Origin of the sequence: Enterobacter sp. DC4 (assembly GCF_000568095.1) — a bacterium.
Classification (GTDB): Bacteria; Pseudomonadota; Gammaproteobacteria; order Enterobacterales; family Enterobacteriaceae; genus Enterobacter; species Enterobacter pseudoroggenkampii.
Genome location: NZ_AZUB01000008.1, coordinates 56545 through 114215, shown reverse-complemented (window position 1 = coordinate 114215; position 57671 = coordinate 56545). Strand labels below are relative to the sequence as shown.

The window sequence follows — 57671 nt, the reverse complement described above, 5'->3', positions numbered from 1 at the left end:
GGTTTTGCCATTCCTAACCTGGTGGTGGATTCCAAACAGCCGCAGTCGCTGGTCGACACGGTGCGCGAGCCGCTTCAGGACAGCCGATTCGTGCTGACCAATAACGTGGGCGTGGCCGCTGGCCTGGCGTGGGAGCTAAAGCGCAATGACATCACGATGTTTGATCAGAGCGGCGAACTGCGTTACGGGCTGGATTATCCTGATGCGAAAGATCGTTTTGTTGATAAAGATGACTTCGCGCAGTGGCTGGCTGAGCACCGTCAGCAGGGACGCGTATCGCTGGTGATGTTGCTGTCAAAACACGACGATATCGCGCGCGCAAATCTGCCAGAGCCGGATAGCCTGTATATCCAGGGACGTCTGGCCTACCTGCAGTATCTGCCGAAGTGATGTCCTGGATCTGGCTGATACTGGCAAGCCTGCTCAGCTGCGCGGGGCAACTGTGTCAGAAACAAGCCACCCGTCCGGCGAAAGCCGGGCGGCGTGGGGCGCATATTGCGCTGTGGCTTGGCCTGGCACTGCTGGCGCTGGGCAGCGGGATGCTGGTCTGGCTGGTGGTGCTGCAACGCCTGCCTGTCGGCATTGCCTACCCTATGCTGAGCCTCAATTTTGTCTGGGTGACGCTGGCGGCGAAGGTATTCTGGCGCGAAAACGTCGCGTTGCATCACTGGCTGGGGGTGGGGTTGATCATCGTTGGGATTGTTATCCTGGGAGGGAGCCTGTGAAAGGAGCGTTCTGGGCCTTATGCAGCGTGCTGTTAGTCAGCGCCGCGCAGCTGTTGCTGCGAGACGCCATGCTGGCACTGCCACCGGTCAACGATGTTCTGGCGCTGATTTCCGCGCTGTGGCACTTCTCATCCGGCACGGGCGCGCTGCTGCTGGGGTTGATGGGGTATGTGGCCTCTATGGGCTGCTGGTATCTGGCGCTGCATCGTATGGCGCTCAGCAAAGCCTATGCCTTGCTGAGCCTCAGTTATATTCTGGTGTGGGGCGCCGCGATCCTGCTGCCGGGCTGGGAGGAGCATTTCTCCTGGCACGGGCTGGCGGGGGTCGGGTTTATTATTCTGGGTGTGTTAGTGATTTTTCTGCCCCGAACGTCCCAACGTGAATAATCGACTCGTTGGTCAGGGTATAAGGGGTCGATGTGCAGACGGCAAGGCTCAGCGAGCCGACCTGTAGCTGACTGACCGCGTGTGTCTGCGCAGTACTGTCGATGCTGACAATCTGCCAGGCACTGCCGCCACGCTGTTTCACAATCGCTTCTTTCCGTGTCCAGATACGCCAGAACGCAGAAAGCCGTTCCTCGGGCGCTTCACGCTCCAGCTCATCATGCTCCGTCACGCTGAATACCGCATTAGCCAGCGCCTGCCAGTTCTTCCTTGGACGAATCACTTCGATATCACAGCCGACTTCGCCTTCATCGCTCATCAGTAAGGCGATATCGTCACCGCTGTGGCTCAGGTTGAACCACAGTGGATGACCCTTCGCAAAGGCTGGTTTCCCCTGCTCACCGTAAATGATGTCGGGGAGCGGGTGAGGGGATAACGTTCTGGCGAGCAGCGTCCTCCCGGCCAGCCAGGAGGCATGTCGGGCACCCTGAGGTGCCCTGTGTGCGAGCGTTGACGCCAGCGGGTCCGCGCTAAGGGTGGAGATCTTTCCCAGAACAAACTGGTACATAGTTACGCCCAGCGTTTAATGATAATCGAGGTGTTGATGCCGCCGAACGCGAAGTTATTGCTCTGCAGATACTCGCAATCGATCTGGCGGGCTTCCCCCATAATATAATCTAAAGCACCGCATTGCTCATCCGGGTGCGTTAAATTGAGCGTCGGGGCAAACCAGCCTTCACGCATCATCTGCAAGCTCATCCACGCTTCTAGGGCGCCGCAGGCCCCTAACGTATGGCCAAAATAGCTCTTCAGCGAGGAAACCGGCACGTTGTCACCATAGATAGCGGCAGTGGCCTGACTTTCTGCGATATCACCGCGATCGGTGGCGGTACCGTGCGCGGAGATATACCCCATATCCAGGGCGCTTAATCCCGCCATGGTCAGCGACTGCTCCATGCAAATCTGCATGGTTTCACGCTGAGGCTGGGTGATATGGGCCGCGTCGCAGTTAGTGGCAAAGCCCACGATTTCGCCGTAGATCCTGGCTCCACGCGCTTTGGCATGCTCCAGCTCTTCGAGTATCAGGGTACCTGCGCCTTCTCCAATCACCAGACCATCGCGTTGCGTATCGAACGGTGAAGGGGTGGTTTTGGGTTCGTCGTTACGCTGGCTGGTGGCAAACAGCGTGTCAAACACCGCCGCTTCAGACGGGCACAGCTCCTCAGCACCCCCCGCAACCATAACGGTCTGGTAGCCGTGGCGAATCGCCTCCCAGGCGTAGCCAATCGCCTGGCTGCCGGACGTACAGGCGCTCGACGTCGGGATGACGCGGCCACGTAGCCCAAAGAACAGGCCGGTATTCACCGCGGTCGTGTGCGGCATCATCTGCACGTAGGTTGTCCCGGTGATGTTATTGGTGTGCTTTTCGGTGAGCATGGTCGCGAATTCGCTGACCGGTCCGGTACTGCCTGTAGAAGAACCGTAGGCGATACCGGTTTGCCCGTTGGTGAGTACCGCTTCGCCAATCAATCCCGCCTGCTCCAGCGCCAGCTCGGTGGCGCGGGTCGACATCAACGACACCCGGCCCATGGCGCGAATACGCTTGCGGGTATAGTGTTCCGGCAGCGTGAAATCATCGATCGGCGCACCCAGCAGGGTGTGCAGGCCATCATACACCTGCCATTCCGGCATTTTACGCACCGCGTTTTCATACGCCAGCAGCCTGCTGGACACGGATTGCCAGTTTTCGCCAAAGGCGGTCACGCCGCCCATGCCCGTAATCACCACGCGACGCGTCATAGCATTCCTCCGTTAATGGAAATGACCTGGCGGGTGACGTAGCCCGCAATATCTGACATCAGATAGCTTGCCAGCCCGGCGACCTCCTCAGCCTGGCCCATGCGTTTCATTGGAATGATGGACATCGCTTCTTTCAGCGCGGCCTCTTCCATCTCAATCATGCCGGTATCAATCAGCCCCGGGGCAATGCAGTTCACGGTGATTTTGCGTTTTGCCAGCTCAATCGCCAGCGCTTTGGTGGCACCGATAATGCCCGCTTTTGCCGCGCTATAGTTCACCTGCCCGCGGTTGCCCATCACACCGGATACGGACGATAAGGTGATAATACGTCCCCCTTTACGGGTGCTAATCATCGGCATAATGCAGGGGTGAATGACGTTATAAAAACTGTCGAGATTGGTGTGGATCACGCTGTCCCAGTCGTCTTCACTCAATGCCGGAAAGGCGCCATCGCGGGTGATACCGGCGTTGCTGACCACGCCATACCATGCGCCATGGGCTTCAATGTCCTGCTCCAGCACCTCGCGGCACTGTTCGCGGTTGCCCACATCAAAGGCGAGTAAACGACCGTTGCCACTCACCTGCGTGATGGCGTCCAGCGTCTCCTGCGCGCCTGCGGCATCACGATGGTAATGCACGCCTACGGTAAACCCGTCGGCGGCGAGCTGGCGGGCGATGGCGCGCCCTATGCCTTTGCTGGCCCCTGTGACCAGTACGGAACGACTCATGCGTTAGATCCCTGATTAAAAAGCGAGGTTAATTCTTCTGCGCTCGGCTGGAAGGTGTTGACCCGGCCCGTGGCCAGCGTCTCTTCATCAGCGGAAATCGCGCATTCAAAACTGCCGAAGCGTTCGTCCTGCATCAGCAGTTTTACGGTGATTTCCAGCGTCAGACCTTGCGTAAAACGCCCGCTGGCGCAGACCAGCTCGCGCGCGCCGAGCACCATGCCCAGCGCAATATGATCCTGTCCCTGCTGCTGGCGATGCCAGCCTGACCAGACGCCGACGGTCTGCGCCATCAGCTCGAGCGCGTACCAGCCCGGCAGATCGCCATCGGCATTCAGAAACGGCGCCAGTACACTTTGCCTGTCGACCACAACGCGGCATACCGCCGTGTCATCCGTAACGCACTCAACGGACTCGAGCAGCATCATTGGCGCATCGTGCGGCAAATAGTCGACGGGTGATAAGTAGCTCATGACGCTCTCCCCAGCAGAATGCTGGCGTTATTGCCGCCAAACGCGAACGAATTAGACAAAATGACCGGTTTTTTCAGAGCGGCACTCTGGTGCAGCAGGCCGCACGGCGCCAGCGTGTCGTCCGGTGCGTAGCGGGCGAAGTCCTGCGGCGGCAAGGGCAGATCGCGCGTCAGAATCAGCCAGCTCAGGGCCGCTTCGCTAATGCCGGCAGCGCCCAGCGTATGGCCGGTAAGGTGTTTGGTTGAGCTGCACGGCACGCTTTCCCCGAAGAGATCGTGTATCACCTGCGATTCAATCTGATCGTTGAGCGGCGTAGCCGTGCCGTGCAGGTTGATGTAGCCGATATCATCCGGCTGCATACCCGCTTCGTTAAGTGCCTGCGTAATGGCCCTGATCGCCCCTTCACCCTGCGGATGAGGAGCGGAAATATGGTAAGCATCGCTGGATTCGCCCGTTCCGAGCAGCGCCACATCGGCGGGCTCACGGCTTAGCACCATCAGCGCGGCGGCTTCACCGATGGTGATCCCCCGGCGATCGCGACCGAACGGCTCGCAGAGCGTAGGGGAGAAGGATTCAAGGCTGTTAAAACCGTTGACGGGCATTCGGCTCAGGGTATCGGCCCCGCCGACAATGGCGATATCCACCAGTCCGGCGTCGATCAGGCGTTTGCCGCCGATCATCGCCCGCGCGCTGGAAGAGCAGGCCGTCGAGATCGTATAGGCCGGGCCCTCGAGCTGAAGCCAGTTGGCAAGGAAGCGGGACGGATCGCCAAGCTCCTGCTGCGGATACTGCCAGCGCGTGCTGGTCTCGCCGTCGGTCATGCGGCGCACATGCTCATCGCCTTCATCCAGCCCGGAGGTACTGGTTCCCAGCACCACGGCCACGCGGTCGCGACCGACGCGAGCGATGGCCTCGTCGACGGTCGACTGAATCTGCGCCAGCGCGGCCAGCAGCAGCTGGTTGTTGCGGGTGCGGTGTGCGGACAAGGTGTCCGGGATGGTCGGCAGCTCGCCTTCCACGCCGCCCAGTACGGCTTCGGGTGAGTCCTGCAGCCAGCCGGTCCGGGCATGCATCCCCGGTGCCACGCCTGCCGTCAGGTTCGCGGCAATCTCATCAGGCGAGTTGCCCAGCGCGTTGACCATGCCAACAGCGGAAATATAAATCATCTCAGTCACCCAGATATTGAATGGTGATGTGGTATTTGAATACGTGTTGCTCGATGCTGATTGGCTCGCGCTTGCCTTTGCGCTGCAGGTAGACAATCTCCGTCACCAGCTTGCCGCTGGCGTTGCGCAGCTCGCGTCGATCGCCATTGTCCGTTAACGTCCAGCCCTTCGGCAACTGTGGCTGCCAGGCGCTAATTGGCCAGTGGCTGAGCATCACGTCGGCCAGCACCTGGCTGGCGGGCGGCAGCTGCGGCACGACGATCGACTGTTCGGTATGAATACCGGTCTCATCGTACGTCGCGAGGAACAGACGAATGCCCACGGAAGAGAGTCCGGCCAGCGTCACTTTATGCGCATCCGCGTTGAGCATCACCAGCAGAGACTGCGATTGTCCGTTAAAGCTGCCGGTCAGCAGCTGTTGGGAGCTTACTGCCGGGCTAATGCCGGGTGGCGGGAGCGTAACTTTAGTTCCCGGCTGGAGCCAGGCCTGGGGACGCGTCTCTTTGGTATCGGTCGAATGGCTGCAGCCCGCCAGCAGCAGTGCCGCGGCCAGCGCGGCGGCGCGGTAAAAAGCGTTCATTTACGTTTTCTCTCTTTCTTATCCGGCATCGCCAGCGGCGCCAGCAGGAAGGCGGTAAAAATGCCGCTCACCAGCACGATACCAAAGCTGCTGATGGCCTGGGTGGCGCTGAAGACGAGCATGCCCAGCGTCAGCAGCGTGGTCATCATCGCCAGCGTAATCGCCAGCATTGAGGTCAGCGGCGTACCGCGCGGGTTGCTGAAAAACAGCGTGTAGTTAATGCCAATGCCGAGCACCAGTACCAGCGCCAGCAGTGAAAACAGATTCACCGGGTGGCCCGTTGCGGCCAGGACCGCCAGCCCGCAGCTCAGCGACAGCACGGAAGGCACCAGGCTTATCAGCCCTTTACGCCAGCCGAGGCGCAGCATTGCCCCACAGGCAATCACTGCCAGCGCCGCAAACAGTAGCCCCGTCAGCAGCGTGCGATAGAGGGCAAACAGGCTGTCAAAGCTGGCTTTGCGATCGACCCAGACGACGCCGTCATGGCGCGCGGCCAGTTCACTGAGGTGCGCGCTGTTTTTCGCGCCGTCCACCGGCACCAGCACGCCGCTTTCTCCATCAGGCAGGGTCAGCCAGAGCAGACGCCAGCCTTCGCTGGCCGGGCTTTTAAGCCACGCGTCCACGCTGACCGGCATGGCGTCGAGATTCGGGGAGACGGCGTTGAGCCCGGCGCTTTGCAGCACGTTCGTTACCGCAGGGGCAGCGTCGCGCAGCAGCGTAAGATCGCTTTTCTGGCGGGCCAGCGAGTTCAGCGGCAGGGTACGCCAGCGGGCGATCTCCCCGGCTTTTTGCGCCTCGGCCAGCGCCGGGGTAAAGGCTTCCAGCCGCTCCAGCGTTTGCTGAGGCGAGGCGCCATGGACCACAAACCATTTCTGATCGACGCTCTGTCCGGTCAGGGCGGTAATGGCCTTCTCCTGTGCCAGAATATCTTTTGGCAGGGCCTGTAGTTGGGCGATATCGTCGTCCACCCTCAGGGTGCTCATCCCCACGGCGGAGAGCAGCGCCAGCGCGACGGGTAAACCAACGGACAATTTTTTATTGCGTCGCCAGGCGGCCAGCCAGCGCATCATCGGGACCATCAGCGGAACCGGGCGCACCGGTAAACCCCGGCACAGCCACGGATGCCAGAAAATCACCGTCAGGCAGGAGGCGCTCAATCCCACGGCGGCGAACACCGCCATCTGGCGGATCCCGGGGAAGGGGGCCAGCATCATTATCAGGTAGGCGGCGACGGTCGTCAGCAGCGCCAGCAGCAGCGCATTGCGCACTTTCCCCAGGCTTTGCCAGGGGGAATGCTCCGCGCCGTGCACCATCCGTTCGGTCAGGTAGTAGAGCGTGTAGTCGGCTGAAATACCGATGATGCTCATGCTCATCACCAGCGTCATCAGGTGCAGCTCGCCAAAGAGCAGCAGCGTTACCACCGTGCCCGCCAGCGCGCCGATGGCAATCGAGAGCACGCTCAGCAGCAGCGGACGCAGAGAGCGGAACACCGCCACGATGAGCAGGAACACGCCAAGCAGGGTGGCGATGCCCAGCGTTGAGACGTCGCGTTTGGCCTGCTGGCTGGCGTAATCGCTGTAAAACACGGTTCCGCGGGAAAGCAGCTGTGCCTGCGGGTAACGGGCTTTGAGCGTCTCCTGCAGCGCGTTAAGCGTCGTCACGAGCCGGTGGGTCTGCTGCATATCAAATGACGAGCCCGCCAGTTCACCGTGAAGCAGATACCAGTAGTTTCCCGCCTCATCTTTTGTGACCAGCCAGCCGTCCATCAGCCGCAGCTTCTGGCCGTTTTGCGCCAGAGCGAGCTGCGAGCCGCGCATCAGCATCAGGGGATCGTTTTGCAGCTCTTTACCGCTGACGCCGGAAAAGGCTGAATAGAGCTGAGATAAAATCCACTGCGCCTGCGCGTTTCCGCCGTTTTGCAGGCGGGCGCGGGTGGCGGGATCGATAAGGCCGTTGCGGTGCTGCCAGAAGAACTCTCCCCAGGCTTTTTGCCCGGCGGCGTCCATCGGGCCTTTGACCTCGCTGAGCGCGTCACTGCTTTGCAGCATCGCCAGCCACTGCTGCGCCACGCGCGAATCCGGCTCTTTGCCGGGGCTAACCAGCCAGACCAGCTGGCGGTCGAGACGCTGCATAAATCCGTCGTTAAGCGCCGGCGGGATCGCCCCCAGCGTCTGTTTCGGCAGCATGGCCAGCACGCTGCTGTTCAGCCGCGCGCCGGGCAGCCGCGACAGCAGCACGCCCAGCAGGATCAGGCATAGCGTGGCCCACAGCAGCGCCGGGCGCAGGGATTTACGGTGCGGCAAAGCGTTGGCGTTCGTCATCGGTCAGGCTGGCGGGCGTCAGTTGGTGGCGTGAAAGGGCGATATCGGTACGGTCACCCTGTTTGTCGTTGAGGCGAATCGTCTCCAGATAGGTCGCGCCGCCCAGATCGAGGGTGGCGAAAATCTTGTCCAGCGGCGTCGTTTTTGGCGTGAGCACCAGCGACCAGCGGCCTTCTCCCTGGTCTTTAAAATCGATGCGGAAGTTCTCTTCAAGCACCTTGCGGTCGGCCTGGAACAGGGCCCGCAGAAGGTGGTTGAACTGGAACATCTGCGGATTATTGTCGGCAGTGATGGTCTGCGGCGGCTGGCCGTTGATCGCCTGAACCATCCGCTTGTCGTCCAGCAGGAGCGTCATCGGAAACGGCGCTTTTTGATCCCACAGCAGGCCACTGTCGCGGGCGATCAGCATCTCGCCCTGCGAGCGCAGCGGCTGCGGCATATCTTTTATCGTGCGAACCTGTTCGAAGTGCGCGCGCACGACAGGCTGCTCGGTGAAGCGCTGCTGCAGTTCATCCAGCGTCACGGCGCTGACCAGCGGGCTGACGATCAGCGCCAGCAAAGGCAACCATTTCATAGCGTCACTCCCATTCGTTCAAACAGTATTGCCGGGCTCACAAAGCACATTTCGCGGGTGGCTTCTTCTACTGCCACCTGGATGGTGTAACCGGTGGTGGTGCGTTTGCCGGTCTGCGCATCGAAAATTTGATAGGCAATGCGCAGGCGGTTTTCATACTCTTCAATGTGCGCGCGGACGCGAATACGCTGCTCAAAGGTCACCGCATCGCGGTATTTCACCCGGGTATCGACGACGGGCCAGACGTAGCCGGAGGCCTTCATCTGGCGATAGCCATAGTTAAACTGATTGAGCAGCGCCTCGCGGGCGATCTCAAAGTAGCGGAAATAGTTACCGTGCCAGACCACGCCCATCATATCGACGTCGTGGAACGGAACGGTGATCTCGACTTCAGTCGTAAAGCGGGGATCGGTCAGCACCCTTTACTCCTTCTCTCTGGACTCTGGCAGATGCCAGAAATCGAAAAAATTAAACCAGTCGAGCGGCGACATGAGGGCGTAATGCTCCAGCCGCTGCGCGTAGCGATCGACGATATCCTGCAGCGCCTGCTGGCGTTCACCGCGCGGCAGGCGCAGCGGGTCGGCAAACGGTTCGCAGTGCAGGGTGAGCTTCCCCTGCTGGCGCAGAGCGAAAATCAGCACCACCGGGCAGCGCAGGATGGAGGCCAGAATAAACGGCCCCTGTGGGAACGGCGCAGGCTGGCCCATGAACGGACTCCAGATCACGCGCCAGTCGCCGCCACGCTGTGGATTCACCGCGATGCGATCGCCCACAATCGCGACCCACTCTCCGCGCTCAAGCTTCTCTTTGATGACAATCGCGGTGTCCGGGCCGATGTCGGTAACCGACATCAAATTTACGCTGGCCTGGGGCGCCATTTCGCTCATGATTTGCTTAAAGCGCTGGGCGTTCTCGCTGAAAACCAGGGCGTTGATGATTTTGCTCTCTTCCAGCTGAGCCAGCGCCCGGCAGGCTTCTACGTCGCCAAGGTGCGAGGCGAGCAGGAGCTTGCCCTGCGGCGCCGCGATATCTAGCGCTTCGCTCGCGCCGGGGGCAAAGACCACGTCGCGCTCAAACTTCAGCTCACCGCGCCAGCTGGCGACTTTATCCAGCATCGCGTTGCCAAAACGCATAAAATGGAAAAAGCTGTTAAGCCGTGAGGGAACAGGCATGCTCCGCTGACGCAGTTCTTGCTTCACTCTCGCAATCCACTGCCGCGAGGCCTGCCGCGCCGGACGCGCGATAAGCCAGTACACGCCGATCACCGGCCACAGCAGCACGGCAAAGGCCCGTCGCCCCAGCAGTTGCCAGACGCGCAGCATCAGGCGCATCCCCCACAGACCCTTGACCTCGTCCTGCTGCGCCCAGTGCTGGCGGCGTCGACGGAAAAGCAGGCCGGGCATGCGGGGCAGCATGCCGAAGAAGAGTCGGGTATGCATCAGGGAGATCCGCACGTTATCTTTTAACGCATCGAAGTGGGACAACCCGTCCTTCGGATAGGTGACGCGGGTGGGCAGAAAGACGCTGGTGTTGCCCTGCCAGTAGAGACGGACCATCACTTCGGTGTCAAAGTCCATGCGTTTACCGAGCGGTTCACGCGCTGCCAGCCGCAGCGTGGGGGAGACCGGGTAGACCCGAAAGCCGCACATGCTGTCTTTAAGCTGCAGGGATAAGGTCTCAATCCACACCCAGACGTGGGTTACCCAGCGACCGTAGAGTCGCGAGCGTGGAATGGAATCATCGTAAATGGGCTGGCCGGAAATCAGCGCGTTCGGGTGGCGTTCTGCCAGCGCCAGCAGTTTGGGGATATCTTCGATGGCGTGCTGGCCGTCCGCGTCCACCTGCACGGCGTGGGTATAGCCCGCGCGCGCGCACTCCTCCAGCCCCCTGATGACCGCGGCACCTTTCCCGGCGTTTTGCGCCAGACGGACCAGCGTCATCTGTGGCTCCGCCGCCTCCAGGCGTTCGAGCTCCTGACGGGTGACAGCTTCGCTGCCGTCATCCACCACCAGGCACGGCAGGCCGAACGGTGCGAGACGCGACAGCACGCTGGCGATCATGGCGCCGTGGTTGTAGCACGGGATCAGCACGCAGGGGCGAAAGATTACTGACATAGACGAATCTTTCCGCTGCTGGCGGTATGGCGCTCATCCCCGGCGTGACGCTGGTAGCTGAAGGTCAGCATCTGACGTTCGGCATGCCACTCAAGCACCAGCGTGACCGTGGTTTCCGGCAGCAGAGGCGCCTGGAACTTCACGTTTTGAATGCTGTGAAAGCGGTAGCCCGGTGCCAGTAATGTCGTAGCGTAGTGCATCACCCAGTCAAGCTGTGCAACGCCGGGCAGTAGCGGTTGTACGGCAAAATGGCCCTGAAACCAGAACAGCGCCGCGTCGAGATGCAAAGTGATTTCCAGCTTCTCCGGCTGTGTCTGGTGGCGCTCAATTTCATGAATTTTCATGAAACAACTCCTCTAACTGCGCATAGACACGCTTGTTCATACTGTTTACCGGCATTTCATCGACAATGCGCCAGTAGCGTGGAACGGCGACCGGCTCAAGCCAGGGCAGCAGGGCGCGACGCCAGGCGAACTCCTGCGCTTTTTTATCCTGCATATACCCGCGCTGACGAACCGCTTCGTCCAGGACCAGCAGTGCACCAATCCCCTGACGGCCTCCGCGCGTGACCGGCAGTACAGCCGCTTCGCAAATGCCGTCGAGCTCCAGCAGGCGACGTTCGATCTCGTTAAGCGAGATGCGCTTTTCTTCAATTTTGACCACCCGCCCGCGACGACCGGCGATGCTGAAAAGCCCCTCGCTGTCGAAGTGGAGGATATCGTCCAGCTGGAGTCCTTCAGCCTCATGGATCAGTGGCGACGTGACGCGACAGGCTTCATCTTCCTGATGGAAGATCACGCCGGGGAACGCCAGCCACGGGACGTTATCCTGCTGGCGATGGCGCCAGGCAAGGATCCCGGTTTCGGTACTGCCATAAATTTCATCCGGGCAGATGTTAAGCCAGCCAGCGGTGGTGGCGACGTCACACCAGGGCAGCATTCCGCCTGCGGAAATCAGCATCCTGACGGGCGGCGCGGCCAGCTCGGTATCCAGGCGCTTCAGGAACGCCGGGCTGCTGATGAACAGGTAATGCCTGTCATGAGGAAGGGCGGCCAGCTGCTCTGCGTAGTAGAGCATCGCGGCATGCAGCGGCAGGCCCAGCGCCATCGGCAATACGATGCGGAAAGTCAGGCCGTACAGATGTTGCGGTACGACCGAGGCGACAATGCTACAGCCGGCCAGACGATCGCCGAAGCGGTCAGCCAGCAGACGGGCTTCGCGATCCAGACTGACGATGTGCTTAATCACCCGGCGCGGAGTACCCGTGGAGCCCGAGGTGAACAGTTCAACGAAGCGGCTTTCGTCAATCTCCGGCAGGGGCGCCCAGTGGCTAACTGTCTGATGGCTGGAAGCCACCACAATCAGCTTCCCATGGAAAGCGAGAGTCCGATCGCTCAGAACGCCGCTAAACAACGCCTGCTGTTCTTCAAGCTGCGAGACGCGGCTATGGCCGGGAATGACCGGTGTTTTACCGGCATGCAGCGAGGCCAGCAGCGCAACAATAAACAGGTAGCTATTTTCAAAGCACAGCGCCCAGCGCTCGCCTTCCTGCTGACGCAGGGTGTCGACCAGTAAGGTCACGTCGTGGCGCAGCTGTCCCAGCGTCCAGGTACGATCGTCAAGCCAGGCAACGGGCGTATCGTCAGGGCGCGGCGCGTTTAACCACTGGCCCAGTGGAAGGGGGTTAGTCATTGTGCATCTCTTTTTTTATCACCCGCTGGCGCACCAGCCACTCTGTCGCCATTAGCGTCCCCATCAGGATGTAAGCCACCATACCGTTCCACAGCGTCCACAGATGCATGTCGCCGTGGAGGACGGTGAACAGCGCCATCGCGCCGTTACCGATGAAAAAGCCGCACCAGACGAGAGTCACCCTGCGGGTATAGCGCACGCCCTCCGGGGGCAAATCTGGCTCGCGCAAGCGCGCCAGTCGCTCGACAAGCGGCATCGCGGTCCACAGCGAACCCCCGAACACGGCCAGCATCACCAGGTTGACGACCACCGGGTAGAGCAGCAGCCACTGATGGGTTTTCAGCAGATAGCTGGCCGCGCAGAGCACGATGCCCGCCAGCGCAACACACTGCACCACGTACCGCATCGGGCCGGTGTTTCGCTGCGCCTGACGCAGCCGCAGCAGCAATACCAGCGCCATCACCGGTAACAGCCATTGCAGACTGTTGTGCGTCAGCCCAAATCCAATCAGGAAAGGCCACGCCAGCAGCATCAGCCCCGTCAGCAGTGGGATGACCGGGAACGTCCGTCCACCACGCACAATGTCTTACTCTTCGCGCAGAAGCTGTTCGACGGCGTCTACCACATCCTGAACGGTACGAACCGATTTGAAGGTTTCCGGCTTGATTTTCTTGCCCGTTTTTTTCTGCAGATGAACAATCATGTCCACCGCATCAATGCTGTCCAGCTCCAGGTCTTCGTAAAGACGGGCTTCGGGCGTAATATCCTGCGGGTCGATTTCAAAGAGCTTGGTCAAAAGGCCACAGACTTCCTGATAAATGCTTTCTTGTTCGGTCATCGTGATCACATCTCAGGCGCGTTGAGCGTTGATAAAGGACGCCAGCGTGGCGACGGAAAAGAAGTGCTGGCGCATCTCTTCGCTTTCGGCGGAAAGCACCACGCCATACTGGTTTTTCACGGCCAGCCCCAGTTCCAGCGCGTCGATAGAGTCGAGACCCAGCCCATCGCCAAACAGCGCGGCATCGGTATCAATATCCTCTGCGGTAAGCTCGTCCAGATTCAGCGTGGTGATAATGAGATTCTTAATTTCAAGATAAAGCGCTTGCATCATTAATTCCTGACAAAGATTGAAGGCCTGATGTTAATCGATGCTGTAGATGCCGGTTTAACTGCCTTGCCGCCAGCGCCGGTTCTTGTTCAGTTGCATCGTAAAATTCGTCGATGTTCACGCGGTCGCGGACATCCACGGTGAAAACAGGTTTTTCTGGCGGTACATCATACCAGTGACTTTTTTTATCCAGCAGATGTTCGCTACAGTGGATCAGCACCACCCGCAGATCGCTGTTACAGCGCACGGCGATATTTGCCGCGCCGCGCTGGAGGGAGATAGCCTCGCCAAACCGGGTACGCGTGCCTTCCGGGAAGATTAAAAGCGTGTCGCCCTGAGCCAGACGCTGCTGGCTGGCCGCGAGCAGGGGCTCGGCTTCGCTGTTAATCAGGTAATCCGCCGCGCGGATAACACCGCTGACAAACGGGTTGCGCAGCAGCGCGCTCTTCACCAGACAGTCGGTTTCCGGCATCACCGACGCCAGAATCACGTAGTCAATTAACGTGGGGTGGTTAGCCACCACCAGACAACCCCGATCGCTGCGCAGCGCGTCAAGATTGTGAATGCGATAGTCAAGTACTCCGAGGCTGCGAGCAACGGTCAGGAAGAAGCGGAAGCTGGCCGCAATGCTGCGACGTGCCAGGCGACGACGGCTGGCGCGGTCGCGCTGGACGATCAGCAGCAGGTTGAACCAGACCAGCGACAGCAGCAGCCCGCCCACGCCAAACAGCGCGAAGCAGAAGCCGGTCATCACCAGACGCCATAACCAGTTGATACGGGCAGCCAGGCGGTTCATGCGCGCGTCCATTGCCACAGCAAACGTTCCCCGGGCACTACAAACTGCCGTGCCTCGCTGAGATAGCGTTGCAGGAACAACAGGCTTTGCGGCAGGGCGGGTTCTTCACCCGTGCTGCCGCTGCGGGTTTCACACTGTAATCCGTTGCCGGATTCAATCACCAGCGCCAGCGCGTACGGCCAGGTGGGCATCTGCGGCGGTAACGCCGGATGGTAAAATTCCGGCAGCGCGCCGTCAAAATCGACCAGCAGGACGCGGGAATATCCCGCATGCAGCAGGCTCAGCACTTCACATAAGGCCTGCTGGAAGGTGTCCAGTCCGGCTGAGATGGATGACGAGACGATGGCCTGGCGTGCGGTAATCGTGAGATTGCCCACCGCGGAATTGTGCACGGACATAGCGAAATCGGTGGGGGAAACGGACTGCCCGGTCGCCAGAGCATGCAGAATACGGTAGTTGCGCTCCAGCTCGCCGTGACGGCTGGAATAGACGACGGCATCAATGGCGTGCTTTTGCAGCATGGCAAGACCAATGTCCACCGCCAGCTTACTGCCTGAATTGAGGCGGCGCGCGGTCATCATGGGTAAAGCGGTCAGCCGGGGAAGCGGGGCCGCTGGGTCAACGGCCAGCTGCAGGCGCGACCATGCCTGCCACTCTGTGGCATCGCTGAGTCCTGGCGCTCTCGCCTGCCAGTCGATAATGTTCAGTGAAAATTTCATCTACGCGCGTCCGCGAAAAAAAACCGTATTCAAAGGGCAGGCTGGGCCACCCGGGCAGCTACGCTGCTCTGTTGTTCACGTTTGGTGCATATCAGCAGGGTATGACCGACCCCAAGGTTGTCCAGCCGCTGTTCAACGCTGAAACCTGCGCTCTCCAGGTAGCGATAAAACTTCTCTACGCTGTAAAACCGGCTATTACCATTCGCCATACAGGTGAAATAGAGCGAGGTGGCATTCAGGCTGAAGGAGGCCGCTTCAAACTTCTGGGCATCCCAGAAAAGCTCCATGATGCACAAACGTGCGCCTGGCTTCATGACCTGTGCGACGCGCGTCAGCATGGCGACAATCTGATCCGGAGAGAAACAATCCAGGAACTGGCTCATCCACCAGACGTCGGCGTCACCCGGCAATGCTGCTGGGCTAAGCATATCGACAGCATGGAATCCAATACGATGAGAAAAACCTGCTTTTGCGATGTTTTCCTGCGCCAGCGCTATCTGCTGTGGCAGATCGAGGATCGTCACGGCAACATTTTCGTCATAGCGGCAGCAGCGTAACGACCATTTACCCGTATTTCCGCCCACATCGTACAATTTTGTCGGCGAGCTTGCGAATATATATGGTAACGCTGCGTCAAAAGCGGCGTCAGAATAGTAATGATCAAAGGCGAACCAGCTCTCTTTCGCCGGAGCCGGTAATTGGGATAATGCCGGGTAGATGGTTGGCCAGTCGCCAAACACGGCTAATCCGGCCGGCTTTTCTTCCTGCAGGGCGTCCGCCAGGTGAAATAGCCCCTGATAACAAACGTCCTGAGTGAAATCCATATTTACGCGGGTCATTGCGTCGTGCAGTAAAAAATGTCCCACTTTCGCCAGAAAATAACGTCCATCCTGTTGGGTAACGATGCGTCCGCTTAATCCCATATCCAGCAGGACGCTAACACCATAGCTACTCAGGGTGCTGTTTTCGGTTATTTCCTCGAGGGTAGCTCCCTCTTTGCCTTGTTTATCGAGCCAGGCGAGAACGCCAGAGTTACGCAGACAAAGCGCAGTCTGGAATAACATCGGGGCAAAGGCGATGCGTTGCGCTTCGGTAATGGCATCCAGTGCGCTGAGTGTGTCCTTTTCGTACATTACTGCGTAACCTTTTAGGGCAATAAAGAGAGGTTATCGGGCCATACGCGGCCCGACTTTAGAAAAATATTACAGCGCGGCGCCAGCGGAGAGGTTCAGCTGAATATCGTGGTCGAGGTTATTCACCCAGCGGTTATAATTCTTGTGAATTTTACCGTCTGCCGCTTTCAGGTTAAGGCTGTTTTCATAGTTGATTGAATAGCTTGTTGCCGTGTACGGAATACTCACCTGGACCGAGTGATCGCGTGACTGCAGACGTCCCTTAATCACCCCAGGACCCGCTTCCGTCATGATCCAGTCACGCTTTTGGCCTGCTTTCAAAATTGCCGTTTTTACCTGATCGGCAGTATGACCCGCGCTGACAATAGAGTGAACCTGAGCGATTGGGGCGGTACGCGCACAGCCTGCCAGTGCGCCCACGAATACGGCAGCAGTACACCATTTAACGATCTTTTTCATCAACAACTCCATATCAATAATAACAATTAAAGGTAGTGGTTTTTACAAATAATACGCATCCGGCTTTTTTTAGCCGCCAGATGTATTTTTAATCAATATTAATGTTTGCATTGCGTTGACGCGAAGGCGGGCATAATAACATGGAAAATAAATAAGAATTTCATTTTTTATAATTTGCGTTAAATCATGGATTGCGTTTCAACATAATGCGCGTGGAGTAAATAAAGACAGAGTGAATATCGCCTTAACGCAAATAAAAATACCGCGACGGATTAGGGACGCGGTAATTTACGGTGTATTACTGACGCTTTAAACCTACCTGTACAGGTAGGCCGGTTACCCGGGTAGCCGGCTTTTCGGCCTCCCCGGCCCGAGCAGGATCGCCAGCTTGCTGCCGCCTTTGGTGGTTTCCATCCAGATTTTACACACGCTGGTCAGGGGGACCGACAGCAGCATCCCGACCGGGCCCAGCAGCCATCCCCAAATCAGTAATGATAAAAACACCACCAGCGTCGACATGCCCAGCCGGTGTCCCATCATGCGCGGCTCAAGAATATTGCCCAGCACCATATGCACGACGAGGAACAGCGCGCCGACCAGCATGCATTCGTAAAAACCGTTAAACAGGAACGCCTGAATCATCGGCGGCACGGCGGAAAGCACCGCGCCAATATTGGGCACGTAGTTGAGCAGAAACGCCAGCACGCCCCACATCAGCGCGAACTGCACGTCCATCAGCATCAGCCCCAGCCAGACAATGATCCCCGTCCAGACGCTCAGCAGCGTTTTCAGCGCCAGATATTTGGAAACGCCCTTCAGTGCCCGGTGTAATCCAGCAATATGAATTTGTGGATTATTTAATGCAAAGCGCAGCTTATAGGGGACGTGGCGGACTTCGAACAGCATAAACACCACCGTCATGACCAGCAGCAGAATGCTGGCCATCGCGCCGGAAAGCCCTGTCATCAAGGTGGTGGCGTAGGTCATAACTTTCTCTGAATCCATCCGGCGCAGCATCCGTTCGGGTGAGATATGCAGATTAAGGAAGGGCACCATCTCCTGCAGCGCCACAATCTTACGCGTCAGCTCTTTGTTGTACTGCGGCAGCATGGTGGAGAATTCGCTCAGCGAGGCTGCCAGCACGCCAAAGAGCGCCGTCAGGGCAATCAGCATCACGATGACGACGATGGTGATGGCTACCGGACGGCTGACGCCCCGGCGTAAAAACCAGGTGACCAGCGGATTAAGCACAATGGCAAAAAAGAGCGCCAGCAGGAGCTGGACAATAATGTCAGCGGCAGCGTGGATACCCGCAAGGATAACCACCAGACAGGCGAGTTTTAATAAGATGTGGAGCCCTGCTTTGTCGGACGGGTTAGCGATCATGCGTGTTCCTTAATATGATGACCCGGTAAGTGTAGTGCCCGGGCTTCGCTTCGTCTGGCACCGTTAATCTGAAAGTCGGTGCTGATTTTCTTATTGGGGCGTGGTAATAGTGAAACACTGTTGTAAAAAATCCAGGTAGAACCCCATGCCCGAACCTGCCGCTGAACCGGCACTGAGCGGACTGCGCCTCAATCTGCGCATCGTTTCCGTTGTGATTTTCAACTTTGCCAGCTATCTGACCATTGGCCTGCCGCTGGCGGTCCTGCCGGGCTATGTCCATGACGTGATGGGCTTCAGCGCCTTCTGGGCGGGGCTGGTGATTAGCCTGCAGTATTTCGCCACCCTCCTCAGCCGCCCGCATGCCGGGCGCTACGCGGACACGTTCGGTCCAAAAAGCATCGTGGTGGTGGGATTGTGCGGCTGTTTCCTCAGTGGCCTGAGCTATCTGCTGGCTGACGCAACCAGCCACTGGCCGCTGGTCAGCCTGGCGCTGCTCTGCCTGGGTCGCGTCATTCTGGGCATTGGGCAAAGCCTGGCGGGAACCGGCTCGACGCTGTGGGGCGTGGGGGTGGTAGGTGCGCCGCACATTGGCCGGGTGATCTCCTGGAACGGGATTGTCACCTACGGTGCGATGGCGCTCGGTGCGCCGCTCGGCGTGGCCTGCTATGCGCTGGGCGGGCTGCATGGGCTGGCCATCACCATCATGGCGGTCGCGCTGCTGGCGATCCTCTTTGCGCTGCCGCGCCCGAAGGTGAAGGCCAGCAAAGGCAAGCCGCTGCCGTTTCGGGCGGTGCTGGGGCGCGTCTGGCCGTACGGCATGGCCCTGGCGCTGGCGACAACCGGCTTCGGCGTGATAGCCACCTTCATTACTCTGTTCTATGACGCCAAAGGCTGGGATGGTGCGGCCTTTGCGTTAACCCTGTTCAGCTGTGCGTTTGTTGGCGCGCGCCTGCTTTTCCCTAACGGCATCAACCGTCTGGGCGGGCTGAATGTGGCGATGATCTGCTTTGCGATAGAGATTGTCGGGCTGCTGCTGACCGGAATAGCGATGGTGCCCTGGGTCGCGAAAGTGGGCGTATTCCTCGCGGGGGCAGGCTTTTCTCTGGTCTTCCCGGCGCTGGGTGTGGTGGCGGTAAAAGCCGTGCCGCAGCAGAATCAGGGGGCGGCGCTGGCGACCTATACGGTGTTTATGGATATGTCTTTAGGCATTACCGGCCCGCTGGCGGGGCTGGTGATGGCCTGGGCAGGCGTGCCGGTGATCTATCTTGCCGCAGCGGGTCTGGTTGTGATTGCGCTGCTGCTGACGTGGCGGCTAAAAAAATGGCCCCCGGTGCAGGTACCGGAGGCCACGTCATCGCCGTGAAACGTTACTGGATCACGATGGTGTTAATGATGTTCTCAGCAGCCGTCTGCGCTTTCTGCTGATCTTCCGCTGGCAGGGTGATCTGCAGGGTCAGCAGTTTGTTATCGACCTTGCCCAGCACGACAGAGGAGTACGCGGTCTGGCCTTTCGCAGAGATGATGCTGTCCAACTGCTGCAGCTTATGGCCTTTCAGCTCGATGGATTTATTGGTCACGACCTGCAGCTGAGGGTCGCGGCCGCGCTGCTGATCTTCCAGACGTTTGGACAGAACGGCCAGATCTTCGCTGGTGTCGTCGCCCACAATCACAATGACCGCTTTCTGCCCGGTTGCGTCGGAGTAAACGTGCATGTTGTTCGCCTGGGTGCCCAGCTTGCCGCTCTGGTCAGTCATATCGGCTGGCAGAGAGAAACTGAGTTTGCCATCCATCAGATTAACCGGCTGGCCGGTCGCGTTGCTCTCTGCGGATGCGCCCTGAGCAGGCGTTTTCGTGTCGCTGTTATCACAGGCTGCAAGACCCACAACCAGCAGGCCAATCCCGACATATTTAACCAGATTGCGCATTGACTTCTTCCTTTCGATAAACGGCCATAACGGCTCATTCGCTCATCTTATCACAACTGATAAAGCGAACCTTTAACCTGCCTGCAATGCGGTGATTTCAGATTTATCTGCCAGTCTTTTCAGCAGCATATTGAGCAGTACGCCGTACATGGGCAGGAAGAAGACAATGCTGATGAGGACCTTGAAGCAGTAGTCCACCAGCGCGATTTCCATCCAGTGTTCGGCCATGAACGCATCCGGGCTGCGCCAGAAGGCGATGAAGAAGAAGGCCAGCGTATCGCTCACGTTACCGAACAGCGTGGAGGCGGTTGGCGCCATCCACCAGCGGTGATTTTGCCGCAGGCGGTTAAACACGTGCACGTCGAGGATCTGCCCCAGCGCGTAGGCCATAAAGCTGGCGGCGGCGATACGGGCGACAAACAGGTTGAAGTGGGTTAACGCCTCAAAGCCCTGCCAGCTTCCCATATAAAACAGAGACGAAATCACGTACGAGATGAACAGCGCCGGGAGCATGACCGAAAAAATAATGCGGCGAGCCAGCGGTGCGCCAAAGATACGCACGGTCAAATCGGTCGCGAGGAAAATAAACGGAAAACTGAACGCGCCCCAGGTGGTATGAAAACCAAAGATGGAGATCGGGAGCTGCACCAGATAGTTGCTGGAGGTGATCACCAGCAAATGGAAAAGCGAAAGCCAGAACAACGCTTTTACGCGCTGAGATTCGGAAAACGACGTCATATTGTGACCTTTTTATACGTTGGGGTGAGGGAACCCAATAAAAACCGCAGCATGATACTGCTTTGGCAGGACATTGCAATGGTTAGTTTTTACGCAATCGTTAACCTGGTTTGCATTGATCGCAACCGGGCGTAAACTACAGCCGTTTTTATCTGACCGAGAAGATCATGACCGACCTGTTTTCCAGCCCAGACCACACCCTTGATGCCCAGGGCCTCCGCTGCCCGGAACCGGTAATGATGGTACGTAAGACCGTGCGCAATATGCAGACCGGTGAAACGCTGTTGATTATTGCCGATGACCCGGCCACGACCCGTGATATTCCCGGTTTTTGTACCTTTATGGAACATGAGCTGGTGGCACAGCAGACTGAGGCGCTGCCGTACCGGTATTTAATTCGTAAGGGGTAGATGGGCTGGTGGTGTTGTAGGCCGGGTAAGGCAAAGCCGCCACCCGGCAAAAATACGTCCTCTGCGGCCTGATGCCCTCACCCCGACCCTCTCCCACGGGGAGAGGGAGAAAGTCATCCTTTCATCCACGCCCGGATCCCGTCCAGGAACATCTGCGTCGCCATCATGACCAGAATCAGCCCCATCAGGCGCTCCAGCGCGTTCACCCCTTTCTCACCCAGCAGGCGCAGGAACAGGGACGACTGCAGCAGGATAATAAACGTCCCGCCCCAGGCGATCAGCAGGGCAATCACCAGATGACTCATCTGGTTCGGATACTGATGCGACAGCAGCATCAGCGTGGCCAGAATGGTCGGGCCCGCGACGAGGGGGATCGCCAGCGGCACAATAAACGGCTCTTCACCCGCAGGCAGGCCGCTGCTGCTGCCTTCCGCGCTCGGGAAAATCATCTTAATGGCAATCAGGAACAGAATAATCCCGCCGGAAATTGACACGGTTTCGGCGCGCAGGTTCAGGAATGCGAGGATTTTTTCCCCGGCAAACAGAAAGATAAACATCACCAGCAGGGCGATGAGCAGCTCGCGGATCATGATCGCCCGGCGGCGCTTCGGCTCGGTGTGCTTCAGCACCGACATGAAGATCGGCAGGTTACCCAGTGGATCCATTATCAGAATCAATAAAACCGCTGCGGAAATGATTTCACTCATGTAAATTATCCCTGAAATTCTCTATGGTTATTATGATAATTAGCTGTATTTCTGATTGCCGGGCAATCATCGATTAATTTCGCTTGCGACTTTGGCAGCATTTTGTAATGTGAAGCATATCCCAGTTCAATACTGGCTTGCACAAACAGCACACACCCTCAGCAGGAAAAAAATGCTATGAAAAACGTTGGTTTTATCGGCTGGCGCGGTATGGTCGGCTCTGTACTCATGCAACGCATGGTTGAAGAGCGCGATTTCGACGCTATCCGCCCGGTCTTCTTCTCCACTTCCCAGCTCGGCCAGGCTGCTCCGTCCTTTGGTGGTACCACAGGCACGTTGCAGGATGCTTACGATCTGGAAGCGCTGAAGGCGCTCGACATTATTGTGACCTGCCAGGGCGGCGATTATACCAACGAAATCTATCCAAAGCTGCGTGAAAGCGGCTGGCAGGGCTACTGGATTGACGCGGCCTCGTCGCTGCGCATGAAAGACGATGCCATCATCATTCTCGACCCGGTTAACCAGGGCGTGATCACCGATGGCCTGAACAACGGCGTGAAAACCTTTGTCGGCGGTAACTGCACCGTCAGCCTGATGCTGATGTCCCTCGGCGGCCTGTTCGCGCAGGATCTGGTGGAGTGGGTCTCCGTGGCGACCTACCAGGCGGCGTCCGGCGGCGGCGCGCGTCACATGCGCGAGCTGCTGACCCAGATGGGCCAGCTGCACCAGAGCGTTGCGACCGAGCTGGCAAACCCGGCATCCGCTATTCTGGATATCGAGCGTAAGGTCACTCAACTGACCCGCAGCGGCGAGCTGCCGGTGGATAACTTTGGCGTACCGCTGGCCGGTGGCCTGATCCCGTGGATCGACAAGCAGCTGGATAACGGCCAGACCCGCGAAGAGTGGAAAGGCCAGGCTGAGACCAACAAAATTCTCAATACCGCGAACACCATTCCGGTTGATGGCCTCTGCGTGCGTATCGGCGCGCTGCGCTGCCACAGCCAGGCCTTCACCATTAAACTGAAAAAAGATGTGTCTATTCCGACCGTGGAAGAGCTGCTGGCAGCGCACAACCCGTGGGCGAAAGTGGTGCCAAACGATCGCGATATCACCATGCGCGAGCTGACCCCGGCTGCCGTTACCGGCACGCTGACCACGCCGGTTGGCCGTCTGCGCAAGCTGAACATGGGGCCGGAGTATCTCTCCGCGTTCACCGTTGGCGACCAGCTCCTGTGGGGCGCTGCCGAGCCGCTGCGCCGCATGCTGCGCCAGCTGGCGTAATAATTTGTTAAATACCGGGGGTGATTTTCACCCCTTTTTTTTGCGTACTACATGGAGTAACACGCGTATGTCTTATTTTTTATCAGGAGTCATCTAGAGCGTTGGCTATGCTTTAAGGAAGAGTCATTTCTTACCTGAGGTTCGAACGGAGCAGATTGGATGCACATTTTTGTGCTGTCCCGTTCAGGTCACATTAAAAGTCGTCCCGGAGCGCTTAAAAAGGACGACATAAAAAACAGGATGAATACCATGTCCGATCGTGTGGATAGAGACGTGATTAATGCGCTTATTGCGGGTCATTTCGCTGACCCCTTTTCTGTGCTTGGGATGCACCGTACTGAGGCCGGTCTGGAAGTTAGGGCACTGTTACCGGATGCCACAGAAGTCTGGGTGATTGAACCCAAAACCGGCCGCAAGGTGGGTAATCTTGAATGCCTCGATTCCCGTGGCTTCTTCTCGGGCGTAATGCCCCGTCGTAAAAATCCTTTTCGCTATCAGCTCGCCGTTCTCTGGCACGGTCAGCAAAACCTGATTGACGATCCCTACAGCTTTGGCCCTCTGCTTAAAGAGATGGACGCCTGGCTGCTCTCCGAAGGGACGCATCTTCGTCCTTATGAAACGCTGGGTGCCCATGCCGATACCATGGACGGCATTACCGGCACGCGCTTCTCCGTGTGGGCGCCCAATGCCCAGCGCGTCTCCGTTGTCGGACAGTTCAACTACTGGGACGGCCGCCGCCACCCGATGCGCCTGCGTCGGGAAACCGGCATCTGGGAGCTGTTTATCCCCGGGGCGCACCACGGGCAGCTTTATAAATTCGAGATGATTGACGCTCACGGCAAGCTGCGCATTAAAGCCGACCCGTATGCCTTCGAAGCGCAGATGCGCCCGGATACCGCGTCGCTGATTTGCGGCCTGCCGGAGAAGGTCGTTCAGACGGAGGAGCGCAAGCAGGCTAACCGCTTTGATGCGCCGATCTCCGTCTATGAAGTCCATCTCGGCTCCTGGCGTCGCCACACCGATAACAACTTCTGGCTGAGCTACCGGGAGCTTGCCGACCAGCTGGTGCCGTATGCCAAATGGATGGGCTTTACCCACCTTGAGCTGCTGCCGGTCAACGAGCACCCGTTCGACGGCAGCTGGGGCTATCAGCCCACCGGGCTGTATGCGCCAACGCGCCGCTTCGGCACGCGCGACGACTTCCGCTATTTCATTGATGCCGCGCACGCCGCCGGGCTGAACGTCATCCTCGACTGGGTGCCGGGTCATTTCCCTGCGGATGATTTCGCGCTGGCAGAGTTTGACGGCACGAAGCTGTACGAGCACAGCGACCCGCGCGAAGGTTATCACCAGGACTGGAACACGCTGATCTACAACTATGGTCGCCGTGAGGTCGCAAACTACCTGGTCGGGAATGCCCTGTACTGGATCGAGCGGTTTGGTATTGATGCCATGCGCGTCGATGCGGTGGCGTCGATGATCTACCGCGACTACAGCCGCAAAGAGGGGGAGTGGATCCCGAACGAGTTTGGCGGCCGCGAAAATCTGGAAGCCATTGAATTCCTGCGTAATACCAACCGCATTATCGGCGAGCAGGTGGACGGTGCCGTAACTATGGCGGAAGAGTCGACCGACTTTGCGGGCGTCTCCCGTCCGCCGTCATTAGGCGGCCTGGGGTTCTGGTATAAGTGGAACCTGGGCTGGATGCACGACACGCTCGACTACATGAAGCTGGATCCGGTTCACCGTAAGTATCATCACGATAAGCTGACGTTCGGGATGCTTTACAACTACACCGAAAACTTCATGCTGCCGCTGTCCCACGATGAGGTGGTACACGGTAAAAAATCGATTCTCGACCGCATGCCGGGCGACGCCTGGCAGAAGTTTGCCAACCTGCGCGCCTACTACGGCTGGATGTTTGCCTTCCCGGGCAAGAAACTGCTGTTCATGGGCAATGAGTTCGCTCAGGGACGCGAGTGGAACCACGACGCCAGCCTCGACTGGCATCTGCTGGAAGGCGGTGACAACTGGCACCACGGGGTGCAGCGCCTGGTACGCGATCTGAACCTGACCTACCGCCACCACAAAGCGCTGCACGAGCTCGACTTCGATCCGTACGGCTTTGAATGGCTGGTGGTGGACGACCACGAACGCTCGGTGTTTGTCTTTGTGCGTCGTGACAAAACCGGTAACGAGATCATCGTCGCCAGCAACTTTACGCCGGTGCCGCGGGAACACTACCGCTTCGGCATTAACCAGCCGGGCAAATGGCGCGAAATTCTGAATACCGACTCGATGCACTACCACGGCAGTAACGCCGGTAACGGCGGGCTGGTACAGAGCGACGCCATCGAAAGCCACGGACGACCCAACTCCCTGAGCCTGACGCTGCCGCCGCTTGGCACCATCTGGCTAATGCGGGAGGGCGAATGACGCAGCTTACGGCAGGTAAACCCGAACCGCTCGGGGCGAGTTTTGACGGGAAGGGGATCAATTTCACCCTCTTTTCCGCTCACGCTGAGCGGGTAGAACTGTGCGTGTTTGACGGGGAAGGTAACGAGCACCGTTACGATTTACCCGCGCGCACGGGGGATACCTGGCACGGCTACCTGGCCGGAGGGCGGCCAGGCTTGCACTATGGCTTTCGCGTACACGGTCCGTGGGATCCGGCGCAGGGTCACTGGTTTAATCCGGCGAAGCTGTTGATTGACCCGTGCGCGCACCGCGTGGACGGCGAATTTAAAGACGACCCGCTCTTCCACGTGGGTTACGGTGATCCCGACCACCGCGACAGCGCGCCCGTCGCGCCAAAAAGCGTGGTGGTGAACGATCTTTATGACTGGGAAGACGATGCCCCGCCGCAGACGCCGTGGGGCCATACCGTCATTTATGAAGCCCACGTCAAAGGGCTGACCTACCTGCACCCGTCGATCCCCAAAGAGATGCGCGGTACCTACAAGGCGCTCGGGCATCCCACCATGATCGCCTACCTGAAACACCTCGGCATCACCGCTCTGGAACTGCTACCCGTCGCCCATTTTGCCAGCGAGCCGCGCCTGCAGCGGCTGGGGCTAAGCAACTACTGGGGCTACAACCCGCTGGCGATGTTCGCGCTTGAGCCACGCTATGCCGCTCATCCGGAAAAGGCGCGGGACGAGTTTCGCGATGCGGTGAAGGCGCTTCATACGGCGGGCATTGAGGTCATTCTGGACGTCGTGCTGAACCACAGTGCCGAAAGCGATCTCGACGGTCCGACGCTCTCCATGCGCGGAATTGATAACCGTAGCTATTATTGGATCAGGCAGGATGGCGATTATGAGAACTGGACCGGCTGCGGCAACACGCTCAATCTCAGCCATCCGGCGGTCACGCATTTTGCTTATGAATGCCTGAAATACTGGGTAGAAACGTTCCACGTCGACGGTTTTCGTTTCGACCTGGCGCCCGTGATGGGGCGCACGCCGGCGTTCAGCCAGCAGGCGCCGCTGTTTGAGGCGATAAAAAATTGTCCGGTGCTCTCGCAGGTGAAGCTCATTGCCGAGCCGTGGGACATCGGAGAAGGCGGTTATCAGGTCGGGAATTTCCCGCCGCTGTTTGCCGAGTGGAACGACCACTACCGCGACGCCGTACGCCGCTTCTGGCTGGAACGGAATCTGTCGCTCGGGGAGTTCGCCGGACGCTTTGCCGCTTCAAGCGATCTCTTTAAGCGCGACGGCAAACGCCCGTCGGCCACCGTCAATCTGTTGACGGCGCACGACGGTTTTACGCTCAGGGACTGCGTTTGTTTCAATCAGAAACACAATGAGGCAAACGGCGAAGAGAATCGCGATGGCACTAACAATAACCATAGCTTCAATCATGGTATAGAAGGGTTAGGCGGAAGTCTGGATGTGATAGAGCGGCGACGCGCCAGCGTACATGCGCTGCTGACAACGCTTTTATTGTCGCAGGGCACGCCGATGCTGCTGGCAGGCGATGAACACGGCCACAGCCAGCACGGTAACAACAATGCGTATTGCCAGGACAACACGTTAACCTGGCTCGACTGGGGTGAAGCCAACAGCGGGCTGATTCATTTTACCGCTGCGCTGATCCATCTTCGCCAGCAGATCCCCGCGCTGACCGCCGACCGCTGGTGGGAAGAGGGTGACGGCAACGTTCGCTGGCTGAATCAAGACGCGCAACCGTTAAGCGCGCAAGAGTGGCAACACGGCGTACCACGCCTGCAAATCCTGCTGTCGGATAAATGGCTGGTCACGCTGAACGCGACGGATGACGTCGCAGAGATTGTTTTACCTGAAGGGGAATGGCGAGCTGTTCCCCCCTTTGCCGGAGTGGATAATCCGGTAGTAATGGCTGTCTGGCACGGGCCTGCGCACGGAGTGTGCGTATTCCAAAGATGATAAAAAAGGAGTTAGTCATGGTTAGATTAGAGAAGAACGATCCCTTAATGTTGGCACGCCAGCTACCATTAAAAACGGTTGCCCTGATACTTGCGGGTGGGCGTGGTACCCGTCTGAAAGATTTGACCATCAAGCGCGCCAAACCGGCTGTTCACTTTGGTGGTAAGTTCCGCATCATCGACTTTGCGCTCTCCAACTGCCTGAACTCGGGCATTCGCCGTATTGGCGTCATAACGCAGTATCAGTCGCACACGCTGGTTCAGCATATCCAGCGCGGCTGGTCATTCTTCAGCGAAGAGATGAACGAGTTTGTCGATCTCCTCCCTGCGCAGCAGCGCGTTCACGGCGAGAACTGGTATCGCGGGACGGCGGATGCGGTGACCCAGAACCTCGACATTATTCGTCGCTATAACGCGGAATACATCGTGATCCTCGCCGGGGACCATATCTACAAGCAAGATTACTCCCACATGCTCATCGACCACGTCGAAAAAGGGGCGCGCTGCACCGTGGCGTGTCTGCCTGTGCCCGTTGCTGAAGCGACGGCGTTTGGCGTCATGCACGTGGATGCCGACGACAAAATTATCGACTTCGTTGAAAAACCGGCGAACCCGCCAACCATGCCGGGCGATGACACCAAATCGCTTGCCAGCATGGGGATCTACATCTTTGATGCAGAATATCTTTATGAGCTGCTGGAAGAAGACGACAAAGACGAAAACTCCAGCCACGACTTCGGTAAAGACATCATTCCGAAAATCACGAAAGCTGGCATGGCGTATGCACATCCTTTCCCGCTGTCCTGCGTGCAGTCCGACCCGAATGCGGAACCTTACTGGCGCGACGTGGGAACCCTGGAGGCGTACTGGAAAGCGAACCTCGACCTGGCGTCGGTCACGCCTGAGCTGGATATGTACGACCAGAACTGGCCGATTCGTACCCATATGGAGTCGCTGCCGCCAGCCAAGTTCGTGCAGGACCGCTCCGGCAGCCATGGTATGACGCTGAACTCGCTGGTGTCCGGCGGGTGCATTATTTCAGGCTCGGTGGTGGTGCAGTCGGTGCTGTTCCCCCGCGTGCGGATAAATTCATTCTGTAATATCGATTCGGCAGTCTTATTGCCGGATGTCTGGGTAGGGCGCTCGTGTCGTCTGCGTCGCTGCGTGATCGACCGTGCCTGCGTCATCCCTGAAGGGATGGTGATTGGGGAGAATGCGGAAGAAGACGCGCGTCGTTTCTATCGTTCGGAAGAGGGGATCGTGTTAGTCACACGGGAAATGTTGCGGAAGCTGCAGATCAAACAGGAGCGATGATGCAGGTTTTACACGTATGTTCTGAGATGTTCCCGTTGTTGAAAACGGGCGGTCTGGCAGATGTTTTGGGTGCATTACCGGCAGCGCAAATCGCCGGAGGCGTGGATACCCGAGTCCTGCTGCCCGCCTTTCCGGATATCCGGCGTGGTATACCCGATGCAAAAGTGGTGACCCGCCGTGAGACCTTCGCCGGACGCATCACTCTGCTGTTTGGACATTACAATGGCGTAGGGATTTACCTGATCGACGCGCCGCACTTATACGATCGACCGGGCAGCCCGTATCACGATACGAACCTGTTCGCTTATACCGACAACGTGCTGCGCTTTGCGCTGCTCGGCTGGGTCGGTGCAGAAATGGCTACGGGGCTGGATCCGTTCTGGCGCCCGGATGTGGTGCACGCGCACGACTGGCACGCCGGGCTTGCCCCGGCGTATCTCGCCGCGCGCGGCCATCCGGCGAAATCGGTCTTTACCGTGCACAATCTGGCGTATCAGGGGATGTACTATGCCCATCACATGAGTGAAATCGATCTGCCATTATCGTTCTATAACATGCACGGGCTGGAATTTAACGGGCAGATCTCGTTCCTGAAAGCTGGGCTGTACTACGCCGATCACATCACGGCGGTGAGCCCAACCTACGCGCGTGAGATCACCCAGCCGGCGTTTGGCTACGGTATGGAAGGGTTGCTGCAACAGCGCCATCGCGAAGGCCGCCTGTCGGGCATTCTGAACGGCGTGGACGAACAGATCTGGAGCCCGGAAACCGATCTCCTGCTGGCGGCGCGCTATGGCCGTGATTCCGTGGAAGACAAAGCGGAAAACAAACGCCAGCTGCAGATTGCGATGGGCCTGAAGGTTAACGACAAAGTGCCGCTGTTCGCGGTGGTCAGCCGCCTGACCAGCCAGAAAGGGCTGGATCTGGTGCTGGAGGCGCTGCCCGGTTTACTGGAGCAGGGCGGACAGCTGGCGCTGCTCGGCGCGGGCGACCCGGTGCTGCAGGAAGGTTTCCTTGCCGCCGCGGCGGAACATCCGGGTCAGGTGGGCGTGCAGATTGGCTACCACGAGGCATTCTCGCACCGCATTATGGGCGGCGCGGACGTCATTCTGGTGCCAAGCCGTTTCGAACCCTGCGGCCTGACGCAGCTGTACGGCCTGAAATATGGCACCCTGCCGTTGGTACGCCGCACGGGCGGACTGGCGGATACCGTATCCGATAGCTCTCTGGAAAACCTGGCGGACGGTATCGCCAGCGGGTTTGTCTTTGAGGACAGTAATGCCTGGTCGCTGCTTCGGGCGATTCGGCGTGCTTTCGTCTTGTGGTCCCGTCCATCGCTGTGGCGTTACGTACAACGTCAGGCGATGTCCATGGACTTTAGCTGGCACGTCGCGGCGCAGTCATACCGCGATCTCTATCAACGCTTGATGTAACGAGGCGAAGTTACTGATATGAACGCTCCATTTAGCTACTCTTCACCCACGCTCAGCGTTGAGGCGTTAAAGCACTCTATCGCCTACAAGCTGATGTTCACCATCGGGAAAGATCCGGTTATTGCCAACAAGCACGAGTGGCTGAACGCTACCCTGTTTGCGGTGCGTGACCGTTTAGTGGAACGCTGGCTGCGCTCAAACCGCGCCCAGCTCTCTCAGGAGACGCGTCAGGTTTACTACCTGTCGATGGAATTTTTGATTGGCCGCACGCTGTCCAACGCGCTGTTGTCGCTCGGTATTTATGACGACGTCAAAACCGCACTGGAAGAGATGGGGTTAGATTTAGAAGAACTGATCGACGAAGAGAACGACCCGGGCCTCGGTAACGGCGGTCTGGGGCGTCTCGCCGCCTGCTTCCTCGACTCGCTGGCGACGCTGGCGCTGCCTGGCCGCGGCTACGGTATTCGCTACGATTACGGCATGTTCAAGCAGAACATCGTCGACGGGCGTCAGAAAGAGTCCCCGGACTACTGGCTGGAGTACGGTAACCCGTGGGAGTTCAAGCGCCACAACACGCGCTACAAGGTGCGCTTTGGCGGACGTATTCAGCAGGAAGGGAAAAAATCCCGCTGGGTGGAAACGGAAGAGATCCTGGCCGTGGCCTACGACCAGATTATCCCCGGCTACGACACCGACGCCACCAACACGCTGCGCCTGTGGAGCGCCCAGGCCAGTAGCGAAATTAACCTCGGTAAATTTAACCAGGGGGATTACTTCGCGGCGGTGGAGGATAAAAACCACTCCGAGAACGTATCCCGCGTTCTGTACCCGGATGATTCGACCTACTCGGGCCGCGAGCTGCGCCTGCGTCAGGAGTATTTCCTCGTTTCGGCGACCATTCAGGACATCCTCAGCCGCCACCATCAGCTGCACAAAACCTACGCCAACCTGGCGGAGAAAACCGCGATCCATCTTAATGACACTCACCCGGTGCTCTCTATTCCGGAGCTGATGCGCCTGCTGATCGACGAGCATAAGTTCAGCTGGGATGACGCCTTTGAGGTGACTTGTCAGGTGTTCTCATACACCAACCACACGCTGATGAGCGAAGCGCTGGAGACGTGGCCGGTGGACATGCTCGGCAAAATCCTGCCGCGCCATCTGCAGATTATCTTTGAGATTAACGACTACTTCCTCAAGACGCTGCAGGAGCAGTATCCGAACGATACTGGCCTGCTGAGCCGTGCGTCCATCATTGATGAGTCGAACGGTCGTCGCGTGCGCATGGCCTGGCTGGCGGTTGTCATCAGCCACAAGGTCAACGGCGTGTCCGAGCTCCACTCGAACCTGATGGTGCAGTCGCTGTTTGCGGACTTTGCGAAGATCTTCCCGACGCGCTTCTGCAACGTGACCAACGGCGTCACCCCGCGCCGCTGGCTGGCGCTGGCCAACCAGCCGCTCTCTGAGGTGCTGGACGAGAATATTGGCCGCACCTGGCGTACTGATTTGAGCCAGCTGAGCGAGCTGGAACAGCATATTGATTTCCCGACGGTGAACAAAGCCGTGCGCGAAGCCAAGCTGCTGAACAAAAAGCGTCTGGCGGTCTGGCTGGCGATGCACCTCAACGTGGTCGCAAACCCGAAAGCGCTGTTCGACGTGCAGATCAAACGCATCCACGAATACAAGCGTCAGCTGATGAACGTGCTGCACGTGATCACCCATTACAACCGCATCAAGGCCGATCCGACGGCCGAATGGGTGCCGCGAGTGAAGATCTTTGCCGGTAAGGCGGCGTCGGCCTACTATATGGCGAAGCACATTATTCATCTCATCAACGACGTGGCGAAGGTGGTTAACCAGGATCCGGACATTGGCGACAAGCTGAAGGTGGTGTTCATTCCAAACTACAGCGTCAGCCTGGCGCAGCTGATCATCCCGGCGGCGGATCTCTCTGAACAGATTTCCACGGCGGGGACGGAAGCATCCGGCACCAGTAACATGAAGTTTGCCCTTAACGGCGCGCTGACCATCGGTACGCTTGACGGGGCGAACGTCGAGATGCTGGAGCATGTGGGCGAAGACAATATCTTTATCTTCGGTAATACGACGGAAGAGGTGGAGGCGCTACGCAGAAAAGGCTACTCGCCGCGTCAATATTACGAAGGGGATGAAGAGTTACGCCAGGTGCTGACGCAGATCGCGACCGGCGTGTTTAGCCCGGATGAACCAAGCCGCTATCGCGATCTGGTGGATTCGCTGATTAACTTTGGCGATCACTATCAGGTGCTGGCGGATTATCGCAGCTACGTGGACTGTCAGGACAAGGTGGACGAACTGTATCGCCAGCCGGAGAAGTGGACCAGCGCCGCGATGTATAACATCGCCAATATGGGGTATTTCTCGTCTGACAGGACCATCAAGGAGTACGCCGAGACGATCTGGCATATTGATCCGGTGAGGTTATAAAAGCAAAACGGCAACCTCGGTTGCCGTTTTTAGTGTTTGTTCCCTCTCCCTGTGGGAGAGGGTCAGGGTGAGGGCATCAGCCCGCACCGATCGCATTAAGACGCCAGCGACAGCTCACGCTTTCCCGCATTTTGCAGCAACCACTGCGCCACGCGAGACTGCTGTTCGGCGTTGAGCCACATCCCTTCTTTGGTACGGCGCCAGATAGCATCGTCCAGACGACGCACCCACTCGTGCTCAACCAGGTAACGTAGCTCGGCTTCGTACAACTCGTGGCCGAAATGCTCGCCCAGATCCGCAATGTCCTTCGCATCGCCCAGGAACAGCTCGGTATTGCTGCCGTAGGTGCGGGCATAGTGGCGCGCCATCCCTTCGGTGATGAACGGGAAGCGACGGCGCAGTTTCGCGGCGTAATCATCGCGGTTACCGCCGATATCACCGCCGGGCAGCACCGCGCCTTTGGTCCATGCCGGGCCAATGCCTTTGTAGTACGGCGCCAGTTTTTCCAGCGCGTGCTCGGCCAGCTTGCGGTAGGTGGTCAGCTTGCCACCAAACACGGACAGCAGCGGCGCCTGACCGTCAACGTCGTGAATATCGAGCGTATAGTCGCGGGTGATGGCCTGCGGTGAGTCAGACTCGTCATCGCACAGCGGACGCACGCCGGAGTAGGTCCAGACCACGTCGTCGCGTGACAGCTGTTTCTTAAAGTGCGCGTTATACACTTTGAGCAGGTAGTTCACTTCGCTCTCGTCGATCTCGACGTTCTTCGGATCGCCTTTGTACTCCACGTCGGTGGTGCCGATGATCGAGAATTCGTCCATCCACGGGATCACAAACACGATGCGCTTGTCTTCGTTTTGCAGAATGTAAGCCTGCTTCTGGGTATGCACGCGCGGCACCACAATGTGGCTGCCCTTGATCAGGCGGATGCCGTACGGCGAAGGCAGATGCATGCCGTCGTCGAAGAACTGCTTCACCCACGGGCCGGTAGCGTTCACCAGGCCGCGCGCTTTCCAGCTGAATTTCTCGCCGGTATCGATGTCTTCCGCTTCCACAATCCACAGGCCGTTTTCACGACGGGCAGCGGTCGCGCGAGTGCGGGTTTTCACCTCGCCGCCTTTCTTCTCAACCATCTGCGCGTTCGCCAGCACCAGGCGGGCATCGTCCACCCAGCAGTCGGAATATTCGAATCCGCGCACGATTTCAGGCTTAAGGACCGATTCTGAGCCAAAACGCAAACCTTTCGAACCCGGGAGGCTGGTGCGTTTACCCAGATGATCGTACATAAACAGACCAATTCGGATCATCCATGCCGGACGCAGATGCGGGCGATGGGGCAGGCGGAAGCGCATCGGAATCGCCAGATGCGGGGCCATTTTCAGCAGCACTTCACGTTCGGCCAGTGCTTCACTGACCAGGCGGAATTCGTAGTGTTCCAGGTAGCGCAGGCCACCGTGAATCAGTTTGGAGCTGGCGGACGACGTCGCGCAGGCGAGATCGTTAGCTTCCAGCATCAGTACGGATAAACCGCGTCCTGCGGCATCGACCGCAATACCGGCACCGTTGATGCCACCGCCTATCACAATCAGATCTTTGGTTTCCATAACACCCTCATGCACTTTCGTTAAAGCTCAGAAATGTTCGATATCGCTCATAATAGCAAAGGAACGCGCTTTTGGTAACATCAAAAAAACAATTTAGAGTGATATGGATAACATAATGGCGTTTACCCGCCGCCAGGACGTACACTACGGGGTAAAATTGTGTCGTTGACCACTGTAAAGAGAACACCATGGATCAGTTTGAATGTATTAACGTAGAAGAAGCCCACCAGAAGATGCACCAGGGAAAAGCGGTGCTGGTGGACATCCGCGATCCGCAGAGTTTTGCGATGGGTCATACGCCGGGCGCGTTCCATCTCACCAACGACACGCTGGGCGCGTTTATGCGCGATAACGACTTCGAGACGCCGGTTATGGTCATGTGCTATCACGGCAACAGCAGCAAAGGCGCGGCGCAGTACCTGCTTCAGCAGGGTTACGACGCGGTTTATAGCGTCGACGGCGGTTTCGATGCCTGGCATCGTCATTTCCCGGCGGAAGTTGAATACGCTTTTGAGCGCTGATCCCGCTATACTGTCCCCTTTTGTGTGGAAATAAGCGACCGCTGCCCATGTTGATGATCACCTCTTTTACCAACCCGCGCGTCGCCCAGGCGTTTGTCGACTATATGGCGACGCAGGGCGTTATTCTGACTATTCAGCAACATACGCAGACCGACGTCTGGCTGGCCGATGAGAGCCAGGCCGGGCGGGTAAACGAGGAGCTGGCGCGTTTTCTTGAGAACCCTGGCGACCCGCGCTATCTGGCGGCAAGCTGGCAGTCCGGCCAGACCGGCAGCGGATTGCACTACAGCCGCTTTCCCTTCCTCGCCACCATTCGCGAGCGCGCGGGTCCGTTTACGCTGCTGCTGATGGCGGCCTGCATCATCGTCTTCATTATCATGAACGTGGTCGGCGACCAGAGCGTGATGATTGCCCTGGCGTGGCCCTATGATCCGTCACTTGAGTTTGACGTCTGGCGCTACTTTAGCCACGCGCTGATGCACTTCTCGGTGATGCATATCCTCTTTAACCTGCTCTGGTGGTGGTATCTCGGCGGTGCCGTTGAAAAGCGTCTGGGCAGCGGCAAGCTGATCGTTATCACCCTTATCAGCGCCCTGCTGAGCGGCTACGTGCAGCACAAGTTCAGCGGGCCGTGGTTCGGCGGTCTATCGGGCGTTGTGTATGCCCTGATGGGCTACGTCTGGCTTCGTGGGGAGCGCGATCCGGAAAGCGGCATCTATCTGCAACGCGGATTAATAACCTTTGCGTTAATATGGTTAATTGCCGGATGGTTTGATCTGTTTGGTATGTCTATCGCCAACGGTGCACACGTCGCCGGGCTGGCCGTGGGGCTGGCGATGGCGTTTGCCGACACGCTCCATGCGCGAAAACGAACATAATTCTCAGGGATAATTGATGAAACAAACACAACGTCATGACGCCATTATCGAACTGGTAAAAAAACAGGGATACGTCAGCACCGAAGAGCTGGTGGAGCAGTTTGCCGTCAGCCCACAAACCATCCGTCGTGACCTGAACGACCTGGCCGATCAGAACCGTATTCTTCGCCACCACGGCGGCGCGGCGCTGCCGTCGAGTTCGGTCAACACCTCCTGGCACGACCGTAAAGCCACACAAACGGCGGAGAAAGAGCGTATTGCCCGCAAGGTCGCCAGCCAGATCCCGAACGGGGCAACGCTGTTTATTGATATCGGCACCACGCCGGAAGCGGTCGCCCATGCCCTGCTGGATCACGAGAACCTGCGCGTGGTCACCAACAACCTGAACGTGGCTAACACCCTGATGCAGAAAGACGATTTCCGCATCATCCTCGCGGGCGGGGAGCTGCGCAGCCGCGACGGCGGAATTATCGGCGAAGCCACCCTCGATTTTATCTCCCAGTTCCGCCTCGACTTCGGCATTCTGGGGATCAGCGGCATCGACAGCGACGGCTCGCTGCTGGAGTTTGATTACCACGAGGTGCGCACCAAGCGCGCGATCATTGAAAACTCGCGCCACGTGATGCTGGTGGTAGACCATTCGAAGTTTGGCCGTAACGCGATGGTGAACATGGGCAGCATCAGCATGGTGGATGCGGTCTATACCGACGTGATGCCGCCGGCGGGCGTGATGCAGGTGATTAAGGATAATAATCTGCAGCTGGAATTGTGCTAACGGTTGTGTCGGGTGGCGCTGCGCTTACCCGACCTACAAATTGTTCTCCCTCTCCCTGTGGGAGAGGGCCGGGGTGAGGGCATCAGGCCGCACAAAACTAAACTCCGTACCCCATCATCTTCAACAGCTGCTGTGCATGCTGCACCGCATCCTGACGATGCGCCACGCCCAGCTTCTGGTACAGGTTGCGGATATGCGTTTTGATGGTGGTCGCCGCCACCGCCAGCTCACCGGCAATCTGTTCGTTGCTGTAGCCTGAATAGATCAGCCCCAGAACCTGCCATTCGCGCTGGGTGAGCGGGCTGGTGCGAATAAGCTCCGGCACTTCCGGGTGGTTCAGCAGACGTTCAACGAAGTTCTCATCAAAATGCGCGAACTTGTGCCGATGATGCTGGTTAATCTCGCGCAGAATACGCTGGGCGCGATGCTGATCCAGCTCCGGCAGTGTGTTGAGCTGAATAAGCTGACGCAGCTGCTGCGCCATCACTTCACCTTCAATCACAAAGTGGCTGATAAACCCGGTGCGGTTAGCCAGCTGCAGCGCCTCCAGCAGCACGCGCTGGGCATCGTTTTTACGACCCGCCTGCCAGTAGAGCTGGTTCTGCAGCAGCAGGTTGCGGTTCAGGTCGCTCATCAGGCGCAGGCTGCGCGCATTCTCGTTCAGCTCCTCCAGCACAATCTCAGCGGGCTCTAATTCACCGAGCAGGATCTGCGCGCGGGCAATGTTGCGCCACTGGCTCTGCAGGAAGTGGTTGTTGGCAAATTCCGGTTTTGGCGTCTGACGCAGCCAGTTGGCGGCGGATTTTTTATCGCCGGTCATCTGCCAGTAAATCACCCGGACCTTATCGGCGTTTGACACCCAGTCGCTATGATACTGACCGTTGCCGAGCAGGTTTTCCAGGCGGTTAAGATGGTTGCGGGCGTTATCGAGATCGCCGCGCGCCAGCGAGCACTGGACCAGCAGCGCCAGACACTGCAGCTGCTGCTGCGGCTGGAAGCTGGAAAGAACATCCACACCCTGACGGGCACAGCTTTCTGCTTCATCCAGACGCGACCATGCCCACAGCAGCTGAGCGCGAATACGCAACAGGAACTCGTGCATCGGCAGTTGTTCCAGATGCTGTTCACGAATCAGCTGGAACGCTTTTTCCTGGTTTTCCCAGGCGGCCTGCAGGAACCCCTGCGCGAATAAAATCTCACTCTGTTGGATCAGGCTCCACAGCGCGTAGTGCCAGACATCATGACGACGCGCCATCTGCTCGGTTTGCTGCATCAGTGAAAGCGAACGCGTGAGATCGCCTTTGCAGTGCAGCACTTCGCCGTGCACCGAGGTCGCCACGATGCGGCTGTAGAAGTTAGCCAGCGGCAGTTCATCCAGCGCGACCATCGCCAGCCGTTCAGCTTCGTCCGGGTCGCCGTCGTTAATGGCCACCTGAGCGCGCAGCGCGTTGAACTCGCCGTGCAGGGTGGTATCCATTTCGCTTTCCATCTCCTGCTCGGCGCGCGCCAGCAGGGTGTTCACTTCGCTGTAACGATGCTGACTCTGCATCAGCCAGGCCTGCAGCAGCACCAGACGCGGGTTCTCCAGCAGGCTTTCCCACGGCAGGGCTTTGAGGGACTCTTCCAGCAGCGTCAGTTCGCTGTGGTTAAACAGGCCCCATGCATGGTTGAGGAGGATATCGCGCAGCATGCTGGCATCACCGGCGGCCAGCGCGTGGTGGATGGCCTCGCTCGGGAAACCTTGTGCCATCCAGCCTTCAGCGGCGGCACGGTGAATCTCCGGGAGTTCAACCGCCATTTCCCACTGACAGCGCTGGCGCAGGAAGCTACCAAACAGCGGGTGATAGCTAAACCACTCGCCCGGATCGTCCATGCGCGTCAGAAAAAGGCCCTGACGTTCAATCTCTTCGAGCTGCAGCTGACCGTTTTCACAGCCCGTCACCCGCACGATGAGCGCATCATTCATGGAACGCAGCAGAGAGCTTTTCAGCAGGAAATTACGCGTCGAGGGATCGACGCTGTCCAGCACCTCATCCACCAGGTAGTCAGAAAGGTGGCTGGCGTTGATGCCCGCCAGACGCCGCGCAGACTGATGCGCCGGACTGTTGTTTTGCCGGGCAGAGAGGGCGATAAGCTGCAGCGCCGTCGCCCAGCCCGCAACGTCATCACACAGACGGCTGCTTTCGGCGGCCTCAATCGGTGAGGTCAGGCGGCAGTCAAAGAACTGTTTTGCTTCCTGGTGGGTAAAGGCCAACTGCTGGCTGCCCACTTCCAGAAGCTGATCGCGCACGCGCAGGTTGGCAATACCCAGCTGCGGCAGGTTGCGTGACAGCACGACTAAAGTCAGGTTTTCCGGCTGATGGCGCAGGAAGAAACGCATCGATTCATGAATCACCGGGTTAGTGATGAGATGATAATCATCAATCACCACGTAAAGCGGGCGATGCCATTCGGCCAGTTCGATAAACAGCTGAGAGAAAAGGGAAGATAAGCTGGCATACTGGCGCTTTTGCACCATCATCTCACTGGCGACGCAGTGTCCATGGGTGGCTTGCTGTATGGCGGCAATCAGATAGCTGGCAAAACGCTCTTGCTGGTTATCGCCCTCATCGAGGGAGTACCAGCCAAGATCGCTCTTACCTGCGGCCCATTGCGAAATGAGCGTTGTTTTTCCATAACCTGCAGGGCTCGTAACCAGCGCCAGTCGGAAATTATGCGCGCCGGAAAGTTTAGCCAACAGACGTTCGCGGACCACTGTATGGTCAAGGCGAACCGGGCGACTTAATTTAGACGGAATCAACATAGGTTTCACTTCACTGTGGGGAACGAGAGATTTTATTTTTTTTGCGCTTCGTAATTAATGGATATAAGGTCGGCCAATAAGTTAACTATTGCAAGTTATGTCTGGATTTGGTGGCTGTGAATTTGCACTCTGTCACAAAACATTCAGGAAGAAGATGGAACTTTCTGGAAAGGTCTTTGACGCCCCGTCACTGCTGGCTTGTCTGTACTGGTTACCGCTGCGCTGAAACTGGTTTCAGAAAGGGATAGTGACGTCAAATTTAATATACTGCTGGTAAAGTTAAGGGAGATTAATAATCTCCTTAGCGATTACGTGATTGCAGAAATATTATTCTACGTAAGTAATTATTTCGGTGGGGTTTGATTTCACCCGAAACTGCATTTCATTTCTTTGACATTATCCTCGGTTACTTTTTTATCTTCCGGGCACACTCGAACTATGCTCTGAGAGTGGCCTCGATCACACTTTTCTGCTCATCCCTGCTACTCCTCCCTGTCTAATCCCCCACGGGAGGAGGAAGAGGGGAAATGAGCCAGGCACACTAGCGCCAACTTGTGTTTTCTTTCTAAAGGATGCCGATCCCCTATGTCACAGCCTACCTTCAACAAAGCTCAATTCCAGGCTGCCCTGACGCGTCAGTGGCAGCGTTTTGGCCTTCATGCTGCAAATGAAATGACGCCTCACCAGTGGTGGCAGGCAGTGAGCGGTGCGCTCGCAGAGCAGCTGGATGCTCAACCTCTGGCAAAACCGGTAAAAGGCCAGCGCCATGTAAACTACATCTCAATGGAGTTCCTGATTGGCCGTCTGACGGGCAACAACTTGTTGAACCTCGGCTGGTATCAGGAAGTCGGTGATGTGCTGAAAGAGCATGACATTAACCTGACCGACCTGCTGGAAGAAGAGATTGACCCGGCGCTGGGCAACGGCGGCCTGGGACGTCTGGCGGCCTGTTTCCTGGACTCCATGGCGACCGTCGGCCAGTCGGCGATTGGCTACGGCCTGAACTACCAGTACGGCCTGTTCCGTCAGTCGTTTGCCGACGGACATCAGATGGAAGCGCCGGACGACTGGCATCGCAATACCTATCCGTGGTTCCGCCACAACGCGCAGCTGGATGTGCAGGTTGGCATTGGCGGGAAAGTGACAAAGCAGGGGCTCTGGGAGCCTGCGTTCACCATCACCGGTGAAGCCTGGGATCTGCCGGTGCTTGGCTACCGTAACGGCGTGGCGCAGCCGCTGCGTCTGTGGCAGGCGAAGCATGCCCATCCGTTTAACCTGACCAAATTCAACGATGGCGATTTCCTGCGCGCCGAGCAGCAGGGTATCGACGCCGAGAAGCTGACCAAAGTCCTCTATCCGAACGACAACCACCTGGCCGGTAAAAAGCTGCGCCTGATGCAACAGTACTTCCAGTGCGCCTGCTCCGTGGCGGACATTCTGCGTCGCCATCACCTGGCGGGCCGCAAGCTGGCGCAGCTGCCGGACTTCGAAGTGATTCAGCTCAACGACACGCACCCGACGATTGCGATCCCGGAACTGCTGCGCGTGCTGATCGACGAGCATCAACTGAGCTGGGATGACGCCTGGGCCATCACCAGCCGTACCTTTGCCTACACCAACCACACCCTGATGCCGGAAGCGCTCGAGTGCTGGGATGAGAAGCTGGTGAAAGCGCTGCTGCCGCGCCACATGCAGATCATCAACAAGATTAACGACCAGTTTAAAAAGCTCGTGGATAAAACCTGGCCGGGCAATAAAGCGGTCTGGGCGAAGCTGGCGGTGGTTCACGATAAGCAGGTGCGCATGGCAAACATGTGCGTGGTGAGCGGCTTTGCGGTGAACGGCGTGGCGGCGCTGCACTCAGATCTGGTGGTGAAAGATCTGTTCCCTGAATACCACCAGCTATGGCCAACCAAATTCCACAACGTGACCAACGGCATCACGCCGCGTCGCTGGATCAAGCAGTGCAACCCGCTGCTGGCCGGCCTGCTGGACAAGACCCTGAAGAAAGAGTGGGCCAACGATCTGGACCAGCTCATCAACCTGGAAAAACAGGCCGACGACGCGAAATTCCGCGAGCAGTACCGTGCGATCAAGCTGGAGAACAAGGTTCGCCTGGCGGAGTTCGTGAAAATGCGTACCGGGATTGAGATCAACCCGAATGCGATTTTCGATATCCAGATCAAACGTCTGCACGAGTACAAACGCCAGCACCTGAACCTGCTGCACATTCTGGCGCTGTACAAAGAGATCCGCGAGAACCCGCAGGCTGACCGCGTGCCGCGCGTGTTCCTGTTCGGTGCGAAAGCGGCGCCGGGCTACTACCTGGCGAAAAACATCATCCTCGCCATCAACAAAGTGGCGGCGGCGATCAATAGCGATCCGAAAGTGGGCGACAAGCTGAAGGTGGTGTTCCTGCCGGACTACTGCGTCTCGGCGGCTGAAATGCTGATCCCGGCGGCGGATATCTCCGAGCAGATCTCTACCGCAGGGAAAGAAGCGTCCGGTACCGGCAACATGAAGCTGGCGCTGAACGGTGCGCTTACCGTCGGTACGCTCGACGGGGCCAACGTCGAAATCGCCGAGAAGGTGGGGGAAGAGAATATCTTTATCTTCGGCCATACCGTGGAAGAGGTGAAAGCCATCAAGGCCAAAGGCTATGACCCGGTGAAATGGCGTAAGAAAGACAAAGTGCTTGATGCAGTGCTGAAGGAGCTGGAAAGCGGTAAATACAGCGACGGCGACAAGCACGCGTTTGACCAGATGCTGCACAGCATGGACAAACACGGCGGTGACCCGTATCTGGTGATGGCGGACTTCACGGCCTATGTCGAAGCGCAAAAGCTGGTCGACGTGCTCTATCGCGATCAGGAGGCGTGGACCCGGGCGTGCATCCTGAACACCGCCCGCTGCGGTATGTTCAGCTCTGACCGTTCAATCCGTGATTATCAGGCCCGTATCTGGCAGGCAAAACGCTAAGGAAGCGCGATGGAGAGTAAACGTCTGGACAGCGCCGCGCAGGCGGCGGGGATCAGCCTCAGTTACATTAATGCTCACGGCAAACCGCAGTCTATTGGCGCCGACACCAAAAGACGTTTGCTGGACGCTATGCACAAAACCGACGCGAAAGCGTCGGCTGCGCCGGTGCCGAACGTGAAGGTATTCACCGCAGGCAAAAAGATGCCGCTGGCGGTGGAGGGGCGCGGCGAGTTTAGCTGGCTGCTGACTACCGAAGAGGGGCATCAGCACAAAGGCCACGCCACCGGCGGCAAAACGTTAAACCTTCCGGCAAAGCTGCCGGAGGGCTATCACACCCTCACGCTCACCCAGGATGACCTGCGTTTCCACTGCCGGGTGATCGTCGCGCCAAAACGCTGCTACGAGCCGCAGGCGTTGCTCGAAGGTAAAAAGCTGTGGGGCGCCTGCGTGCAGCTCTACACCCTGCGTTCGGACAGCAACTGGGGCATCGGTGATTTTGGCGATCTGAAGAATATGCTGGCATCCCTGGGCGAGCGCGGCGGCGCGTTTATCGGCCTCAACCCGATCCACGCGCTTTATCCCGCCAACCCGGAGAGTGCCAGCCCGTATAGCCCGTCGTCCCGTCGCTGGCTGAACGTGATTTATATCGACGTTAACGCCTTAGATGACTTCAAAAACAGCAAAGAGGCGCAGGCGTGGTGGAAACTCAGCACCACGCAGCAGGCGCTGAAGCAGGCGCGCGAAGCCGACTGGGTGGATTACTCCACCGTCACGGCGCTGAAAATGGCCGCGCTGCGCCTGGCGTGGAAAGGCTTTTCGCAGCGCGACGACGAGCAGATGGCGGCGTTCCGCCAGTTCGTGACGCAGGAGGGCGAGAGCCTGTACTGGCAGGCGGCGTTTGATGCGCTGCACGCGTATCAGGTGAAAGAGGACGAAATGCGTTGGGGCTGGCCGGTTTGGCCTGAAGCGTATCAATCCGTCGACACGCCGGAAGTAAAAGCGTTCTGTAAAAAATATGCCGATGAGGTGGACTTCTACCTGTGGCTGCAGTGGCTGGCGTACAGCCAGTTTGCCGCCTGCTGGCAGGTGAGCCAGGGCTATAAGATGCCGATCGGCCTGTATCGTGACCTGGCCGTCGGCGTGGCGGAAGGCGGCGCGGAAACCTGGTGCGATCGTGAACTTTACTGTCTGAAAGCCTCCGTGGGTGCGCCACCGGATATCCTTGGCCCGCTCGGTCAGAACTGGGGATTGCCGCCAATGGATCCGCACGTCATGGCGGCGCGCGCCTACGAGCCGTTTATCGACCTGCTGCGCGCTAACATGCAGAACTGCGGGGCGCTGCGTATTGACCACGTAATGTCCGTGCTGCGTTTGTGGTGGATCCCGTACGGTGAAACTGCGGATCACGGGGCGTACGTGCAGTACCCGGTTGACGATCTGCTGTCGATCCTGGCGCTGGAAAGTAAGCGCCACCAGTGCATGGTGATCGGTGAAGATCTCGGTACCGTGCCGGTGGAAATTGTCAGCAAGCTCCGCGACAGCGGCGTCTACTCCTATAAAGTGCTCTATTTTGAAAACGACCATGAGAAAACCTTCCGCGCGCCGAAAGCGTACCCTGAACAGTCAATGGCAGTCGCGACGACGCATGACCTTCCTACGCTTCGTGGCTATTGGGAAAGCGGCGATCTGACGCTCGGCAAAACGCTGGGACTGTATCCTGATGAAGAGGTTCTGCGCGGCCTGTATCAGGATCGCGAGCTTTCTAAGCAGGGGTTGCTGGATGCGCTGCACAAGCAGGGCTGTCTGCCGAAACGCGCCGGGCATAAAGCGTCGTTAATGTCGATGACCGCGACCCTCAACCGTGGTTTGCAGCGCTATATTGCCGACAGCAACAGCGCCCTGCTGGGCCTGCAGCCGGAAGACTGGATTGATATGGCGGAGCCGGTGAACATTCCGGGCACCAGCTATCAGTACAAGAACTGGCGTCGCAAGCTGTCTACCACGCTTGAGAAGATGTTTGCCGATGACGGAGTGAACAGGCTGATTAAGGATTTGGACAAGCGGCGAAAAGCAGCCGGTAAGAAGTGATAAAAAAACCGCCATTGGCGGTTTTTTTATTGCCCGGTGGCGCTGCGCTTACCGGGCCTACATGTATCGAGTAGGTCGGGTAAGGCGTAGCCGCCACCCGACTTATGGCATCAGACCACCATATTGAGCAGCAGCACCCCGACCAGACCGCACACCGAAATAATGGTTTCCAGCGCGGACCAGGACTTGATGGTTTCACCGATCGTCAGGTTGAAGTACTCCTTGAACAGCCAGAAGCCCGGGTCGTTAACGTGAGAGAAAATCACGCTACCGGAACCGACGGCGATAACCATCAGCTCAGGGCTTACGCCCGTGGTGGCAATCAGCGGGGCAACGATACCGCCTGCGGTAATCGCCGCAACGGTCGCAGAACCCAGCGCAATACGCAGAACCGCGGCAATAGACCAGGCCATCAGGAGCGGCGACACGTTGGTTTCATGCATCATGGCAGCGATGTATTTGTCCACGCCGCTGTCGACCAGAACCTGCTTGAATGCACCGCCACCGCCGATGATCAGGAGCATCATGGCAATGATTTTGATGGACGAGGTCAGCGTGTCATTGATCTGATCCATGGAGCGGCCACGGTTCAGACCGAAGGTGAACATCGCGATCAGCACGGCAATCAGCGTTGCCATCACCGGGTCACCCAGGAATTCCGCAACGGACAGGAACGCATGACCTTTCGGCAGGATCATCTCTGCCACGGCACGCATTGCCATCAGGATCACCGGTACCAGAGAGGTCCAGACGCTGACGCCAAAACCAGGCATCTCTTCTTCGGTGAAGGTTTTGGCGCTGTACAGACCTTCCGGGATTGGCTTATCAATGCCCTTCAGGAAGCGGGCATAAACCGGGCCTGCCAGAATCACCGTCGGGATCGCCAGAATCGTACCGAACAGCAGGGTTTTACCCATATCCGCGTGGAAGATGGTCGCGATAGCGGTTGGACCCGGGTGCGGCGGCAGGAAGCCGTGGGTCACGGACAGCGCCGCAGCCATCGGCACACCAACATACAGCAGCGGGATGCTCGCGGCAGCCGCGATGGTGAACACCAGCGGCAGCATCAGCACGAAGCCCACTTCATAGAACAGCGCGAAACCGACGGTAAAACCGGTTAACACCACTGCCCACTGAATATTCTTCTTACCAAATTTGTCGATAAGCGTGGTAGCAATACGCTGGGCGCCACCACAGTCCGCCAGCATTTTACCGAGCATGGCGCCGAAGCCCATGATCAACGCCAGGCTGCCGAGCGTGCCGCCGACACCGGCTTTGATGGAACTGATAACTTTAACCAGCGGCATACCCTGCATCAGACCGACTGCAAGTGCCACCAGAACCAGAGCGATAAATCCGTTCATTTTGAAACGGATCATCAAGAGCAGTAATAACACAACACCGATAGCAACGATGACTAATGGCATGATTTACCTGGCCTTTGAATTGTTATGGGTAACGTCATTGTTTCAACGACACATTCCGATTGTCCCAACTGGGAACAGAGAAGTAACGGCACTAATACTGATGCCTTGGAAACCATTAAGTTTAGTCGGCTGTTATGAGTGTGCTTAGTGCCCATGAGAATGATACGGGTAACATGACGTGATTGAGAATCACCCTGGCAGGCAAAATGTGAATTATGAGACGCAGGTCAACATATAGAGGGGAACGAAGAGGGGGGGCAGGGTTTAGTAGGCCCGGTAAGCGCAGCGCCACCGGGCAATACAGACGGGCAATGAATCAGTAGTAAGAGTGCTCGCCGCGCTGGTGTTCGGTCAGGTCACGCACGCCTTTCAGTTCCGGGAACTCGTTCAGCAGCTGCTTCTCGATCCCTTCTTTCAGGGTGACATCGACCATTGAACAACCGTTACAACCGCCGCCAAACTGCAGGATCGCCAGGCCATCTTCCGTGATTTCCATCAGGGAAACACGACCGCCGTGGCCCGCCAGCTGTGGGTTGATTTGGGATTGCAGCAGATACTCGACGCGCTCCATTAGCGGGGCATCGTCAGACACTTTACGCATTTTCGCGTTCGGCGCTTTCAGGGTCAGCTGAGAACCCAGCTGATCGGTGACGAAGTCGATCTCCGCATCTTCAAGATACGGTGCGCTCAGCTCATCAACATAGGCGGTGAGCTGTTCAAATTTAAGGGCAGTGTCGGTGGCTTCCACAGCGTCCGGAGGACAATAAGAAACACCACATTCTGCATTCGGAGTGCCTGGATTAATCACAAACACGCGGATCTGCGTCCCTTCTTCCTGATTTGCCAGCAGTTTGGCAAAGTGCGCTTGTGCAGAATCGGAAATACGGATCATAGCTTTGGCCTAATAGTTGACTAAATTACCTGGGTATAATCATACGCCCATTGAAGAAGGGCTACAAGGTACGGCACAGACACCATACCTGAACCGACGCGGCGCCGCTTCGCAAAAGCAGTCGGGAAAGTTCAGCAACGGTACTGCCCGTGGTGACGACATCATCCACAATCGCGATATGGAGACCGTCGACCGGTAATTCAAGGCGAAAGGCATTTTTGAGGTTTCTTTTGCGAAGTCGCGCGCTGAGCTGATGCTGGATGGCGGTGGCATGAACACGCGTCAGCGCGCTGGCATCATACCGACAGCCTAGCCACCGTGCGAGGGAACGGCAGATCAGGTCACTCTGGTTATAGCCGCGCCGCCAGTGCCGATGTCGGTATAAGGGGACATTCACCACCCTGTCAATTTTCGGCAGTGCGCGATGACGCCGTGCCTGCAAAACCGCCAGCAATAGCAGGCGGGCAAGGGGCGGTGCAAGCGAGCTCTGCCCGGAAAACTTCAGCGCGTGAATCAGCCTGCTTAGCGGTGGAACATAATCATCTACGGCCACCAGCGCGCTCCACGGCGGGGATTTCTTCAGGCAGCGGCCGCAGGGCAAAGAGGAATTTGTGGCCGGTAAACCACATTGTGGACAGATCCCGATACGCCATTCCAGCGAACGCGTACAGACGGAGCAGACGCCCCACTCGCTTAGCGCCAGTGGCATTCGGCATAGCCAGCACAACCCAGGTACTGTTAGCATGTGCAACCTCCATGTGAAAAAAAAGAGAACAGTAACTGATGAAGACGCTGTGGTGGCAGACTGTAGGGACAGGAAATTGCCATCTTGTGCTGCTGCACGGATGGGGCCTGAATGCGGAGATATGGCATTGCATACGTGAGGAACTCGCCTCGCATTTCACACTGCATCTGGTGGATTTACCCGGCTTTGGCCGCAGCCGCGGGTATGGCGCGTTGTCGCTTGATGAGATGGCGCAGCAGGTTCTGGACGCCGCGCCGCAAAACGCTGTCTGGCTGGGCTGGAGCCTGGGCGGGCTGGTGGCAAGCCAGATTGCGCTGTCGCGGCCTGACCGCGTACAAGCGCTGGTGACGGTGGCATCGTCACCCTGTTTTAGCGCGCAGGACGCGTGGCCGGGGATAAAACCCGAGGTACTGGCGGGCTTCCAGCAGCAGCTGAGTGAAGATTTCCAGCGGACCGTAGAGCGCTTCCTCGCCCTGCAGACGATGGGAACTGACACCGCCCGTAAGGATGCCCGCACGCTGAAGCAAACCGTGCTGTCGCTGCCGATGCCGGAGGTTGAGGTGCTAAACGGCGGTCTTGAGCTCCTGAAAACCGTTGATCTGCGCGCGCCGCTGGCCGCCCTGACGCTGCCGCACCTGCGTATTTATGGTTACCTCGACGGGATTGTGCCGCGCAAAGTGGCTCCGCTGCTGGATGAACTGTGGCCGAACAGCGAATCGCAGATCATTGCCAAAGCCGCACATGCCCCGTTCATCTCTCATCCGGCGGAGTTTTGTTCAGCGCTCATTGCGTTAAGTCAACGTTTCGACTGATTATTTTCTATCCTGCCTGGAAAAAGTAACACACCGCAACCATACTCCAGATGTCGTTGCGGTTGTTCTGCCTACGATAATCAAAACAACAATCCTATGGAGAGTCAGGCTATGAAACTTGTTACAGGTATTGTCACTTCTCTGGTTATTGGGTCACTGTCATTTGGCGTCTTTGCGGCAAAAGAGCTGGAAAAAGATAAAGTTGCCAGCATGAATCTGACGAAAATTGGTGAGATTACTACGTCTGACACCACCGCGCCGATGGACGCGAGAAAAGAGCTGTCGAAGAAAGCGGATGAGCTGGGCGGAACGTACTACGTCGTCACCAGCGCTGAAAAGCAGACCAAAAACGTACGCGCAACGGCGGACGTCTACAAGTAACACGATAAAGCCGGGCAGCGATGCCCGGCTTTATTAACGCAGTGCCCACCATTCCCTGAGGCAGGCCTTTCCTTCCGGACAGCTTTTACAACTGCCGGAGAGACAACTGTCCGGCTCTTCCTGAATCCGCACCGCTTTCCCCATGGCTTCCAGTCTTTCCAGCATGGCATCGATCATCGGCTGCGGCGTGTGCAGGCTGAGGCTCAGCTGTTCCGCCTCCATCCGCCCCTGTAGCGCCAGCAGGTCACGAACCTGAATCAACGATGCCATGTGGTGTACTCCTTAGTGACAGTCGCCTGTCGGGCTGCTGCAGCAGGTCGCGGCGGTTTTACGGTTTGCCAGCAGGTCGATATCGACGCGGCTGCGCGCCCGCCGCAGCAGACCGAGCACTACCACGTTAAACAGCACAACCGCGAGAATGCAGACCAGGCTGTAGCGCGGATGCTGGCTGAAGTTAACGGTTTGATAAAACAGCGTCGCCAGCGAGTACGCAATGTTTAACCCCCACAGGATGGAGAAGCCCATCCAGCCGCGGCTGGACTCGCGGGCAATCGCCCCCATCACCGAGATGCACGGAATGTAGAGCAGTACAAAGATAAGGTAGCTGTAGGCCGCGGACGCGCTGCCAAATTTCTCGCCCATCACGCCCATGGCACCCGTCGCCATTTCGCCGTCGCCTTTGCTCGCTTCAATCGGGTTCGCCAGCACGCTCAGGCTGAAGGTGTCCTTCAGGCTCTGCCAGGTCTCCTCAACGGCCCCCAGCAACTCATGACCGAGATGAAACTCTGCCGGATTAAATTCCTGTTCCTGAATGTTCTCAGCGGTGTAAAGCGTGTTCAGGGTGCCGACAACCACCTCTTTCGCCATCGCACCGGTGAACAGCCCGACGGTTGCCTGCCAGTTATCCTCATGCACGCCAATCGGTTTGAAGACCGGCGTGATGACGCGGCTGACGGAAGCGAGGGCAGAGTCGTTGATGTTATCTGCCGCCTGCCCGCTGAGGGTGAAGCTGTTCAGTGCGCTCAGGAAAATGCTGACGATGACAATCACCTTACCGGCGCGCAGGACGAAGCCTTTCAGACGCTGCCAGGTCTGGATCGCCAGGCTTTTCAGATGCGGCACGTGGTACACCGGCAGCTCCATCACAAACGGTGACGCTTCACCGCGCATGATGGTGTGCTTCAGCATCAGACCAGTGAGGATCGCCATCACGATGCCCAGCACATACAGCGAGAAGACCGCCAGCGCGCCCTGCTGACCAAAGAAGGCTGCGGCAAAGACCGCAAAGATTGCCAGGCGGGCACCGCAGGACATAAACGGCGCCATCATGATGGTCATCAGACGTTCACGCGGCGCATCCAGGGTGCGTGCGCCCATCACCGACGGCACGTTACAGCCGAAGCCGACAATCAGCGGGACGAAGGATTTACCCGGCAGGCCCAGCGCCTGCATCAGACGATCCATCACGAACGCGGCGCGCGCCATGTAGCCGGAATCTTCCAGGAACGAGAGGAACAGGTACATCATGCCGATCTGCGGCACCAGCGGCAGAACGGTGTTGATACCGCCGCCGATCCCCTGCGCGAGGAAGATGGTGAGCCATTCCGGGAAGTGCAGGGTGTAACCCACCCACTGGATCCCGTGGACGAAGACCGCGACGGAACCGGCGTCAAAAATCGGCTGCAGTGCGCCACCGATGTTAATGGCGAGCAGGAACATCACGTACATCACCAGCAGGAAGATCGGCAAACCGAGGAAGCGGTTAAGCACAACCTTATCTACTGCCGCCGTAAAGCGGCTGGGTTCCGCCGTCAGCGCGTTACTGACCACGTCGCAAATCGAGGCGATGGCCTGGTAACGGGCGTCGGCGATGTGCAGCGCCGGGTCGTCCAGCTCGTCGCTAAGACGGGCCACCGTCGCGTCCAGCTTATCGGCCGCATGGCCGGCGTAAGCGCGGCTGTAGATATCCCCTTCCAGCATCTGCAGTCCAAGCCACAGGCGCTGTTTCGCAGGCATGCTGTTATCCATCTCCTGCGCCAGCAAATTGGCTTCGCGCAGGAGAGGCTGCGCGTAATGCACCAGCTCAATGTCACGATTCCCTGCGTGACGGTCAATGGCCAGCTTCAGCGCATCAATACCGCGAGCGCGCGTCGAGACCAGCGGAACGACCGGGCACCCCAGGCGCGCGGAGAGGGCATCGACGTCGATGCGCAGCTTTTGTTTCTCTGCGATATCGAGCATGTTGAGCGCCACGATGCAGGGGATCCCCAGCTCCAGCAGCTGCAGCGTCAGATAAAGGTTACGCTCGAGATTGGAGGCATCGACCACGTTGATCAGCAGGTCCGCGTCGCCGCCAAGAATATAGTGGCAGGCAATCTGCTCATCGAGCGAGGTTTGCGACGAAATGGTGGTTAAGGAGTAGGTGCCGGGAAGGTCGACCAGCGTTACCTGATTGTCCGTTGTCGTGAACTGACCCTCTTTACGCTCAACCGTCACGCCCGCCCAGTTGCCCACGCGCTGGCGGGCTCCAGTCAGCTGGTTAAAAAGCGTAGTCTTGCCGGAATTAGGATTGCCAATTAAGCCAATAGTTAACTTTTTCATTTTTTAGACTCACTGAAACCGCTGGCTTGTTATCGGGATAAGGCTTCGACTTCTATTAACGCGAGGTCTTTCTTACGCAGCACCAGATTCACGCGGCGGGTTTCGATATGAACCGGATCGCCTAACGGCGCCACGCGTACGACCTGAAAGGACGAGCCGGGCAGCATGCCCAGCGACAGCAGCTTTTGCCGATAGGCCGGGCTAATTTCGCGGGTAAAACCGGTAATCTTCCATGCACTGTCTGGAGTGAATTGCATAACGCCTGATTCCACGAAAGGTTAAATTATCTACTATGGGATGATAATGAGAATAGTTTTTATCAGCAATATTAAAACTGTGACGGAATGTTGTTTGCGATATTAATTTACGGCCTTTTTGACCTTGCTCAATATTTGCTGAAATGCCTGGAAAACGAAAAGGAGAAGATTTGTTAACGGGGTGATAATTGGTGGTTTAAATATGGATGTGCAATCGGTTTCATATATTTCGAGATGATTTTATTCCCCTCACCCCGGCCCTCTCCCCATGGGGGCGAGGGAGAAAAGACCGCACCGTGCGATCCCCTCTCCCCTTTGGGGAGAGGGTTAGGGTGAGGGGCATTGACAACCTTAGCGTTTCTTACCCATCGCTGCCGCCAGCGCATCCATCATCGCGCTGTTGCCTGCAGGCTGGGCATCACGTCCGCGCGGTTTTGCCGCTTTGGCGGCTGGACGCTGCTGCTCGCGGCCACCGCCGTTTCCGCCACGGCGCGCGTTGGTGTCACCCGGCTGCTCGTCCAGACGCATGGTCAGGGCGATACGCTTGCGCTGCAGATCCACTTCCAGCACTTTGACCTTCACGATGTCGCCCGCTTTGACCACGGTGTGCGGGTCTTCAACGAACTTGTCGGCAAGGGAGGAGATATGGACCAGACCGTCCTGATGCACGCCGATATCCACAAACGCGCCAAAGTTGGTGACGTTTGTCACCGCGCCTTCCAGCACCATGCCGGGCAGCAGGTCGTTCATGGTTTCCACGCCGTCAGCAAAGGTCGCCGTTTTGAACTCAGGACGCGGATCGCGGCCCGGCTTTTCCAGCTCTTTGATAATGTCGGTAACGGTTGGGACACCAAATTTGTCATCGGTGAAATCAACGGCTTTCAGATTGCGCAGAGCGCTGCTGTCGCCCATGAGATCTTTCAGCGCCTGCTGGGTGGCGGCCAGAATACGCTCCACCACAGGGTACGCTTCCGGGTGAACGGTAGAGGCATCCAGCGGGTTATCGCCGTGGTTGATGCGCAGGAAGCCCGCGCACTGCTCAAAGGCTTTTGGCCCCAGACGGCTCACCTTCAGCAGCTGCTGACGGTTCTGGAACTGGCCGTTCTCGTCACGCCAGGCGACGATGTTCTGCGCCATCATGCGGGTTAAGCCCGCCACGCGGGTCAGCAGCGGAACGGAGGCGGTGTTCAGGTCAACGCCGACGGCGTTAACGCAGTCTTCCACGACAGCATCCAGCTTGCGCGCCAGCTGCGTCTGGCTCACGTCGTGCTGATACTGGCCCACGCCGATGGATTTCGGGTCGATCTTCACCAGCTCCGCCAGCGGATCCTGCAGACGGCGAGCGATAGAGACCGCACCGCGCAGGGAAACGTCCAGGTCCGGAAACTCCTGTGCCGCCAGCTCGGATGCGGAATAGACGGATGCCCCCGCTTCGCTGACGATCACTTTCTGCGCCGTCACTTTCGGGAACTGCTTCTGCACGTCGAGGTAGAAACGCTCGGTCTCACGTGAGGCCGTACCGTTGCCGATAGCAACCAGCTCGACGTTGTATTTTTCGCACAGCGCCGCCACTACCACGGCCGCTTTCGCTGCCTGGCCAGTGTGCGGATAAATGGTATCGGTAGCCACCAGCTTGCCGGTGCCGTCAACCACAGCGACTTTTACACCGGTGCGCAGACCCGGATCGAGACCCATGGTGGCGCGCAGGCCAGCAGGAGCGGCCATCAGCAGGTCGTGCAGATTACGGGCGAAGACGTTAATCGCTTCATCTTCGGCACGCTCGCGCACGGTGCCCATCAGCTCGGTTTCGAGGTGCATCAGCACCTTGATGCGCCAGGTCCAGCTCACCACGCCTTTGCGCCAGCTGTCCGCCGGGGCGTTGTTCAGGCGCAGGCCAAGATGGTCGATGATGATCTGCTCGCAGTGGCTCTCTTTCGGCGGCTCGTCAAACTGCGGGTCGGCGTTCAGGGAGAGCTGCAGCACGCCTTCGTTGCGGCCGCGGAACATCGCCAGCGCGCGGTGGGAAGGGGCGGTAGAGATCGGTTCGTGGTGATCGAAGTAGTCGCGGAATTTCGCGCCTTCTTCCTCTTTACCGGCGACGACGGTAGAGACGATGTGGGCGTTCTTCCACAGGTAATCACGCACTTTGGCGAGCAGGGCGGCGTCTTCGGCGAAGCGCTCCATCAGAATGTAGCGTGCGCCGTCGAGGGCGGCCCTGGTGTCCGCTACGCCTTTGTCAGCGTCGATAAATTTCGCCGCTTCAGTATCCGGATCGTGGGACGGCTCGTTCCACAGCAGGTCGGCCAGCGGCTCAAGACCCGCTTCAATCGCAATCTGCCCGCGCGTGCGGCGCTTCGGTTTATACGGCAGATAGAGGTCTTCGAGTTCGGTTTTGCTCAGGGTGCCGTTGATGGCGCTTTCCAGATCGCTGGTCAGCTTGCCCTGTTCGCCGATGGACTTGAGGATCGCCTGACGACGTTCTTCCAGTTCGCGCAGATAACCGAGACGGGTCTCCAGGTTACGCAGCTGCGTGTCATCCAGACCGCCGGTGACTTCCTTACGATAGCGTGCAATAAACGGCACGGTGTTCCCTTCATCAAGCAGGCGAACGGCAGCTTCTACCTGTTCGGCTCTGGCCTGAATATCACCCGCAATAATGCGGCAGAGCGAATCTTTCATCATGGCTTTATCATCTTGTGGGTCAAAAATCAGGGGATAGTTATACGGGCTGACACGGCAAAATGCCAGCCGGGGAGGGCGCTCTCGGACTATTTTACGTAGACGATCTCATTGACGTACCAGCTGGCTTCGCCAGCTGGGGTCTGCACGACGGCCAGATCGCCCACTTCCTTTTTCAACAGCGCGCGCGCCATCGGGGAGTCGATGGAGATGTAATCCTTACGACCAAAAATTTCATCGTAGCCGACAATGCGAAAGCGCAGGGTGTCACCGTCGTCGTTTTCAATCTCCACCCACGCGCCGAAGAATACTTTGCCCTCCTGCTGCGGTGAGTAATCAACAATTTTGAGATTCTCGAGGCACTTCGTCAGATAGCGAACCCGGCGGTCAATTTCGCGCAGCCGCTTTTTGTTGTACTGGTAGTCAGCGTTTTCGCTGCGATCGCCCAGGCTCGCGGCCCAGGTCACTTTTTTGGTCACTTCAGGACGCTCTTCGCGCCAGAGGTAATCCATCTCTTTTTTGAGCTTCTCATACCCTTCGCGGGTGATCAGGGGCGTTTTCATGGTAAAGCCTTTGCTGCCGGTTTTCTGTCTTGCGCACAATACGTACCACACAGTGTAACAGACAGGATTAATAATGATTTATGTGATGAAATGAACAGATAAGCTGCTGTTAAATATGCTTTGTAACAATTTCGACTAGAATTTATACCAGAATTAACTGGTCGAATACGTGCACTTTTTTAGAATACGCTGTTACAAAGACTATCCGAACCTTTGGGAGTACACACAATGCAAGAGAACTACAAAATTCTGGTCGTGGATGACGACATGCGCCTGCGTGCGCTGCTGGAACGTTATCTGACCGAGCAGGGCTTCCAGGTTCGTAGCGTCGCGAACGCTGAGCAGATGGACCGTCTGCTGACCCGTGAATCTTTCCACCTGATGGTTCTCGACCTGATGCTGCCTGGCGAAGACGGGCTTTCTATCTGCCGCCGTCTGCGCAGCCAGAGCAACCCGATGCCGATCATCATGGTGACGGCGAAGGGAGAAGAAGTTGACCGTATCGTGGGCCTCGAAATCGGCGCCGACGACTATATTCCAAAACCGTTTAACCCGCGTGAACTGCTGGCGCGTATTCGCGCTGTCCTTCGCCGTCAGGCTAACGAACTGCCTGGCGCGCCGTCGCAGGAAGAAGCCGTCATCGCCTTCGGCAAGTTCAAGCTGAACCTCGGTACGCGCGAGATGTTCCGTGAAGACGAGCCAATGCCGCTCACCAGCGGCGAGTTTGCGGTCCTGAAAGCGCTGGTCAGCCACCCGCGTGAACCGCTTTCCCGTGACAAGCTGATGAACCTGGCGCGCGGTCGCGAATACTCCGCAATGGAACGCTCTATTGACGTGCAGATCTCCCGCCTGCGCCGCATGGTGGAAGAAGATCCGGCGCATCCTCGTTATATTCAGACCGTATGGGGTCTGGGCTACGTGTTCGTCCCGGACGGCTCTAAAGCATGAGGCGAATGCGCTTCTCGCCGCGTAGCTCGTTTGCCCGCACCCTGTTACTGATCGTCACCCTGCTGTTCGTCAGCCTGGTGACGACCTATCTGGTGGTGCTGAACTTTGCGATCCTGCCGAGCCTCCAGCAGTTTAATAAGGTCCTGGCCTACGAAGTCCGTATGCTGATGACCGATAAACTGCAGCTGGAGGACGGCACGCAGCTCGTCGTTCCCCCGGCGTTTCGCCGTGAAATCTACCGTGAACTGGGCATTTCGCTCTACTCGAATGAAGCGGCGGAAGACGCGGGCCTGCGCTGGGCGCAGCACTATGAATTCCTCAGCCAGCAGATGGCGCAGCAGCTGGGCGGCCCGACGGAAGTGCGCGTTGAGGTCAACAAGAGCTCGCCCGTCGTCTGGCTGAAAACCTGGCTGTCACCCAATATCTGGGTGCGCGTCCCGCTGACCGAAATCCATCAGGGCGACTTCTCGCCGCTGTTCCGCTACACCCTGGCGATTATGCTGCTGGCGATAGGCGGCGCGTGGCTATTTATCCGTATACAGAACCGACCGCTGGTCGACCTGGAGCACGCTGCGCTGCAGGTCGGTAAAGGGATTATTCCTCCTCCACTACGCGAGTATGGCGCCTCGGAAGTCCGCTCGGTGACGCGTGCGTTTAACCATATGGCGGCAGGCGTGAAGCAGCTGGCGGATGACCGTACGCTGCTGATGGCAGGCGTCAGCCATGACCTGCGCACCCCCCTGACGCGTATCCGTCTGGCGACGGAAATGATGGGAGAAGAGGACGGTTACCTTGCCGAGTCCATCAATAAGGACATCGAAGAGTGTAACGCCATCATCGAGCAGTTCATCGACTACCTGCGCACCGGTCAGGAGATGCCGATGGAGATGGCGGATCTGAACGCGGTGCTGGGCGAAGTGGTGGCGGCGGAAAGCGGCTACGAGCGCGAGATCGATACCGATCTTCAGGCGGGCGAGATCCAGGTACGTATGCACCCGCTCTCCATTAAGCGCGCGGTGGCGAACATGGTGGTTAACGCGGCGCGCTATGGTAACGGCTGGATCAAAGTCAGCAGCGGGTCTGAACTCAACCGCGCCTGGTTCCAGGTGGAAGACGACGGTCCGGGCATCAAGCCCGAGCAGCGTAAGCATCTGTTCCAGCCGTTTGTGCGCGGTGACAGCGCGCGCAGCACCAGCGGTACAGGCTTAGGCCTGGCGATTGTGCAACGTATTGTGGATAACCATAACGGGCTGCTGGAGATTGGCACCAGCGAGCGGGGTGGGTTGAGCATTCGCGCCTGGTTGCCGGTACCGGTCACGCGGGGGCAGGTGAAAGAGAGTTAAAAAAAGGGTGGCATTCGCCACCCTTTTTTGTAGGTCGGGTAAGGCGAAGCCGCCACCCGACATGGACTACAGTTTTGGACCCGCACTCACCAGCGCAGCACCCGCCGGAGTATCGGTGTACTTCTCGAAGTTCTCGATAAACAGTTTCGCCAGCGATTCCGCTTTCTCACGCCACTGCTCCGGCGAACCGTACGTATTGCGCGGGTCGAGGATATGCGTATCCACACCCGGCAGCGACGTTGGGATCGCCAGGTCAAACATCGGCAGCGTGAAGGTTTCGGCGTCGTCCAGAGAACCATCCAGAATAGCGTCGATAATCGCGCGGGTATCTTTGATCGAGATACGTTTGCCGGTACCGTTCCAGCCGGTGTTCACCAGGTATGCCTGCGCGCCGGATGCCTGCATGCGTTTCACCAGCACTTCAGCGTACTGCGTCGGGTGCAGCGACAGGAAGGCCGCGCCGAAGCAGGCGGAGAAGGTTGGGGTTGGCTCCGTCACGCCGCGCTCGGTACCCGCCAGCTTGGCGGTGAAACCGGAGAGGA

General features: G+C 58.0%; 54 protein-coding genes (2 of these 54 only partly in view). 20 read left to right on the top strand and 34 right to left on the bottom strand.

Annotated elements, in window-relative coordinates:
* The 3 genes in view from arnT to arnF are tightly spaced (each overlapping or abutting the next) and all read left to right on the top strand, a layout consistent with a single transcriptional unit that may run on beyond the window.
* Positions 1 to 390 carry the end of a lipid IV(A) 4-amino-4-deoxy-L-arabinosyltransferase gene (arnT, locus tag P349_RS04375; protein ID WP_032648268.1) on the top strand. It extends 1266 nt beyond the left edge of the window, so the window shows 390 of its 1656 coding nt (coding positions 1267–1656); the start codon falls outside the window, past its left edge; its stop codon occupies positions 388 to 390.
* Positions 390 to 725, top strand: a complete 336-nt coding sequence (gene arnE, locus P349_RS04380; protein WP_032648270.1) for a 4-amino-4-deoxy-L-arabinose-phosphoundecaprenol flippase subunit ArnE — start codon at positions 390 to 392, stop codon at positions 723 to 725. Before arnT ends, arnE begins: the two co-directional genes overlap by 1 nt.
* Positions 722 to 1111 carry a 4-amino-4-deoxy-L-arabinose-phosphoundecaprenol flippase subunit ArnF gene (gene arnF / locus P349_RS04385; RefSeq protein ID WP_032648272.1) on the top strand — a complete coding sequence of 130 codons (390 nt, stop codon included), beginning with the start codon at positions 722 to 724 and terminating at the stop codon, positions 1109 to 1111. The genes arnE and arnF overlap by 4 nt, the downstream gene beginning before the upstream one ends.
* Here the strand turns inward: arnF and acpT are convergent.
* The 20 genes from acpT to P349_RS04485 form a co-directional block, all read right to left on the bottom strand.
* Positions 1059 to 1676 (bottom strand): 4'-phosphopantetheinyl transferase AcpT, encoded by a 618-nt coding sequence (gene acpT, locus P349_RS04390; RefSeq protein ID WP_024908862.1) that lies wholly within the window; start codon positions 1674 to 1676, stop codon positions 1059 to 1061. The genes arnF and acpT overlap by 53 nt on opposite strands.
* Positions 1677 to 1678: 2 nt before the next feature.
* Positions 1679 to 2908 (bottom strand): beta-ketoacyl-ACP synthase, encoded by a 1230-nt coding sequence (locus P349_RS04395; RefSeq protein WP_032648273.1) that lies wholly within the window; start codon positions 2906 to 2908, stop codon positions 1679 to 1681.
* Complete coding sequence (locus P349_RS04400) at positions 2905 to 3636, bottom strand: 3-ketoacyl-ACP reductase FabG2 (protein ID WP_032648275.1); 732 nt, start codon at positions 3634 to 3636, stop codon at positions 2905 to 2907. Before P349_RS04400 ends, P349_RS04395 begins: the two co-directional genes overlap by 4 nt.
* Positions 3633 to 4106, bottom strand: a complete 474-nt coding sequence (locus P349_RS04405) for an ApeP family dehydratase (RefSeq protein WP_032648277.1) — start codon at positions 4104 to 4106, stop codon at positions 3633 to 3635. The genes P349_RS04400 and P349_RS04405 overlap by 4 nt, the downstream gene beginning before the upstream one ends.
* The gene (locus P349_RS04410) at positions 4103 to 5272 is read right to left on the bottom strand and encodes a beta-ketoacyl-[acyl-carrier-protein] synthase family protein (RefSeq protein WP_032648279.1); all 1170 of its coding nucleotides are present in this window, start codon (positions 5270 to 5272) and stop codon (positions 4103 to 4105) included. The genes P349_RS04405 and P349_RS04410 overlap by 4 nt, the downstream gene beginning before the upstream one ends.
* A gap of 1 nt (position 5273) precedes the next feature.
* Entirely contained in the window at positions 5274 to 5852 is a 579-nt protein-coding gene (locus P349_RS04415) for a DUF3261 domain-containing protein (RefSeq protein ID WP_024908867.1), read from the bottom strand.
* Entirely contained in the window at positions 5849 to 8173 is a 2325-nt protein-coding gene (locus P349_RS04420) for an MMPL family transporter (RefSeq protein ID WP_032648281.1), read from the bottom strand. The genes P349_RS04415 and P349_RS04420 overlap by 4 nt, the downstream gene beginning before the upstream one ends.
* A complete protein-coding gene (locus P349_RS04425) occupies positions 8142 to 8747 on the bottom strand; it encodes an outer membrane lipoprotein carrier protein LolA (RefSeq protein ID WP_032648283.1) in 606 nt (201 codons plus the stop codon). The genes P349_RS04420 and P349_RS04425 overlap by 32 nt, the downstream gene beginning before the upstream one ends.
* Entirely contained in the window at positions 8744 to 9166 is a 423-nt protein-coding gene (locus P349_RS04430) for an acyl-CoA thioesterase (protein ID WP_032648284.1), read from the bottom strand. The genes P349_RS04425 and P349_RS04430 overlap by 4 nt, the downstream gene beginning before the upstream one ends.
* 3 nt (positions 9167 to 9169) lie before the next feature.
* Positions 9170 to 10861, bottom strand: a complete 1692-nt coding sequence (locus P349_RS04435; protein ID WP_032648286.1) for a glycosyltransferase family 2 protein — start codon at positions 10859 to 10861, stop codon at positions 9170 to 9172.
* Positions 10852 to 11205 (bottom strand): ApeI family dehydratase, encoded by a 354-nt coding sequence (locus P349_RS04440; RefSeq protein ID WP_024908872.1) that lies wholly within the window; start codon positions 11203 to 11205, stop codon positions 10852 to 10854. The genes P349_RS04435 and P349_RS04440 overlap by 10 nt, the downstream gene beginning before the upstream one ends.
* A complete protein-coding gene (locus P349_RS04445; protein ID WP_032648289.1) occupies positions 11192 to 12553 on the bottom strand; it encodes an AMP-binding protein in 1362 nt (453 codons plus the stop codon). Before P349_RS04445 ends, P349_RS04440 begins: the two co-directional genes overlap by 14 nt.
* Positions 12546 to 13133 carry a hypothetical protein gene (locus P349_RS04450; protein WP_032648291.1) on the bottom strand — a complete coding sequence of 196 codons (588 nt, stop codon included), beginning with the start codon at positions 13131 to 13133 and terminating at the stop codon, positions 12546 to 12548. The genes P349_RS04445 and P349_RS04450 overlap by 8 nt, the downstream gene beginning before the upstream one ends.
* A gap of 6 nt (positions 13134 to 13139) precedes the next feature.
* Complete coding sequence (locus P349_RS04455) at positions 13140 to 13391, bottom strand: acyl carrier protein (RefSeq protein ID WP_032648293.1); 252 nt, start codon at positions 13389 to 13391, stop codon at positions 13140 to 13142.
* 12 nt (positions 13392 to 13403) lie between these two features.
* Positions 13404 to 13661: a phosphopantetheine-binding protein gene (locus P349_RS04460; RefSeq protein WP_008503081.1), complete on the bottom strand. Its 258-nt coding sequence runs from the start codon at positions 13659 to 13661 to the stop codon at positions 13404 to 13406.
* Positions 13642 to 14469 carry a lysophospholipid acyltransferase family protein gene (locus P349_RS04465; protein WP_410374677.1) on the bottom strand — a complete coding sequence of 276 codons (828 nt, stop codon included), beginning with the start codon at positions 14467 to 14469 and terminating at the stop codon, positions 13642 to 13644. The genes P349_RS04460 and P349_RS04465 overlap by 20 nt, the downstream gene beginning before the upstream one ends.
* Positions 14454 to 15176 carry a beta-ketoacyl synthase chain length factor gene (locus P349_RS04470; RefSeq protein ID WP_024908878.1) on the bottom strand — a complete coding sequence of 241 codons (723 nt, stop codon included), beginning with the start codon at positions 15174 to 15176 and terminating at the stop codon, positions 14454 to 14456. Before P349_RS04470 ends, P349_RS04465 begins: the two co-directional genes overlap by 16 nt.
* A gap of 29 nt (positions 15177 to 15205) precedes the next feature.
* The gene (locus P349_RS04475; RefSeq protein ID WP_050597518.1) at positions 15206 to 16309 is read right to left on the bottom strand and encodes a class I SAM-dependent methyltransferase; all 1104 of its coding nucleotides are present in this window, start codon (positions 16307 to 16309) and stop codon (positions 15206 to 15208) included.
* Between the two features lie 69 nt (positions 16310 to 16378).
* Complete coding sequence (locus P349_RS04480; protein WP_024908880.1) at positions 16379 to 16768, bottom strand: hypothetical protein; 390 nt, start codon at positions 16766 to 16768, stop codon at positions 16379 to 16381.
* 336 nt (positions 16769 to 17104) lie between these two features.
* Complete coding sequence (locus tag P349_RS04485; protein WP_024908881.1) at positions 17105 to 18154, bottom strand: AI-2E family transporter; 1050 nt, start codon at positions 18152 to 18154, stop codon at positions 17105 to 17107.
* Between the two features lie 145 nt (positions 18155 to 18299).
* Between P349_RS04485 and P349_RS04490 the strand changes: the two genes are divergently transcribed.
* Positions 18300 to 19517: an MFS transporter gene (locus tag P349_RS04490; protein WP_032648295.1), complete on the top strand. Its 1218-nt coding sequence runs from the start codon at positions 18300 to 18302 to the stop codon at positions 19515 to 19517.
* Positions 19518 to 19521: 4 nt separating this feature from the next.
* Here P349_RS04490 and P349_RS04495 read toward each other — a convergent pair whose 3' ends face one another.
* A complete protein-coding gene (locus P349_RS04495) occupies positions 19522 to 20079 on the bottom strand; it encodes a DcrB family lipoprotein (protein WP_008503073.1) in 558 nt (185 codons plus the stop codon).
* 72 nt (positions 20080 to 20151) lie between these two features.
* The gene (locus P349_RS04500) at positions 20152 to 20817 is read right to left on the bottom strand and encodes a 7-cyano-7-deazaguanine/7-aminomethyl-7-deazaguanine transporter (protein WP_032648297.1); all 666 of its coding nucleotides are present in this window, start codon (positions 20815 to 20817) and stop codon (positions 20152 to 20154) included.
* 167 nt (positions 20818 to 20984) lie between these two features.
* On the opposite strand from P349_RS04500, the gene tusA reads away from it, so the two are divergent.
* Positions 20985 to 21227, top strand: coding sequence for a sulfurtransferase TusA (gene tusA, locus P349_RS04505; protein ID WP_008503071.1), 243 nt, complete (start codon positions 20985 to 20987; stop codon positions 21225 to 21227).
* Between the two features lie 113 nt (positions 21228 to 21340).
* On the opposite strand, the gene yhgN is transcribed toward tusA, so the two are convergent.
* Entirely contained in the window at positions 21341 to 21934 is a 594-nt protein-coding gene (yhgN, locus tag P349_RS04510) for an NAAT family transporter YhgN (protein ID WP_003861574.1), read from the bottom strand.
* Positions 21935 to 22111: 177 nt separating this feature from the next.
* On the opposite strand from yhgN, the gene asd reads away from it, so the two are divergent.
* The 6 genes from asd (at position 22112) to glgP (ending at position 32833) form a co-directional block, all read left to right on the top strand.
* Complete coding sequence (asd, locus tag P349_RS04515) at positions 22112 to 23215, top strand: aspartate-semialdehyde dehydrogenase (protein WP_024908885.1); 1104 nt, start codon at positions 22112 to 22114, stop codon at positions 23213 to 23215.
* Positions 23216 to 23464: 249 nt separating this feature from the next.
* Positions 23465 to 25651: a 1,4-alpha-glucan branching enzyme gene (gene glgB, locus P349_RS04520; protein WP_032648390.1), complete on the top strand. Its 2187-nt coding sequence runs from the start codon at positions 23465 to 23467 to the stop codon at positions 25649 to 25651.
* On the top strand, positions 25648 to 27621 hold the full coding sequence (gene glgX / locus P349_RS04525; RefSeq protein WP_032648301.1) for a glycogen debranching protein GlgX: 1974 nt from the start codon (positions 25648 to 25650) through the stop codon (positions 27619 to 27621). The genes glgB and glgX overlap by 4 nt, the downstream gene beginning before the upstream one ends.
* Before the next feature lie 17 nt (positions 27622 to 27638).
* Positions 27639 to 28934 carry a glucose-1-phosphate adenylyltransferase gene (gene glgC / locus P349_RS04530; RefSeq protein WP_032648303.1) on the top strand — a complete coding sequence of 432 codons (1296 nt, stop codon included), beginning with the start codon at positions 27639 to 27641 and terminating at the stop codon, positions 28932 to 28934.
* Positions 28934 to 30367: a glycogen synthase GlgA gene (gene glgA / locus P349_RS04535; RefSeq protein ID WP_024908888.1), complete on the top strand. Its 1434-nt coding sequence runs from the start codon at positions 28934 to 28936 to the stop codon at positions 30365 to 30367. Before glgC ends, glgA begins: the two co-directional genes overlap by 1 nt.
* A gap of 18 nt (positions 30368 to 30385) precedes the next feature.
* Complete coding sequence (glgP, locus tag P349_RS04540; RefSeq protein ID WP_032648304.1) at positions 30386 to 32833, top strand: glycogen phosphorylase; 2448 nt, start codon at positions 30386 to 30388, stop codon at positions 32831 to 32833.
* A gap of 95 nt (positions 32834 to 32928) precedes the next feature.
* Here glgP and glpD read toward each other — a convergent pair whose 3' ends face one another.
* Complete coding sequence (gene glpD, locus P349_RS04545; RefSeq protein ID WP_032648306.1) at positions 32929 to 34437, bottom strand: glycerol-3-phosphate dehydrogenase; 1509 nt, start codon at positions 34435 to 34437, stop codon at positions 32929 to 32931.
* Between the two features lie 188 nt (positions 34438 to 34625).
* On the opposite strand from glpD, the gene glpE reads away from it, so the two are divergent.
* Genes glpE through P349_RS04560 form a run of 3 tightly spaced genes read left to right on the top strand, consistent with a single transcriptional unit; the run spans position 34626 to position 36611 of the window.
* Positions 34626 to 34958 carry a thiosulfate sulfurtransferase GlpE gene (glpE, locus tag P349_RS04550; protein ID WP_006177908.1) on the top strand — a complete coding sequence of 111 codons (333 nt, stop codon included), beginning with the start codon at positions 34626 to 34628 and terminating at the stop codon, positions 34956 to 34958.
* 47 nt (positions 34959 to 35005) lie between these two features.
* Complete coding sequence (glpG, locus tag P349_RS04555) at positions 35006 to 35836, top strand: rhomboid family intramembrane serine protease GlpG (RefSeq protein WP_032648308.1); 831 nt, start codon at positions 35006 to 35008, stop codon at positions 35834 to 35836.
* Positions 35837 to 35852: 16 nt separating this feature from the next.
* Positions 35853 to 36611, top strand: a complete 759-nt coding sequence (locus P349_RS04560) for a DeoR/GlpR family transcriptional regulator (RefSeq protein ID WP_008503060.1) — start codon at positions 35853 to 35855, stop codon at positions 36609 to 36611.
* A 97-nt stretch (positions 36612 to 36708) separates the two neighbouring features.
* On the opposite strand, the gene malT is transcribed toward P349_RS04560, so the two are convergent.
* The gene (gene malT / locus P349_RS04565; protein ID WP_032648310.1) at positions 36709 to 39414 is read right to left on the bottom strand and encodes an HTH-type transcriptional regulator MalT; all 2706 of its coding nucleotides are present in this window, start codon (positions 39412 to 39414) and stop codon (positions 36709 to 36711) included.
* Positions 39415 to 39999: 585 nt separating this feature from the next.
* Here malT and malP point away from each other — a divergent pair.
* Positions 40000 to 42393, top strand: coding sequence for a maltodextrin phosphorylase (gene malP / locus P349_RS04570; RefSeq protein ID WP_032648312.1), 2394 nt, complete (start codon positions 40000 to 40002; stop codon positions 42391 to 42393).
* 9 nt (positions 42394 to 42402) lie between these two features.
* Complete coding sequence (malQ, locus tag P349_RS04575) at positions 42403 to 44481, top strand: 4-alpha-glucanotransferase (RefSeq protein WP_032648314.1); 2079 nt, start codon at positions 42403 to 42405, stop codon at positions 44479 to 44481.
* 110 nt (positions 44482 to 44591) lie between these two features.
* Here the strand turns inward: malQ and gntT are convergent, their stop codons facing one another.
* The 3 genes from gntT to gntX all read right to left on the bottom strand — a co-directional run bounded on the left by gntT (position 44592) and on the right by gntX (position 47545).
* On the bottom strand, positions 44592 to 45908 hold the full coding sequence (gntT, locus tag P349_RS04580; RefSeq protein WP_024907902.1) for a gluconate transporter: 1317 nt from the start codon (positions 45906 to 45908) through the stop codon (positions 44592 to 44594).
* Positions 45909 to 46224: 316 nt separating this feature from the next.
* The gene (nfuA, locus tag P349_RS04585; protein ID WP_003861601.1) at positions 46225 to 46800 is read right to left on the bottom strand and encodes a Fe-S biogenesis protein NfuA; all 576 of its coding nucleotides are present in this window, start codon (positions 46798 to 46800) and stop codon (positions 46225 to 46227) included.
* Positions 46801 to 46861: 61 nt separating this feature from the next.
* Positions 46862 to 47545, bottom strand: coding sequence for a DNA utilization protein GntX (gntX, locus tag P349_RS04590; RefSeq protein ID WP_032648317.1), 684 nt, complete (start codon positions 47543 to 47545; stop codon positions 46862 to 46864).
* Positions 47546 to 47583: 38 nt separating this feature from the next.
* On the opposite strand from gntX, the gene bioH reads away from it, so the two are divergent.
* Positions 47584 to 48357 (top strand): pimeloyl-ACP methyl ester esterase BioH, encoded by a 774-nt coding sequence (gene bioH, locus P349_RS04595; RefSeq protein ID WP_032648318.1) that lies wholly within the window; start codon positions 47584 to 47586, stop codon positions 48355 to 48357.
* A gap of 111 nt (positions 48358 to 48468) precedes the next feature.
* A complete protein-coding gene (locus P349_RS04600) occupies positions 48469 to 48738 on the top strand; it encodes a YdgH/BhsA/McbA-like domain containing protein (RefSeq protein WP_032648320.1) in 270 nt (89 codons plus the stop codon).
* A gap of 33 nt (positions 48739 to 48771) precedes the next feature.
* On the opposite strand, the gene feoC is transcribed toward P349_RS04600, so the two are convergent.
* The 5 genes from feoC to greB form a co-directional block, all read right to left on the bottom strand.
* A complete protein-coding gene (gene feoC / locus P349_RS04605; RefSeq protein ID WP_032648322.1) occupies positions 48772 to 49008 on the bottom strand; it encodes a [Fe-S]-dependent transcriptional repressor FeoC in 237 nt (78 codons plus the stop codon).
* 12 nt (positions 49009 to 49020) lie between these two features.
* On the bottom strand, positions 49021 to 51339 hold the full coding sequence (gene feoB, locus P349_RS04610; RefSeq protein WP_032648323.1) for a Fe(2+) transporter permease subunit FeoB: 2319 nt from the start codon (positions 51337 to 51339) through the stop codon (positions 49021 to 49023).
* Positions 51340 to 51368: 29 nt separating this feature from the next.
* The gene (gene feoA, locus P349_RS04615; protein WP_008503050.1) at positions 51369 to 51596 is read right to left on the bottom strand and encodes a ferrous iron transporter A; all 228 of its coding nucleotides are present in this window, start codon (positions 51594 to 51596) and stop codon (positions 51369 to 51371) included.
* Positions 51597 to 51947: 351 nt separating this feature from the next.
* Entirely contained in the window at positions 51948 to 54278 is a 2331-nt protein-coding gene (locus P349_RS04620; protein ID WP_032648325.1) for a Tex family protein, read from the bottom strand.
* An 86-nt stretch (positions 54279 to 54364) separates the two neighbouring features.
* Complete coding sequence (greB, locus tag P349_RS04625; RefSeq protein WP_014885539.1) at positions 54365 to 54838, bottom strand: transcription elongation factor GreB; 474 nt, start codon at positions 54836 to 54838, stop codon at positions 54365 to 54367.
* A 228-nt stretch (positions 54839 to 55066) separates the two neighbouring features.
* Here greB and ompR point away from each other — a divergent pair, with 228 nt between their 5' ends.
* Together ompR and envZ are read left to right on the top strand one after the other, a co-directional pair.
* Positions 55067 to 55786 carry an osmolarity response regulator transcription factor OmpR gene (ompR, locus tag P349_RS04630; RefSeq protein ID WP_001157751.1) on the top strand — a complete coding sequence of 240 codons (720 nt, stop codon included), beginning with the start codon at positions 55067 to 55069 and terminating at the stop codon, positions 55784 to 55786.
* Positions 55783 to 57129 carry a two-component system sensor histidine kinase EnvZ gene (envZ, locus tag P349_RS04635; protein WP_008503047.1) on the top strand — a complete coding sequence of 449 codons (1347 nt, stop codon included), beginning with the start codon at positions 55783 to 55785 and terminating at the stop codon, positions 57127 to 57129. The genes ompR and envZ overlap by 4 nt, the downstream gene beginning before the upstream one ends.
* A gap of 66 nt (positions 57130 to 57195) precedes the next feature.
* On the opposite strand, the gene pckA is transcribed toward envZ, so the two are convergent.
* Positions 57196 to 57671: the end of a phosphoenolpyruvate carboxykinase (ATP) gene (gene pckA, locus P349_RS04640; protein WP_023309493.1), read on the bottom strand. The gene runs 1144 nt beyond the window's last position; only the last 476 of its 1620 coding nucleotides appear in the window; the start codon falls outside the window, past its right edge — the gene reads right to left on this strand; it ends in the stop codon at positions 57196 to 57198.

Coding starts and splice junctions, on each gene's coding strand:
- arnE (WP_032648270.1), top strand. CDS start 390: ATGTCCTGGATCTGGCTGATACTGGCAAGCCTGCTCAGCTGCGCGGGG.
- acpT (WP_024908862.1), bottom strand. CDS start 1,676: ATGTACCAGTTTGTTCTGGGAAAGATCTCCACCCTTAGCGCGGACCCG.
- P349_RS04395 (WP_032648273.1), bottom strand. CDS start 2,908: ATGACGCGTCGCGTGGTGATTACGGGCATGGGCGGCGTGACCGCCTTT.
- P349_RS04400 (WP_032648275.1), bottom strand. CDS start 3,636: ATGAGTCGTTCCGTACTGGTCACAGGGGCCAGCAAAGGCATAGGGCGC.
- P349_RS04405 (WP_032648277.1), bottom strand. CDS start 4,106: ATGAGCTACTTATCACCCGTCGACTATTTGCCGCACGATGCGCCAATG.
- P349_RS04410 (WP_032648279.1), bottom strand. CDS start 5,272: ATGATTTATATTTCCGCTGTTGGCATGGTCAACGCGCTGGGCAACTCG.
- P349_RS04415 (WP_024908867.1), bottom strand. CDS start 5,852: ATGAACGCTTTTTACCGCGCCGCCGCGCTGGCCGCGGCACTGCTGCTG.
- P349_RS04420 (WP_032648281.1), bottom strand. CDS start 8,173: ATGACGAACGCCAACGCTTTGCCGCACCGTAAATCCCTGCGCCCGGCG.
- P349_RS04425 (WP_032648283.1), bottom strand. CDS start 8,747: ATGAAATGGTTGCCTTTGCTGGCGCTGATCGTCAGCCCGCTGGTCAGC.
- P349_RS04435 (WP_032648286.1), bottom strand. CDS start 10,861: ATGTCAGTAATCTTTCGCCCCTGCGTGCTGATCCCGTGCTACAACCAC.
- P349_RS04440 (WP_024908872.1), bottom strand. CDS start 11,205: ATGAAAATTCATGAAATTGAGCGCCACCAGACACAGCCGGAGAAGCTG.
- P349_RS04445 (WP_032648289.1), bottom strand. CDS start 12,553: ATGACTAACCCCCTTCCACTGGGCCAGTGGTTAAACGCGCCGCGCCCT.
- P349_RS04455 (WP_032648293.1), bottom strand. CDS start 13,391: ATGACCGAACAAGAAAGCATTTATCAGGAAGTCTGTGGCCTTTTGACC.
- P349_RS04460 (WP_008503081.1), bottom strand. CDS start 13,661: ATGCAAGCGCTTTATCTTGAAATTAAGAATCTCATTATCACCACGCTG.
- P349_RS04465 (WP_410374677.1), bottom strand. CDS start 14,469: ATGGACGCGCGCATGAACCGCCTGGCTGCCCGTATCAACTGGTTATGG.
- P349_RS04470 (WP_024908878.1), bottom strand. CDS start 15,176: ATGAAATTTTCACTGAACATTATCGACTGGCAGGCGAGAGCGCCAGGA.
- P349_RS04475 (WP_050597518.1), bottom strand. CDS start 16,309: ATGTACGAAAAGGACACACTCAGCGCACTGGATGCCATTACCGAAGCG.
- P349_RS04480 (WP_024908880.1), bottom strand. CDS start 16,768: ATGAAAAAGATCGTTAAATGGTGTACTGCTGCCGTATTCGTGGGCGCA.
- P349_RS04485 (WP_024908881.1), bottom strand. CDS start 18,154: ATGATCGCTAACCCGTCCGACAAAGCAGGGCTCCACATCTTATTAAAA.
- P349_RS04490 (WP_032648295.1), top strand. CDS start 18,300: ATGCCCGAACCTGCCGCTGAACCGGCACTGAGCGGACTGCGCCTCAAT.
- P349_RS04495 (WP_008503073.1), bottom strand. CDS start 20,079: ATGCGCAATCTGGTTAAATATGTCGGGATTGGCCTGCTGGTTGTGGGT.
- P349_RS04500 (WP_032648297.1), bottom strand. CDS start 20,817: ATGACGTCGTTTTCCGAATCTCAGCGCGTAAAAGCGTTGTTCTGGCTT.
- tusA (WP_008503071.1), top strand. CDS start 20,985: ATGACCGACCTGTTTTCCAGCCCAGACCACACCCTTGATGCCCAGGGC.
- yhgN (WP_003861574.1), bottom strand. CDS start 21,934: ATGAGTGAAATCATTTCCGCAGCGGTTTTATTGATTCTGATAATGGAT.
- asd (WP_024908885.1), top strand. CDS start 22,112: ATGAAAAACGTTGGTTTTATCGGCTGGCGCGGTATGGTCGGCTCTGTA.
- glgB (WP_032648390.1), top strand. CDS start 23,465: ATGTCCGATCGTGTGGATAGAGACGTGATTAATGCGCTTATTGCGGGT.
- glgX (WP_032648301.1), top strand. CDS start 25,648: ATGACGCAGCTTACGGCAGGTAAACCCGAACCGCTCGGGGCGAGTTTT.
- glgC (WP_032648303.1), top strand. CDS start 27,639: ATGGTTAGATTAGAGAAGAACGATCCCTTAATGTTGGCACGCCAGCTA.
- glgA (WP_024908888.1), top strand. CDS start 28,934: ATGCAGGTTTTACACGTATGTTCTGAGATGTTCCCGTTGTTGAAAACG.
- glgP (WP_032648304.1), top strand. CDS start 30,386: ATGAACGCTCCATTTAGCTACTCTTCACCCACGCTCAGCGTTGAGGCG.
- glpD (WP_032648306.1), bottom strand. CDS start 34,437: ATGGAAACCAAAGATCTGATTGTGATAGGCGGTGGCATCAACGGTGCC.
- glpE (WP_006177908.1), top strand. CDS start 34,626: ATGGATCAGTTTGAATGTATTAACGTAGAAGAAGCCCACCAGAAGATG.
- glpG (WP_032648308.1), top strand. CDS start 35,006: ATGTTGATGATCACCTCTTTTACCAACCCGCGCGTCGCCCAGGCGTTT.
- P349_RS04560 (WP_008503060.1), top strand. CDS start 35,853: ATGAAACAAACACAACGTCATGACGCCATTATCGAACTGGTAAAAAAA.
- malT (WP_032648310.1), bottom strand. CDS start 39,414: ATGTTGATTCCGTCTAAATTAAGTCGCCCGGTTCGCCTTGACCATACA.
- malP (WP_032648312.1), top strand. CDS start 40,000: ATGTCACAGCCTACCTTCAACAAAGCTCAATTCCAGGCTGCCCTGACG.
- malQ (WP_032648314.1), top strand. CDS start 42,403: ATGGAGAGTAAACGTCTGGACAGCGCCGCGCAGGCGGCGGGGATCAGC.
- gntT (WP_024907902.1), bottom strand. CDS start 45,908: ATGCCATTAGTCATCGTTGCTATCGGTGTTGTGTTATTACTGCTCTTG.
- nfuA (WP_003861601.1), bottom strand. CDS start 46,800: ATGATCCGTATTTCCGATTCTGCACAAGCGCACTTTGCCAAACTGCTG.
- gntX (WP_032648317.1), bottom strand. CDS start 47,545: ATGCTAACAGTACCTGGGTTGTGCTGGCTATGCCGAATGCCACTGGCG.
- bioH (WP_032648318.1), top strand. CDS start 47,584: ATGAAGACGCTGTGGTGGCAGACTGTAGGGACAGGAAATTGCCATCTT.
- P349_RS04600 (WP_032648320.1), top strand. CDS start 48,469: ATGAAACTTGTTACAGGTATTGTCACTTCTCTGGTTATTGGGTCACTG.
- feoC (WP_032648322.1), bottom strand. CDS start 49,008: ATGGCATCGTTGATTCAGGTTCGTGACCTGCTGGCGCTACAGGGGCGG.
- feoB (WP_032648323.1), bottom strand. CDS start 51,339: ATGAAAAAGTTAACTATTGGCTTAATTGGCAATCCTAATTCCGGCAAG.
- feoA (WP_008503050.1), bottom strand. CDS start 51,596: ATGCAATTCACTCCAGACAGTGCATGGAAGATTACCGGTTTTACCCGC.
- P349_RS04620 (WP_032648325.1), bottom strand. CDS start 54,278: ATGATGAAAGATTCGCTCTGCCGCATTATTGCGGGTGATATTCAGGCC.
- greB (WP_014885539.1), bottom strand. CDS start 54,838: ATGAAAACGCCCCTGATCACCCGCGAAGGGTATGAGAAGCTCAAAAAA.
- ompR (WP_001157751.1), top strand. CDS start 55,067: ATGCAAGAGAACTACAAAATTCTGGTCGTGGATGACGACATGCGCCTG.
- envZ (WP_008503047.1), top strand. CDS start 55,783: ATGAGGCGAATGCGCTTCTCGCCGCGTAGCTCGTTTGCCCGCACCCTG.